This window comes from Streptomyces sp. NPDC001970 (assembly GCF_053594115.1).
In genome coordinates this window covers 389,041-444,648 of record NZ_JBSFDW010000001.1, presented here as the reverse complement: position 1 = coordinate 444,648, position 55,608 = coordinate 389,041, and the positions used below count along the sequence as shown (strand labels likewise).

Sequence of the window (55,608 nt, the reverse complement as noted above, 5' to 3'; positions counted from 1 at the left end):
CGCTGCTCGGCGGACTGCGCTCCTGCGCGCAGATGATCTCGTACGAGATCGCCATGGGCGCCGCCTTCGCCTCGGTCTTCCTCTACTCGGGATCGATGTCGACCTCGGCGATCGTGGAGGCGCAGGCGGACCGCTGGTACATCCTGCTGCTGCCGGTGTCGTTCCTGATCTACATCGTGACGATGGTCGGCGAGACGAACCGGGCCCCGTTCGACATGCCGGAGTCCGAGGGCGACCTGGTCGGCGGCTTCAACACCGAGTACTCGTCCATCAAGTTCGCGCTGTTCATGCTCGCCGAGTACGTCAACATGGTCACCGTCTCGGCGGTCTCGGTCACGCTCTTCCTCGGCGGCTGGCGGGCCCCGTACCCGATCAGCACCTTCTGGGAGGGCGCGAACCACGGCTGGTGGCCGATGCTCTGGTTCGTCCTCAAGGTGCAGCTGCTGCTGTTCTTCTTCATCTGGCTGCGCGGCACGCTGCCGCGCGTCCGCTACGACCAGCTGATGAAGCTCGGCTGGAAGGTCCTCATCCCGGTCTCGGTCGTCTGGCTGATGCTCGTGGCGACCGTGCGGGCGCTGCGGAACGAGGGCCAGGACTTCTCGCAGATCGTGCTGTACGTCGGCGGGGCGGTCCTCGCCGTACTACTGCTGTCGTTCGTGGTCGACATGCTCCGCGGCAAGCAGGAGCGGGTCGAAGAGGCGGAGAAGGCGGCCGCGCCCCGGGAGTTCGACCCGATGGCGGGCGGATTCCCGGTGCCGCCGCTGCCGGGGCAGGATCTGCCGCCGGTGCCGCGCAGGCGGCCGCGCCGCGACCGCGAGTTGATTGTCAGTGGTGGCACGAATACTGACAGTGACGGACCTCGTGACGGAAAGGAGGCTGACGGTGTCTGAGCGATCCGAGGAATCCGAGAGCACGTTCCAGAACCCGGTTGCCGGCTTCGGCGTGACCTTCAAGGCCATGTTCAAGAAGCGGCTGACCGAGCAGTACCCGGAGCAGCAGAAGACGACGGCGCCGCGCTTCCACGGCCGGCACCAGCTCAACCGGCACCCGGACGGGCTGGAGAAGTGCGTCGGCTGCGAGCTGTGCGCCTGGGCCTGTCCCGCGGACGCCATCTATGTGGAGGGCGCGGACAACACGGACGAGGAGCGCTACTCGCCGGGCGAGCGGTACGGGCGGGTGTACCAGATCAACTACGCCCGCTGCATCCTGTGCGGGCTGTGCATCGAGGCGTGCCCGACCCGTGCGCTCACGATGACCAACGAGTTCGAGCTCGCCGACAGCTCCCGAGAGAACCTGATCTACACCAAGGAGCAGCTGCTCGCGGGGCTCGAGCAGGGCATGGTCGACTCACCGCACGCGATCTACCCCGGCATGGACGAGCAGGACTACTACCGGGGCCTGGTCACCGAGGCGGCGCCCGGTACGGAGCCCCAGGTCGCCGCCTCCAAGGGCGAGCTGCATCCCTCGGCAAGCCCTTCGGGCGCGGCCCGGGACGAGGAGGCCGACGCATGAGCGCCACGCTCGCCGCGGCCACCTCGACCGGAGAGGCCGTTCAGTTCTGGATCCTGGGCAGCGTCGCCGTCATCGGTGCGCTGTGCACCGTCCTGATGAAGAAGGCCGTGCACAGCGCGCTGTGCCTCGCGGGGACCATGATCATCCTCGCGGTCTTCTACCTCGCCAACGGGGCGTACTTCCTGGGCGTCGTCCAGATCGTCGTCTACACCGGCGCGATCATGATGCTGTTCCTCTTCGTCGTCATGCTCGTCGGCGTCACGGCCGCGGACTCCCTCAAGGAGACGATCAAGGGCCAGCGCTGGTGGGCCGCGCTGTGCGGACTCGGCTTCGGCGTCCTGCTGATCGCCGGCATCGGCAACGCCGCGCTGACCCCGAGCTCGTTCGTCGGCCTCGGCCAGGCGAATGCGGGCGGCAATGTCGAGGGCATCGCCGCCCTGCTGTTCACCAAGTACGTCTTCGCCTTCGAAATCACCGGCGCCCTGCTGATCTCGGCGGCCGTCGGTGCCATGGTGCTCACCCACCGCGAGCGCACCGAGCGCGCCAGGACCCAGCGGGAGCTGGCCGAGCAGCGCGTGCGCGAGGGCAAGCACCTGCCGCCGCTGCCCGCGCCCGGTGTCTACGCCCGGCACAACGCGGTGGACATCGCGGGTCTGCTCCCGGACGGCACCCCGTCCGAGCTCACCGTCAACAAGACGCTGCGCGCCCGCGGTCAGATCCGCGATGTGTCGAGCGAGGCGCTGAACGACCTCAAGGCGCTGGAGCAGCGCTCGGAGGAGCGTCTCGGCCGGGACCGCGACGAGCCCGGCCGGAACGGACACGACCGGACCGAGCACGACCGGACCGAGCGCGACCGGGACGCGGAGCGCGACGGACAGGAGGCCAAGCGGTGAATCCCGTCAACTACCTCTACCTCGCCGCCCTGTTGTTCACCATCGGCGCCGTCGGCGTGCTGATCAGGCGGAACGCGATCGTGGTCTTCATGTGCGTCGAGCTCATGCTCAACGCCTGCAACCTCGCGTTCGTCGCCTTCTCCCGGATGCACGGCAACCTCGACGGCCAGATCATCGCGTTCTTCACGATGGTCGTCGCCGCCGCGGAGGTCGTGGTCGGGCTCGCGATCATCGTGTCGCTGTTCCGTTCCCGCCACTCGGCCTCGGTCGACGACGCCAGCCTGATGAAGCTGTGAGGGGCTGAAACGTGGAGAACCTGATTGCGCTGCTGGTCGCGGCGCCCCTGCTCGGAGCGGCGCTGCTGCTGTGCGGAGGGCGCCGGCTCGACCGTACGGGCCACTGGATCGGCACACTGCTCGCCGCCGTCTCCTTCGTCATCGGCGTCGTGCTCTTCGCCGACATGCTGGGCAGGCCCGGCGACGACCGGACCCTGTACCAGCATCTGTTCAGCTGGATCCCGGTCGAGGGCTTCCAGGCGGACGTGGCCTTCCAGCTCGACCAGCTGTCGATGACCTTCGTCCTGCTCATCACCGGCGTCGGCTCGCTCATCCACCTGTACTCGGTCGGGTACATGGAGCACGACGAGCGCCGCCGCCGCTTCTTCGGCTACCTCAACCTGTTCCTCGCGGCGATGCTCCTGCTGGTCCTCGCCGACAACTACCTGCTGCTGTACGTCGGGTGGGAGGGCGTCGGCCTCGCCTCGTACCTGCTCATCGGCTTCTGGCAGCACAAGCCCAGCGCCGCGACGGCGGCGAAGAAGGCCTTCCTGGTCAACAGGGTCGGCGACATGGGCCTCTCGATCGCCGTCATGGTGATGTTCACGACCTTCGGGACCTTCACCTTCGGCCCGGTGCTCGGGGCCACCGGTCAGGTGTCGGAGGGCACGCTGACGGTCATCGGGCTGCTGCTCCTGCTCGCCGCGTGCGGCAAGTCCGCGCAGGTGCCGCTGCAGTCCTGGCTCGGGGACGCGATGGAGGGCCCGACCCCGGTCTCGGCCCTGATCCACGCGGCCACGATGGTGACCGCCGGTGTCTATCTGATCGTCCGCTCCGGAGCGATCTTCAACGGGGCGCCGGACGCACAGCTCGTCGTCACCGTCGTCGGTGCGGTCACGCTCCTCTTCGGTGCGATCGTCGGTTGCGCGAAGGACGACATCAAGAAGGCGCTGGCCGGTTCGACGATGTCGCAGATCGGTTACATGATCCTGGCCGCGGGCCTCGGCCCCATCGGCTACGTCTTCGCGATCATGCACCTGGTGACGCACGGCTTCTTCAAGGCCGGGCTCTTCCTCGGCGCCGGTTCGGTCATGCACGGCATGAACGACGAGGTGGACATGAGGAGGTACGGCGGCCTTCGGACGTACATGCCGATCACCTTCGTCACCTTCGGCCTCGGCTATCTCGCGATCATCGGTTTCCCGGGCCTGTCCGGCTTCTTCTCCAAGGACAAGATCATCGAGGCGGCCTTCGCCAAGGGCGGCACGGAGGGCTGGATCCTCGGCGGAGTCGCCCTGCTGGGCGCCGCGATCACCGCGTTCTACATGACGCGCGTGATGCTGATGACCTTCTTCGGCGAGAAGCGCTGGCAGCCCGACGAGAAGGGTGATCTGCCGCATCCGCACGAGTCCCCGAGGACGATGACCCTGCCGATGATCGTGCTCGCCTTCGGGTCGGTCTTCGCGGGCGGGCTGTTCTCCTTCCACGAGTCGTTCGTGAACTGGCTGAAGCCGGTGACCGAGTTCGAGCACGGGCACCCGCCGATCAGCGCGGTCGCCGTGACCACGTCCACGGTCGTGGTGATGGTGATCGGCGTCGCGCTCGCCTACGTCCAGTACGGACGCCGTCCTGTCCCGGTGGTCGCCCCGCGCGGCTCGCTCCTCACCCGGGCCGCACGCCGCGATCTCCTCCAGGACGACTTCAACCACATCGTCCTGGTCCGCGGCGGCGAGCACCTCACCCGGTCGCTCGTGTACGTGGACCACACCCTGGTCGACGGTGTCGTCAACGGCACAGCGGCGTCGTTCGGCGGTCTCTCCGGCCGGCTCCGCAAGCTGCAGAACGGCTACGCCCGCACCTATGCGGTCTCGATGTTCGGAGGTACGGCGGTGCTGATTGCCGCGACCCTGCTGATGAGGGCGGTGTGACCACGATGTCGCAAGTGGCAAACGCTGGTTTTCCCCTCCTGACAGCGACGGCGGCACTCCCGGCGATCGGCGCGATCGCCACGGCCGCCGTCCCGGCCGGCCGCCGCGCCGCCGCCAAGTGGCTGGCGCTGCTCGTCTCGCTCGGCACGCTCGTACTGGCGGCGGTCGTGGCCGTAAGGTTCGACCCCGCAGGCGACCGCTATCAGCTCACCGAATCCCACGCCTGGATCGCGGACTTCGGCGTGCGGTACGAGCTGGGCGTGGACGGTATCGCGGTGGCGCTGATCGCGCTGACCGCGGTGCTGATCCCGTTCGTGATCCTGGCCGGCTGGCACGACGCCGACCCTTCCCCTGCCTCCGGCGGGGAGACCCCTACGGAGACGAAGAACTATCGGTGGCGGCCGACACAGGGCTTCTTCGCCCTGATCCTGTCGGTCGAGGCGATGGTGATCCTCTCCTTCGAGGCCACCGACGTCTTCCTCTTCTACATCCTCTTCGAAGCCATGCTCATCCCGATGTACTTCCTCATCGGCGGCTTCGGGGACCGTGCCCACGCGGGCAGCGACGAGAACGCGGCGGCCCAGCGCTCGTACGCCGCGGTGAAGTTCCTGCTCTACAACCTGGCCGGCGGACTGATCATGCTGGCTGCGGTCATCGGGCTCTACGTCGTCGCCGGGAACTTCTCGCTGACGGAGATCGCCGAGGCCCGCGCCAACGGGCAGCTCGACATGGCGACGAACACCGAGCGGCTGCTGTTCCTCGGCTTCTTCTTCGCCTTCGCCGTCAAGGCGCCGCTGTGGCCGCTGCACACCTGGCTGCCCAACGCCATGGGTGAGGCGACCGCCCCGGTCGCCGTACTGATCACGGCGGTGGTCGACAAGGTCGGCACCTTCGCGATGCTCCGCTTCTGCCTCGGGCTGTTCCCGGAGGCGTCGGAGTGGGCGACACCGGCGATCATGGTGCTGGCGCTGATCAGCATCGTGTACGGGGCGCTGCTCGCGGTGGGTCAGCGGGACATCAAGCGCCTGATCGCGTACGCGTCGATCTCGCACTTCGGCTTCATCATCATGGGCATCTTCGCGATGACCAGCCAGGGCCAGGTCGGCGCGACGCTGTACATGGTCAACCACGGGATCTCGACGGCCGCGCTGATGCTGGTGGCCGGCTTCCTGATCTCGCGGCGCGGCTCGCGGCTCATCGCCGACTACGGCGGTGTGCAGAAGGTCGCCCCGGTCCTCGCCGGCACCTTCCTCATCGGCGGTCTGGCGACCCTGTCGCTGCCGGGGCTCGCGCCCTTCGTCAGTGAGTTCCTGGTCCTGGTGGGCACGTTCGCCCGCTATCCCGTGGTCGGCATCATCGCCACCTTCGGCATCGTGCTCGCCGCGCTCTACACCCTGGTGCTCTACCAGCGGACGATGACGGGCCCGGTGAAGGAGGAGGTGCGGACCCTGCCGGATCTGCGCCTGCGTGAGCTGCTGGTGGTCACCCCGCTGATCGCGTTGCTGATCTTCCTCGGCGTCTACCCGAAGCCGCTGACGGAGATCGTCAACCCGGCCGTGGAGCACACCATGTCGGACGTACAGAAGAAGGACCCCCAGCCCGAGGTGGAGGCGGCCAAGTGAGCACGACAGCTGTCCACAGCCTGTGGACAACGGCAGCCGAGCCGCTGGACAAGATCCCGGCCCCGCACATCGAGTACGCACAGCTCGCCCCCACGCTCATCGTGGTCGGCGCGGCGGTCATCGGTGTGCTGGTCGAGGCGCTCGTCCCGCGCAAGGGCCGTTACTACGCGCAGGTGTTCCTCACCGTCGTCGCGCTGGCCGCCGCGTTCGCCGCGGTGGTCGGGCTCGCCGCCGGCGGGTACGGCACCACCAAGGCGCATATCGCGGCGATGGGCGCCATCGCGGTCGACGGTCCCGCGCTGTTCCTGCAGGGCACCATCCTGCTGGCCTCGCTGGTCGCGATCTTCACCTTCGCCGAGCGACGGCTCGACCCGGAGGCGCACGGCAAGCGCGTCGACTCGTTCGCCGCGCAGGCCGCGTCCGTACCGGGCAGCGACAGCGAAAAGGCCGCGGTCAAGGCCGGGTTCACCACCACCGAGGTGTTCCCGCTGGCGCTCTTCGCCATCTCGGGGATGCTCGTCTTCCCCGCGGCGAACGACCTGCTGACGCTCTTCATCGCCCTCGAGGTGTTCTCGCTGCCGCTCTACCTCCTCTGCGCCCTGGCCCGCCGCAAGCGGCTCATGTCGCAGGAGGCCGCGGTGAAGTACTTCCTGCTCGGGGCGTTCTCGTCGGCGTTCCTGCTTTTCGGGATCGCGCTGCTGTACGGGTACGCCGGCTCCGTCTCGTACGCGAGGATCGCCGACGTCGTCGACGGCAGCATCCAGACCATCGACCCCGCGCTCGCCTCCACGATGGGCAACGACGCACTGCTGCTCATCGGCGGCGCGCTGATCCTGATGGGGCTGCTCTTCAAGGTCGGCGCGGTCCCGTTCCACATGTGGACGCCCGACGTCTACCAGGGCGCGCCGACCCCGGTCACCGGCTTCATGGCGGCGGCCACGAAGGTCGCGGCGTTCGGCGCGCTCCTGCGGCTGCTGTACGTGGTGCTGCCGGGGCTGCGCTGGGACTGGCAGCCGGTCATGTGGGCGGTCGCGATCGTCACCATGCTGGGCGGCGCGATCGTCGCGATCACCCAGACCGACATCAAGCGGCTGCTGGCGTACTCGTCGATCGCGCACGCCGGGTTCATCCTCGCCGGCGTCATTGCGGTCACGCCCGACGGCGTCTCCTCCGTGCTCTTCTACCTGGGCGCGTACTCGTTCGTGACGATCGGCGCGTTCGCGGTCGTCACGCTGGTACGGGACGCGGGCGGCGAGGCCACGCACCTGTCCAAGTGGGCGGGGCTCGGGCGGCGTTCGCCGCTGGTGGCGGCGGTCTTCGCGGTGTTCCTGCTCGCCTTCGCCGGCATTCCGCTGACGTCGGGCTTCTCCGGGAAGTTCGCCGTCTTCAAGGCGGCGGCGGAGAGCGGCGCGGGCGCGCTGGTCGTGGTCGGTGTGATCTCGTCCGCGATCGCCGCGTTCTTCTACATCCGGGTCATCGTGCTGATGTTCTTCAGCGAGCCGAAGCCCGAGGGCCCGACGGTCGCCGTGCCGTCGCTGCTCACGTCGACGACGATCGCGGTGGGTGTCGCGGTCACGCTGGTGCTCGGTGTGGCGCCGCAGTACTTCCTGGATCTGGCGGGGCAGGCGAGCGTGTTCGTCCGGTAGCCGGCGGACGCGATCATGCCGAAGGCCCGGTGTCTCCTCGGGGGAGACACCGGGCCTTCGGCATGTCCGAGCGCGCGGGCCGGGCCGCAGTAAAAGGACTACGCTCGACCAAGGGGAGGGCTGGAGGGTCAAGGGAGAACCATCATGATCGACCAGTACCAGTACCCCGAGTACACCACCCCCTCGCAGGCCGAGGGCGAGGACCCCGAATCGACCGAGGAACAGCACCCCGACGTCTCCAGGACGACCCCGTCCCAGGCAGAGGGCGAGCGGACGGCGGACGACGAGGACTGACCGACGACAGGCCCCTGGCGCCCGGGCGACCGCACGGTGCGCATCCCGGCGTGTGCCGTGCGGTGACCTCTCGGTCCGTGACCTGCGGCCCGGCCCCGGCTCAGGAACCGCCGGCGCGGACCGAGCCGGTGCTCGAGCCGCTGGTGTCGCCCAGGAAGCAGGTGACCTCGCGGTCGCCGAGGGTCCAGCCGGCGGACTGCGGGTGGTAGTAGTACACCTCCAGCGTCTCCGGGAGCTTCGCGGCCTCGCCCACGTAATCGGTGAGCGGCGTGCCGGCGCACTTCTCCTCGGCGATCGAGATGACCTTCTCCGTACCCGGGTACGGCCCGTCCTCCAGCTGGAAGACGGCGTACGCCTCGCCCTCGTGAGGCTGGTCGCAGGGCACGATGCGCACCGAGAAGGCGGCCTGGCCGCCGTCCGCGTCGCCGTACTCCGCCAGATCGTCCTCCGTGGTGAAGCAGTCTCCCTCGCGGATGTCCTGCACGTCGCTGGAGCCCGGGCTGGTGACCTGGCCACTGGTGTCGCGCCGCGGCTCGGGACCGTCGTCGAACGCTCCGGAGACTCCGAGGATCACCACGAGTGCGTAGAACGCGATGGTCGCGGCGTGGATGGCGACAGCGGCGACGGCGAAGCCCTTGCCCTTCTCGCCGCGCTTGCGGATCTGGGAGAGGGCGATGATGCCGAGGATCAGCGGGACCAGCGGCAGCGCGCAGACGATCGACATGACGAACGCCACGACGGCCAGCGTGTTGGTCTTCTGCGGCGGCGCGGGGTACCAGCCCTGCGGGCCGCCGTACGGACCGGGTTGCCCAGGTTGCCCGGGCTGCCCGTACGGTCCAGGTTGCCCCGGCTGTCCGTACGGTCCCGGCTGCCCCGGCTGTCCGTACGGCCCCGGCTGTGGGTACGGCTCTGGGGACGATGGTGGTTGCGGCGGTATGGACATGCGCGTGGTGCTCCTTGCACAGACGGTGATATCGCAACCTATAGCCAGGCTCTGACACCACGGACGCGGGGTGGGAGTGGGGACAGTCGCCGAACTCCCCGCCGGCCGCTGTCACGACGGCTCCGCCGGTGAGGCGCATCCCGGCCCCGGCCCCGGCGGCGCGCGGCGGGACAACCCGCGATCAAGGTCCGGCGTCCTTCAGAACGCCAGACCTTGATCGCGTCAACGGGGGACACATGAACACGCCGGCAGTGCAGGACACACAGCGCAGGCCTTCGGGCGCCGACACCTGGCCGGCAGTGCTCCTGCTCCCGGCCGTCCTGCTGCTGAGGTTCCTCGGCGAGCACCCCTGGGCCTACTGGACTGCGGCGGTCATCGGCGTACCGGGGCTGATCGGGGCCGGTGTCGGGATCACCGGCGCGGTCCGGCATCTGCTGGGCGGACGCCGGCCGTGGGTGGCGGCCTGGGTCCTGCTCACGCTGGTGTCAGCGGTCCTGGTCCTGGTGCTCAGGCTGGCCGAGCACGGGTGACGCGCCGGGCGGCGCAGGCCCGTATGCCGGCGTCGGGGCGCTCGTGGCGCCGACGGAGCGGCCCCCGCGCCCTCGCGGTCGTGGCGGGCGTGTCCTCCCGTGCGGGGCGGCGCCGCCGCCCCGCATGCCGGAGGCCGCTAGTCGGCCGCGGGCACGATCCGGCCCGTGACCTCGCCCAGACCGACCCGCACGCCGTCGGGACCGGGCGCCCACGCGGTCATGGTGACCTCGTCGCCGTCCTCCAGGAACGTCCGCTTCCCGTACGGCAGGTCCAGCGGGTCCCGCCCGTTCCACGTGAGCTCCAGGAGGGAGCCGCGCTGGTGGACGTCCGGGCCGCTGACCGTGCCCGAGCCGTACAGGTCGCCGGTGCGGAGCGAGGCGCCGTTGACGGTCATGTGCGTGAGCTGCTGGGCGGCCGTCCAGTACATCGTGGCGAACGGCGGCTCGCTGACGACCTGTCCGTTGACGGCGACGGAGATGCGGAGGTCGAAACCGCCCGGCTCCTCCTCGGCGGAGTCGTTCAGATAGGGAAGTACGGGAACGTCACGCGCGGGCGGGGCGACACGGGCGGCGTCGAGAGCCTCCAGCGGGGTGACCCAGGCGGAGACGGAGGTGGCGAAGGACTTGCCGAGGAACGGGCCGAGGGGGACGTACTCCCAGGCCTGGATGTCCCGCGCGGACCAGTCGTTGAGCAGCTGCAGCCCGAACACGTGCTCGCGGAAGGCGGACAGCGGGACCGGACGGCCCAGCTCGGAGGGGGTGCCGACGACGAAGCCGACCTCCGCCTCGATGTCCAGCTTGACGGACGGGCCGAAGACGGGCGCCGGGTCTGCGGGGGCCTTGCGCTGGCCGGCGGGCCGGATCACGTCGGTGCCGGAGACGACGACCGTGCCGGAGCGGCCGTGGTACCCGATCGGAATGTGCTTCCAGTTGGGCGTGAGCGGCTCGCCGTCGGGGCGGAAGATGTGTCCGACGTTCGTGGCGTGGTGCTCGCTGGAGTAGAAGTCGACGTAGTCGGCGACCTCGTACGGCAGGTGCAGCGTCACCCGGGACAGGTGGTGCAGCAAGGGCTCGATGTCCTGCCGGTGCGCGGGCACGGCGACCCACGCGGTGAGCGCGCGCCGTACGTCACGCCAGGCCGTCCGGCCCGCCGCGAGCAGCGGGTTCAGGCTGGGTTGCGCGAGCAGCGCGGCATAGGGGGAGCCGAGGGTGTGCGCCGCCGCCCCCGCGTCGAGCACATGGTCACCGATCCTGACCCCGAGCCGCCGCCGGTCGGGTTCGTCCGCGGTGGTGAAGACGCCGTAGGGGAGGTTGTGCGGGCCGAAGGGGTCGCCCTCGGCCAGATCGAGCGGACTCTGCTCGGGCATCGGTGCTTGCCTCGCTTTCCACGTGTGTGGGGGACACGTTACGTGGGTGGCGCGCGTGGCGTCAGTGACCGGGGTTCCGCCCAGGACCGCGCCGCAGGCGACGCCGCGGGACGCGGGGCTATCCCGCCGTACGCGCAATCCGCTTCTCCCAGGTGCGGTGGAAGACGACCTCGTCGCCGTGCCGGCACACCACTTCGTTCGAGGTCAGGAAGTGCGCCGCGTCGCAGGTGACTTCGGAGCGGGTCTCGATGCGGACGTCCCAGGTGAGTTCGGGCCGGTGCAGCCGGATCCTCCAGTCGGAGCGGGTGCGGGCGGACAGCGGGTCCCGTTCCCTGATCGTGTACGTCTCCAGTCCGTCCTCGGTGAACTCGAGGCCGTCGGGGTGAACACGGGTGCCGCCGAAGCCGGCCGTGGTCTCGAGGCGCCATTCGCCCTTGGCCACGTCACGGACGATCAGCCGCGGGGGGCGGGGCTCGTCCAGGGTCACGGGGGTGACGACGCCGAGGGGTTCGGACTGCTCGGGGTCCTCGAAGGCGATCGCGTCGGTCGTGGGGGCGCGGACGGGGAGTTCCAGGGAGCTGCCCGCGGGGTCGAGCGTGAAGCCTGCACTGCCGGCCCGGGGCCAGATCCACGGCCAGTACGCGGAGGAGACCGACAGCCGGATGCGGTGACCGGGCGCGAACGTGTGGCCGATGCTGCTCAGTTCGAACGTGACGTTCTCGGTGGCACCGGGCGGCCGGGCCCCGGCCGTCTCGCGGGCGTCCGCCGGCTCTCGGGCGCCGACCGTCCCACGGCCGTGCCGGGCCGAGAGGTTGAGCGCGCCTCGGGTGACGAGGGTGGAGGAGCCGTCGGGCGCCACGTCGCAGAGGCGCGCGACGGCCTGGCCGTGGGGCACGTCCATCCGGAGCCGCAACGTCACCCGGGGGCGTCCGAGGATCTCCACCCGGTCGGGGACCGCGAACTCGAAGCTCGCCGACCCGGCGTCCTCGTCACGCTGGTCCGGCGGCAGGTCCGCGTCGCCGCCGGAGGGCAGGTGGCGGCCCGCGTCGAGCCCTGTGTGCTGGGGGGAGTCGACGAGGAGCGGCGCACCCTGGAAGGCGTGCGCCACGGGGGTGATCCGCGGCGACGGCCAGGCGTCGTCGCCGACCCAGCGGCCCGGCAGTTCGCCGTACGTGGTCGCGGGCGGGTGCGACTCGCTGATCCAGGAGCGGAGCAGCGGCTCGGACATCACACCTGTGTCCGTGTCGCGGAGCCAGTGGTCCCACCAGCGCAGTGTCTCCTGGAGGAAGCCGATCGCCGGGCCCGGCGGGAGGCCTCGGTCCGGGTACTGGTGCGACCACGGCCCGATCAGCCCTCGCACCCGGTCCTGGTCGAGGTACTCGACCAGCCGCAGCACGGTGTCGCGGTACGGGTCGTGCCAGCCGCCCACCGCCAGCACCGCCGCCCGGATCGCCCCGTGGTCCTCGCGCACGCTGCCGTCCCGCCAGTACGCGTCGCGCGTCTGGTGTTCCAGCCAGGTGTGGATGAAGGGCTCCACCGCATCGAGCCGGTCCAGCCACCGCTCGCGCCACTCGTGGCCCGCGAACAGCGGGTCCGGCGGCCGGGCGGCGAAGGCCAGCATGGCCGCCGACCGGGCGTGCATGCCCTCGGCGAGGACGGAACCGCCGAGGTAGTGCCCCTCGTTGTCGTAGCGGTCGTCGGTCGAGCAGACCGTGACGACCGCTTTCAGCGGCTCGGGAGCGAGCGCCGCGATCCGGAGCGCGCCCGTACCACCCCAGGAGATCCCGAACATCCCGATGCGCCCGCTGCACCAGGGCTGCCCGGCGAGCCACTCCACGACGTCCACCCCGTCGGCGAGCTCCGTGGGGGAGTACGCGTCGCCCGGGACGCCCTCGCTGTTGCCGTGGCCGCGGACGTCCACCCGCACGGAGGCGTAGCCGTGGCCCGCGTACCAGGGGTGGCGCTGCCAGTCGCGCGGCGCGGTCCAGTCGGTCAGCGGTGCGGGACGTATTCGAGGAGCGCCGGCACGGGCTCGTCGGTCAGCGGCCGCCAGACCCGCGCGTACAGCCGTGTGCGTCCCCCGGAGCCTGCGGACTGGGTGGGGGTCCCCCCGGCGGAGCCAGGGGGAGTGCCCCCGGCCACCGGGATGCGGATGTCCTCGTGGCGGGTCTCGTACGGGAAGGACGTGCGGATGCGCATGGGAACCTCAGGGGAGGACGGGGCGGCGGGCCTGCGTCCGAGCAGGTGACCCGTGGCCGCGGAAGGCGGGGCCGTCTTCGGGCGGAGGCCGTTCGCCGTTCTCGTCGAGTTCGGTCGCGGTTCCGGACAACAGTGATGCTTCCGGTCGTATGAGTTGATCACGAACATACCGGGGGCGGCGGGAAGGCGCCGCCGGTGATCGAAAGGGGACCCGATACGCTGACTTGAGTGATGACAGCGACACATCGACAATCCGCGTGATCGTCAGCAGACAGGAGTACCTCTCGTGACCGTCGTCGGGCCTTTCGGGCTGAGCGTGCGGGACCAGGCACTTGAGGCCGATGTCCAGAACGGATTGGCGGCTGTCGAGGCGGGCCTGCTCGATGCCACCAAGAGCGAGGTCCCCTTCATCACGGAGGCCGCACAGCACCTCGTCCGCGCGGGCGGGAAGCGCTTCCGGCCGCTGCTGGTGATGCTGGCGGCCCAGTTCGGCGATCCGTACGCGCCGGGTGTCGTGCCCTCGGCCGTGGTCGTCGAGCTGACGCACCTGGCGACGCTGTACCACGACGACGTGATGGACGAGGCCGACGTGCGCCGCGGTGTGGCGAGCGCCAACGCCCGCTGGGGCAACTCGCTTGCGGTCCTGACCGGCGACTTCCTCTTCGCCCGCGCCTCGCACATCCTGGCCGACCTCGGTCCCGAGGCCGTACGGATCCAGGCCGAGGCGTTCGAGCGGCTGGTCACGGGCCAGATCCTGGAGACCGCGGGCCCGCGTGACGGCCGCGATCCGGTCGAGCACTACCTCGACGTCATCGGCGGCAAGACCGGTTCGCTGATCGCCGTCTCCGGGCGCTTCGGCGCGATGATGTCCGGCGCGGACGAGGGCATCACCGACATCCTCACCCAGTACGGGGAGCGGCTCGGCGTCGCCTTCCAGCTCGCCGACGACGTACTCGACATCGCCTCCGACTCGCACGAGTCCGGCAAGACCCCGGGCACCGATCTGCGCGAGGGCATCCCCACGCTGCCGGTGCTCCGGCTGCGGGAGCAGGCCGCCGCGCACGGCCGGGCCGAGGATGTCGAGCTGGTCGAGCTGCTGGAGGGCGACCTCACGGACGACGCGCGGCACGCGGAGGCGCTGGCCAGGCTGCGGGTGCACCCCGCGCTGGAGCAGGCGCGGCGCGACACCGTGCGGTACGCGGAGGAGGCGCGGGCGTTGCTGGCGCCGCTGCCGAAGTGCTACGCCAGGGCCGCGCTGGAGGAGCTGTGCGACGCGGTGGTGCACCGCGCCGGCTGAGCCTCTCGGGCTTGGGTCGCATCCTTGGATTGAGTCCGGATCAGGACTCGCTCGTACTCATGCGCAGAAGCTGACGCAGGGGGCGTCGACGCCAGTACGGGGGGAATCCACCGTGAACCGACCAGGGGCATCGTGATCGGCGCGACCGCGACCGCGATCGCGGCGTCCGCCGGCGTCACGTTCGCCGTGGGTCGCCAAGGACCGCAGCGCCGTGACCGGCAAGCTCATCGCCAGGACCCCGAGCGGCGCGGGGAACATCCCCGAGCCGGATCTGAAGGCCACCCGGTCCGGCAAGAACCGGGGGCTGTTCGCGGACACCGTCGAGACCCTCCGGCTGAACTCGGTCGGCGCCGCCGCCCCGGCCGGCAGCTGTCACCAGGGCTCGATCGTCGAGGTCCCGTACGGGGCCGACTACGTCTTCGTCCAGCGCCGACCACCGCCCACCCCCTACGGGTCGGGTGAGACGGGACGCCCCCGGGTCATACCGCAGCAGTACGCGGAGTTGATTCCGGGGGCTGACGTTTTCGGCAGGGCGATTTGGTCAGATGGTGTGGACGGACGACGCCGCTATCACGGAGGTAGGGCACACCATGGCACCGAACGAGAACGCACCGATCACCGAAGAGCCGGGGGAGGACGTCCCGGCACGCCGGAGGGCGGCGCGCTATGTTGTCCCGGCCGCGGTGGCCGGCGTTGCCGCGGCGACCATCGGGCTTGTCCCGGCGCTCGCCGCGTCAGGAGACCCCGATCTGCCGAAGATCACGGCACAGGAGCTCATCGAGAAGATCGCCGCTTCGGACGCGCAGCAGCTCTCCGGCACGGTGAAGATCAGCACGGACCTGGGCCTGCCGGACCTGGGCGGTCTGGCGAACGGCCTCGTGCCGGGGGCCGGCAAGGGCGCGTCCGGCGCCTCCGCGTCGCCCGACGCCAAGCTGATGGAGCTGGCCTCCGGCACGCACCAGGTGGACGTCGCGGCCGACGGCGAGGACAAGCAGCGGGTGTCGTTCCGGTCGGGCGACGAGGAGTACAGCGTCGTCCACAACGGGGATGACGTCTGGACGTACGACAGCGCCTCGAACGAGGTCGTCCACGGCAAGGACGGCGGCGCGGGCGAGGGCAAGCACGACGGCACGGGCGAGGAGGCCACGAAGGAGCTCCCGACCACGCCCAAGGAGCTCGCCGAGGAGGCGCTGAAGGCCGCGGACGAGACGTCGACCTCCGTGACGGTCGACGGCACGGCCCGCATTGCCGGCCGGGACGCGTACCAGCTGGTCATCAAGCCGAAGCAGAGCGGCTCGACGATCGCCTCGATCAAGGTCGCGGTGGATGCCGAGAACGGCGTGCCGCTGAAGTTCACGCTGCTGCCGAGCGACGGGGGCAAGGCGGCGGTCGACGCGGGCTTCACCAGGGTCGACTTCTCGAAGCCCGCCGCCTCCACCTTCGACTTCACGCCGCCGAAGGGCGCGAAGGTCACCGAGGCGGACGAGCTGAACGCCCTCGAGAAGGACGCCCCCAAGTCCAAGGAGGGACTGGAGGAGTTCGAGGGGCTGGAGGGCTTCAACGGCCTGAACGTCATCGGCGAGGGCTGGACCTCCGTCGCCGAGCTCTCCGCCCCCGGCGGCGAGGGCTTCAAGGCGCCGAAGGCCGGCGAGGGCGATGTCCCGCCGGAGGCCGGGAAGTTCCTGGACGCCCTCGGCGACCAGGTGAAGGGCGACTTCGGCACGGGCACGGTATTCAAGACCCGCCTGGTCAACGCCCTGATGACGGACGACGGCAAGGTCTACGTCGGCGCGGTCACGCAGGACGCGCTGGTGAAGGCGGCGAACGAGGCGAAGTAACCGGCCCGCTGCGGGCTTGCGGGCTTGCGGGCCTGTGGCCTGCGGCTCGGCGGACGGTGCGGGGCGCCCCTCACAGGGGGCGCCCCGCACTGCGGTTGCCGTGAGATGCCCGGAAGTACGGCGCGATGCCTGGAGGTGATGCTCAGAAGGTGAGCTTCCAGCTGTCGATGTAGCCGGTGTCCTGGGCCGCCACGTCCTGGACCCTGAGCTGCCAGGTGCCGTTCGCGGCCTCGCTCGACGCGTTCACGGTGTACGTCGTGATGACGTTGTCCGCCGAGTCGCTGCCGCTGGAGTTCTTCAGACGGTACGCCGTGCCGTCCGGCGCCACCAGGTCGATGACCAGGTCGCCCCGCCAGGTGTGCTTGATGTCCACGCCGACCTGGAGCGCGGAGGGTGCGTTGCCGGTTCGGCCCGAGACGGTCACCGAGGACGTGACGGCGGCCCCGTTGTCCGGAACGGAGACGTCGGCCGCGTTCTCGTAGACGTCACCGCCCGGCGGGACGGTCGTACCGGCCGACAGGGCCCAGACCGCGTGGGCGATCGCGTCGCTGTTCCGGTCGAGGGCGGTGTCGCTGATGTTGGACGTGGTGTCGCAGGAGGAGTGGTAGCAGCGGTCGAAGGCCTGGCCTGCCGTGCCGCCCCACTTCTGGGCCTGCGCCGTGGACTTCGTACGGCTGGCGCCGGTGAAGAGGCCGCCGACCGGTATCCCGACGTTCTTGAACGAGGCGTGGTCGGAGCGGCCGTCGCCCTCCGTCTCGATCTCGGTCGGGACGCCGAGGCCCGCGAAGTAGTCCTTGAAGGTCTTCTCGATGGCCGGGTCGTCGTCGTAGACGAAGTATCCGGGGTTGGGCGAGCCGATCATGTCGAAGTTGAGATAGCCGGTGATCTTCGAACGGTCGCTGGCCGCAAGGTTGTTGACGTAGTACCGGGACCCGACCAGGCCCAGCTCCTCCGCGCCCCACCAGGCGAAGCGCAGATGCTTGTCCGGTTTGAGCTGGGCTCGGGAGACGGCGAGCGCGGTCTCCAGGACGCCTGCCGAGCCGGAACCGTTGTCGTTGATGCCGGGGCCGGAGCTGACCGAGTCGAGATGGGCGCCGGCCATCAGTATCCGGTTGGCGTCACCGCCGGGCCAGTCGGCTATCAGGTTGTAGCCGGTGGCGCCGGAGGACGTGAACTGCTGGACCGTGGTGGTGAATCCGGCCGCGTCCAGCTTGGCCTTCACATGGTCGACCGAGGCCTTGTACCCCGCGCGGCCGTGCGCGCGGTTTCCGCCGTTGGCGGTGGCGATCGACTGGAGGTCGGCGAGATGGGCCCGGACGTTCGCGAGAGGGATGTCGGGCGCGGCGAGCACCGCCGGGGAAGGGGTGGCGCCCGGCGCGGCGGTGTCGGTTGCGGCTGCGGTCGGGACGGCTGCGGCGAGCAGGCCGGCGAGGGCAAGTGCCGTGACTGCGACGGCGCGTCTGTGCACGGAGTGGGTCATGTGGGGGGCTCCAAGATTCCGTACGGGGATTGGACGGAACGTGCGAGACACCCTGCGGCGGCGGTGCCGCAGGGTGCTGGAGCTGTACTCGGTGCGGCGTGTGGGTGAATGTTCAGCGAGAAGGTGACCGACCGTCAAGGGCGCAAACCGGTCAGTCAGGTTCGGTAAGCGGACGCTACTGCACGCAGAACTCGTTGCCCTCCGGGTCCTGCATGACGACCCACTCGCCGCCCGGCTCCTTCACCCGTCGCAGCACCGTCGCGCCCAGCCCCTCCAGCCGGGCGACCTCCGTGTCCCGCCGCTCCGGTCCGGGGTGCAGGTCGAGATGGAGCCGGTTCTTGACCGTCTTGACCTCCGGGACCCGCTGGAACAGCAGCCGCCTGCCGAGACCGGTGCCGGTCTCCTCCTCGTACGGGTCGTCCGGATGCCGGACCGCGGCCAGATCACGCCAGAAGCGACGGCCGTGCCGTTCCACCGTCAGCTCGGGCGGTACGGCCCCCACGCCGAGCAGCCGCTCGATGAGTGCGCTGTTGTCCTCGGTCACGTATCCGAGGGCCTCCGCCCAGAAGTCGGCCTGGGCGAGCGGGTCGGTCGCGTCGATCACTAGCTTCCAGTGCAGCGTCATGAAACCAGTCGTATTGGTTACATGAGGGAGGTGGCAATGGACTCGCCGACAGCACCCGGACCGACGCTGCGCACACCGGAGGGCGGGGCGTTCCGCTTCCACCCGGGCGCGCTCTGTCCGGAGCTGCTCCCCACCGGCGGCCCGGGCGGCCTCGCGCGCTACGAAGTGCCGGGCGAGCCGGACGGGTTGGTGCGCTGGGCGGCTGAGAGCCGGCTCGCCCGCGGGACGCGGCTCACGTGGACGAGGCGGAGGCCGCCGCAGCCCGCACGCTGCGGGACGCGCTGTGGCGACTGACCGGCGCCTGCGCCCACGGCCGCCTCGCCGCCCCGGACGATCTGGCCGTGCTGAACGAGGCCGCAGCCGCCCGCCCCTCGTCGCCCGCCTCGCGTCGGACGGAAGCCACGACTGGGCTCCGGGTGCGACCGGCACCCACCTCCTGTGGACCGTCGTCCGCGATGCCCCTCGTCGCCCGCCTCGCGTCGGACGGAGGCCACGACTGGGCTCCGGGTGCGACCGGCACCCACCTCCTGTGGACCGTCGTCCGCGATGCCCCTCGTCGCCCGCCTCGCGTCGGACGGAGGCCGCGACTGGGCTCCGGGTGCGACCGGCACCCACCTCCTGTGGACCGTCGTCCGCGATGCCGTCGACCTCTTCACCGGCCCGTACGCGGACCTCGTCCGCGAATGCGCCGCACACGACTGCCCCTGCTCTTCGTCGACACCTCCCGTCCCGGGCGCCGCCGCTGGTCCGCGATGGAGCGCTGCGGCAACCGGCACAAGGTCAGGGCCCACCGCGCCCGTCAGTACCCTGACGGGCGCTGACGCCCCCGGACGTGGGCCCGGTGCCGCGGGGTGGGTACAGATGCCGGCTCGGGACCCGGTGTGTCCGTCCTCGATCGCCGAACGGGCTGGGTGGTCGGGGGTGCCTCGTACCGTGGCGTTGCGGTTTGCTCCTCCGCCGGGCCGCAGTCGGCGGACTACCGGGGCGGGGCCGTGCAGGGTCGCCCCCGCAGGAAATCGGGCGGTCGTTCGGGATGACGCCGTACCCGCCGATTACCGAGGAGGTGAGCCCGGAGGGGCCCCGCACCGCCCCCACCGGCAGCAGCCGCACCAAGTCCGTTGGGGGAACCTCCCAGGCAAAGCTCTGCGGGAGTTTGAGCACGGACACACCGGCCGCCGCCGCGGCACCGCCCACACCGGTGCCGACGCAAACCCCGCACCTGGTGGTGGCCGGGCGGGGGTGGCCGGGGAGGCGCGCACGCTCAGCCCGCTGCTGCCTCCCGTGGGGCCGGGCTCACGGCCCGGTCCACCTCCGCGGCCTGGCCCACCTCCACACACGCCGCCGCCGCCGCGGCCAGCCGTGCCGCCTTCGCCCGCGTGCGCCGAGCCGTCCGCAGCGCATCCCAGGTCAGAATCGTCAGCGCCAGCCAGACCAGCGAGAACCCGGCCCACCGCTCGGCGGGCATCGCCTCATGGAAGTACACGATGCCCAGCAGGAACTGGAACACCGGTGCCAGATACTGCAGCAGCCCCAGCGTGGACAGCGGTACCCGTATCGCCGCCGCACCGAAGCACACCAGCGGCGCCGCGGTGACCACGCCTGTGGCCGCCAGCAGGGCCGCGTGCCCCGCCCCCGCCGTGCCGAACGTGGCCGACCCCTGGGATCCCAGCCACACCAGATAGCCGAGTGCCGGCAGGAACTGCACCGCGGTCTCCGCCGCCAGCGACTCCAGACCCCCGATGTTGATCTTCTTCTTGATCAGTCCGTACACCGCGAAGGAGAACGCCAGGATCAGCGAGATCCACGGCGGACGCCCGTAGCCCATGGTCAGCACCAGCACCGCCGCGAAGCCGATGCCGACCGCCGCCCACTGCGCGGTCCGCAGCCGCTCCTTCAGCAGCAGCACGCCCATCGCGATGGTGACCAGCGGGTTGATGAAGTAGCCGAGCGACGCCTCGACCACCTGACCGGCGTTGACGGACCAGATGTAGACGCCCCAGTTCACCGTGATCACCGCCGCGGCGACGGTGATCAGGCCGAGCTTGCGCGGCTGGCGCAGCAGCCCGCGTATCCAGGCCCAGCGGCGCAGCGCCAGCAGCGCGACGGCCACCACGGCCAGGGACCAGACCATGCGGTGGGCGAGGATCTCGACGGCGCCGGCCGGCTTCAGCAGGGGCCAGAAGAGCGGGACCAGACCCCACATGCCGTAGGCCCCGATCCCGTACAGCAGTCCTGCCCGCTGCTCGCTGTCCTTCACTGACCCTCCTGCCGCCCTGCGCCGCGCTGTCCTTGTCGAAGGTAGCGCCGGGCAGGGCCGACTGTCATGTCCGTATCCGTAATACGGTCATTACCGCTTCGCGAGAGCCTCGGCGACCGTGTCCGCGAGCGGCGTCGTCGGCCGGCCGATGAGCCGGGCGAGGTCGCCGTTCCTGTGGGCGAGCAGTCCGCGCTCGATCGCCTTGTCCACGTCGACGAGGATCGCCGCGAAGCCCTCCGGCAATCCGGCGGCGGTCAGGATCTGCTGGTTCGCCTCGGCGGACACGGCGTTGTACGTGATGGCCTTGCCGGTCTGCTTCGCGATCTCGGCCGCGTATTCGGCGAAGGACCAGGCCGTGTCCCCGCTGAGTTCGTACGCCCGGCCGAGGTGGCCATCGGCGGTCAGCACGGCCGCGGCGGCCGCGGCGTAGTCGGCGCGCGTGGCGGACGCGACCCGGCCGTCACCGGCGTTGCCGACGACCGCGCCGTGCTCCAGCACCGGGGCGAGGTTGTCGGTGTAGTTCTCGGTGTACCAGCCGTTGCGCAGGAAGGTGTACGGCAGGCCGGAGGCGAGGATCGCCTGCTCGGTGGCCTTGTGCTCGGCCGCGAGCTGGAAGTCGGCCCCGGGCCCGCCGAGGACTCCGGTGTACGCGAGCTGGGCGGCCCCTGCCGCCTTCGCCGCGTCGATCACGGCCTGGTGCTGCGGCGCGCGTCGGCCGACCTCGTTCCCCGAGATCAGCAGCACCCGGTCGCCCTCCGTGAAGGCGTCGGCGAGGGTCTCGGGCGCGTCGTAGTCGGCGATGCGGAGCTCGACGCCCTGCTCGGCGAGGCCGGCGGCCTTCTCCTTGGTGCGTACGACGGCGGCAATCTCGCCGGCGGGGGTACCGGCGGCGAGGAGCTGCTCGACGACGAGGCGGCCGAGGTGTCCGGTGGCTCCGGTGACGACGATGCTCATGGGTGATTTCTCCGTTTCATTCGGACTCGGCACTCACCCTACGGCTGGTGCTAACTATCGGAAAGTACCCACTTTGAAGTAAGGTACTGGCATGAGCGTAAGGATGAAGCCTGACGTCAACGAGGCGATGTGCCCCTCGCGGATCGTTCTGGAGCACGTCACCAGCCGGTGGGGCGTCCTCGTCCTCGCGGCGCTGCTGGACGGCTCGCACCGCTTCAGCGAGCTGCGCCGCGCGATCGGCGGGGTCAGCGAGAAGATGCTGGCGCAGACGCTCCAGACCCTGGAGCGGGACGGCTTCGTGCACCGCGACGCCAAGCCCGTCATCCCGCCGCGTGTGGACTACTCCCTGACCCCGCTCGGCAGGGAGGCCGCCGAGCAGGTGGGGGCGCTGGCCCGCTGGAGCGAGCGGCACGTGGCGGACGTGGAGCGGGCGCGGACGGCGTACGACGAAGCCCGGGCCTCCTAGAAAGGAGCCCGGGCTTCGGGAGGAAGACCTCGGCGGACCGTACGGGTCAGCCGACGACGGTCCACGTGTCGCCGCCGGACAGCAGTGCGGCCAGGTCGCCCTTGCCGTTCTGCTCGATCGCGGCGTCCAGCTGGTCGGCCATCTGGGTGTCGTAGACCGGCCGCTCGACGCTGCGGAACACCCCGATGGGGGTGTTGTGCAGCGTGTCGGGGTCGGCCAGGCGCGACAGCGAGAAGGCGGTGGTCGGGCTGGAGCTGTGCGCGTCGTGGACGAGGATCCGCGACTCGTTCTCCGGAGTGACCGCGACGACCTTCAGATCCCCGGTCGCCTCGTCCCGGACGACGCCCTTGCCGGCGTCCTTGCCGAAGAGGATCGGCCGGCCGTGCTCCAGCCGGATGACGGCCTCCTCGGCCTGCTCCTTGTCCTTGAGGGCGTCGAAGGCGCCGTCGTTGAAGATGTTGCAGTTCTGGTAGATCTCCACCAGCGCCGTGCCCGGGTGGTCCGCGGCGGCGCGCAGCACCTCGGTCAGGTGCTTGCGGTCGGAGTCGACGGTACGGGCGACGAAGGACGCCTCGGCGCCGATCGCCAGCGACACCGGGTTGAAGGGCGCGTCGAGCGAGCCCATCGGCGTCGACTTGGTGATCTTGCCGACCTCGGAGGTCGGGCTGTACTGGCCCTTGGTGAGGCCGTAGATCCTGTTGTTGAAGAGCAGGATCTTGAGGTTGACGTTGCGGCGCAGGGCGTGGATCAGGTGGTTGCCGCCGATGGAGAGGGCGTCGCCGTCGCCGGTGACGACCCAGACGCTCAGATCGCGGCGCGAGGAGGCGAGTCCGGTCGCGATGGCGGGCGCGCGGCCGTGGATGGAGTGCATCCCGTAGGTGTTCATGTAGTACGGGAAGCGCGAGGAGCAGCCGATGCCGGAGACGAAGACGATGTTCTCCTTCGCCAGGCCGAGCTCGGGCATGAACCCCTGCACGGCGGCGAGGACCGCGTAGTCGCCGCAGCCGGGGCACCACCGGACCTCCTGGTCCGACTTGAAGTCCTTCATGGACTGCTTGGCCTCGGCCTTCGGAACCAGGGACAGCAGCGAGGACGCTGTCTCAGTCATTGATGGCCTCCTTGAGAGCCGTGGCGAGCTGCTCGGCCTTGAACGGCATACCGTTGACCTGGTTGTACGACTGCGCGTCGACCAGGAATCTCGCCCGGATCAGTCCGGCGAGCTGGCCGAGGTTCATCTCCGGCACCACTACCTTCTCGTAACGCTTCAGGGTCTCGCCCAGATTCCTCGGGAACGGGTTGAGGTGGCGCAGATGGGCCTGCGCGATGGGGAGTCCGGCGATCCGCAGCCGGCGCACCGCGGCCGTGATCGGGCCGTACGTCGAGCCCCAGCCCAGCACGAGCGTGCGGGCGCCGTCCGGGTCGTCGACCTCGATGTCGGGCACTTCGACGCCGTCGACCTTGGCCTGGCGCACGCGGACCATGAAGTCGTGGTTGGCCGGGTCGTAGGAGATGTTGCCCGTGCCGTCCTGCTTCTCGATGCCGCCGATCCGGTGCTCCAGACCGGGGGTGCCGGGCAGTGCCCAGGGGCGGGCCAGCGTCTGCGGGTCCCGCTTGTACGGCCAGAAGACCTCGGTGCCGTCCTCGGTGGTGTGGTTGGGGCCGGTGGCGAACTGCACGCGCAGGTCGGGCAGTTCGTCCACGTCCGGGATCCGCCACGGCTCGCTGCCGTTGGCCAGGTAGCCGTCGGAGAGCAGGAACACCGGGGTGCGGTACGTCAGCGCGATCCGGGCCGCCTCCAGCGCCGCGTCGAAGCAGTCCGCGGGCGTCTTCGGAGCCACGATCGGGACCGGGGCCTCGCCATTGCGCCCGTACATCGCCTGCAGCAGGTCCGCCTGCTCGGTCTTGGTGGGCAGGCCGGTCGAAGGGCCGCCGCGCTGGATGTCCACGATCAGCAGCGGAAGCTCCAGCGACACCGCGAGGCCGATCGTCTCGGACTTCAGCGCCACACCCGGGCCGGAGGTCGTCGTCACCGCCAGGGAGCCGCCGAAGGCCGCTCCGAGCGCCGCGCCGATACCCGCGATCTCGTCCTCGGCCTGGAAGGTCCGCACGCCGAAGTTCTTGTGCTTGGACAGCTCGTGCAGGATGTCCGAGGCCGGGGTGATGGGGTAGGAGCCCAGGTAGAGCGGCAGATCCGCCTGCTGGGACGCGGCGATCAGGCCGTACGCCAGCGCCAGGTTCCCGGAGATGTTGCGGTACGTGCCCGCCGGGAAGGCCTTGACGGCTGGGGCGACCTCGTAGGAGACGGCGAAGTCCTCGGTGGTCTCCCCGAAATTCCAGCCGGCCCGGAAGGCCGCCACGTTCGCCTCGGCGATCTCCGGCTTCTTCGCGAACTTGGCACGCAGGAACTTCTCGGTGCCCTCGGTCGGCCGGTGGTACATCCAGCTCAGCAGGCCCAGCGCAAACATGTTCTTCGAGCGCTCGGCCTCCTTGCGGGAGAGCCCGAACTCCTTCAGCGCCTCGATGGTCAGCGTCGTCAGCGGGATCGGGTGGACGTTGTAGCCGTCCAGCGAGCCGTCCTCGAGCGGGGAGGCGTCGTAGCCGACCTTGGCCATGGCGCGTTTGGCGAACTCATCCGTGTTGACGATGATTTCGCCACCGCGCGGCACATCGCCGATGTTCGCCTTCAGCGCGGCAGGGTTCATCGCCACCAGGACGTTCGGCGCGTCACCAGGGGTGAGGATGTCGTGGTCGGCGAAGTGGAGCTGGAACGACGAGACACCCGGCAGCGTGCCTGCGGGCGCGCGGATCTCGGCCGGAAAGTTCGGGAGCGTGGACAGGTCGTTGCCGAACGACGCCGTCTCCGACGTGAAACGGTCACCTGTCAGCTGCATACCGTCACCGGAGTCACCCGCGAACCGGATGATCACCCGGTCCAGATGACGGACCTCCTTCTCGGCGGTGGGCCTGCGCTGTCCCCCGACGACGGTCTCACCGGTCTCGTCTGCCTCGTCTGCGTGCTCGGCTGGGCTACTGACCTGGCTGGTCACTGAACTGGACCTCCTTCGAGGCGGCTGGGCTGCGGCCGGCTCACCGGTCGCTCCAAGGCCAACCCTACGTCGGTAAGGGTCGCCTTCCCTGGATCGCTCACATGCTGGACGTCAATCCGAGACGTATCGATGCCCTGGTTTGCCATGTTCTGTTCGCCCCCCGGGTCCTTTCTGTAAGACGCTCCCGACTGGTCCTTTGGTTCTAGGTCTCGGCCTTCTCATCTGACAGAGTGTCAGGCCATCAGGAGTTGAGATAGGTCAGTACGGCCAGAACACGCCGGTGATCCCCGTCGCTGGGGGACAGCCCGAGCTTCAGGAAGATGTTGCTCACGTGCTTCTCCACCGCTCCGTCGCTCACGACCAGCTGCTTCGCGATCGCCGAGTTCGTCCGGCCTTCCGCCATCAGACCGAGGACCTCCCGCTCGCGCGGCGTCAGCCCGGCGAGGACGTCCTGCTTACGGCTGCGGCCCAGCAGCTGCGCCACCACCTCCGGGTCCAGGGCGGTGCCGCCCCGGGCCACCCTGACGACGGCGTCCACGAACTCGCGGACCTCGGCGACCCGGTCCTTCAGCAGATAGCCCACGCCCCGGCTGTTCCCGGCGAGGAGCTCCGTGGCGTACTGCTCCTCGACGTACTGCGACAGGACCAGCACCCCTGTACCGGGGTGATCGCGGCGCAGCCTGACGGCCGCGCGCACCCCCTCGTCGGTGTGTGTCGGCGGCATCCTCACATCGGCGACCACGACATCCGGCGGTGTGTCCTGCGCCGCCAGATCCTCGACCGTCCTGATCAGCGCGTCGGCATCCCCCACGCCCGCGACCACATCGTGCCCGCGGTCGGTCAGCAGCCGGGTCAGGCCCTCCCGAAGCAGAACGGAATCCTCGGCGATGACCACCCGCACCCTGTCCTCCACGACCAGCAGCCCCCATATGTCGCTCTGTCTCCCGCCCCTGCACCTCCAGCATCCCAGCATCGGCACCCGGACGCGCTCACCCACGCGTAATCCACGCCTGGCGCGGCGTGCCACGGTCTGCTCGGCGGCGTCACGGTGCGTGTCGGGTGACCGCAATCGCCGGCTCGCCCGGCCGTACGCCGGCGGGGCGCGGGAGCGGCCCTCCCGCGCCGCACGCGCGAACCTGTGTCTGCCGGTCAGGCGGTCAGGCGGCCCGCCAGGGCAGCTCCGCCGTGACGACCGTCGGCCCGCCGGGCGCCGAGTCGACGAGGAGGATCCCGTCGACCGCGTCGAGTCGCTCGGCCAGCCCCGCCAGGCCGCTGCCGGCCGATATCTCCGCGCCGCCCCGTCCGTCGTCCCTGACCTGCAGCATCAGCCGGTCCTGCGCCTGCCACACATCGACGGACGCGTGTCGTGCCTGCGCGTGCTTGCTGATGTTCTGCAGCAGCTCGGAGACCGTGAAGTAGGCGATGCCCTCGATCGCCGGGACCGGGCGGGCCGACAGGTCCACCTCCACCCGGACCGGAACCGTGCATCGGGAGGCCACGGCGGACAGCGCGGCGTCGAGTCCTCGGTCGGTGAGGACCGCGGGATGGATGCCCCGCGCCAGGTCGCGCAGCTCCTGCAGCGCCGTCTTCACCTCTCCGTGTGCCTCCTCCACCATCCGGGCGGCAGCCTCGGGGTCCTCCTGCAGCTTCTCCCTGGCCAGGCCCAGATCCATGGCGAGGGCGACCAGCCGGGCCTGCGCCCCGTCGTGCAGGTCGCGCTCGATGCGCCGCAGGTCGGCCGCCGCGGTGTCGACGACCACGCCCCGGTCCGACTCCAGCTCCACGACGCGGCCCTCCAGGCGGGACGGACCCAGCAGCCCCGTGACCAGCAGCCGGTCCACCGTGGCGAGCCCTCGCACGATCCACGGGGTCACCAGCACCAGCAGCAGCCCGATCGCGCTGGTCAGGGCCAGTTCGAAGGGCGAGTCGAGGGAGAAGTTGTGCGTTCCGTCGCCGTACATCTGGAGCCCGTCCGTCCCTGCGTACACGGGGAACACCCAGTACCAGAGCGGATACGTGGCGAAACCCCAGCCGTACACGCAGAAGGTCAGCGCGACGGAGAACGCGAACACCGCCCAGGGCATGTGCAGCAGTGCATAGAGCAGATGCCGCCAGGACACCCCGCTCTTCAGCATCGCCCCCATCCACGCCATCGCCCCGCCCCTCCGGGGCCGGACCGGCGCCGGGTCGGCGACGTCGAGACGGAGCAGGGCGCGCGCCCGGGAACGCTCCAGCGCACCGAAGCCGCGGCACATGGCCAGCGTGGCCGCCAGGATCGGAATGCCGAGGAAGGTGACCACCAGGCCGCTGCCGGCCGCCGTCAGCGAGACGGCGAGACAGAAGAACACGATGCTCAGCGGCAGGCTCAGCATGAGATACCCGAACTCGCGCCAGGCCCGGGCCTCGAACGGCGCGCGCAGCGCTTGGGGAAGCCGGTGGCGCCGGGTCGTCGCCGGTTCCGTTCCGAATGCCGTGGCCATCGTCGTCGTCCGTTCTGCTCGTCGTCGCCTCGTCGGTGCCGCCGCTGCGGTGCAGCGAGTGACTCTCTGGCTCCATGCTGCTGAGCGCGGAAGCGTCGCACCATGTGGCCGGTATCCCTCTTGGCCGGGGGTTTTCCCTACCTACGCCGGGGTGCAGGTCCCCACCTACGTCGGGGGTGCAGGTTCCCACCTACGTCGGGGGCGCGGGTCGACACCTACGTCGGGGGTGCAGGTCCCCACCTACGTCGGGGGCGCAGGTCCACCCGACACTCACTGCCGCGAGGTGAGCCCTATCGGCTGCGTGGGTGGGCATCCCCGCGTGCCGTGGTGGACCGCTGCGCGGGCACCCGGTCGCGCCAGGGCAGCTCTGCCGTGACGACCGTCGGGCCGCCCGGCGGGGAGTCCACGACGAACAGCCCGTCCACCGCTCCGAGCCGTTCCGCCAGGCCGGCCATGCCCGTACCGCCCTCGGTCGATGCCCCGCCGCGCCCGTCGTCCTGCACCTGGATCAGCAGCCGGTCGTCCCTGCGCCACACATCGACGGTCGCCTGACGTGCCTGCGCATGCTTGCTCACGTTCTGCAGCAGCTCGGAGACCGTGAAGTACGCGATGCCCTCCATGGCCTCGGCCGGGCGGGCCTTCAGATCGACGGTGACCTGCACCGGCACCGTGCAGCGCGAGGCAACGGCGGAGAGGGCGGCGTCGAGTCCTCGGTCGGTGAGGACGGCCGGATGGATACCGCGCGCCAGGTCCCGCAGCTCCTGCAGCGCCAGCTTCACCTCGCCGTGTGCCTCGTCGACCATCGCCGCGACGGTTTCGTCGGCCCGGCCCTCCTGCAGCTTCTCCTTGGCCAGACCGAGCCCCATGGCGAGGGCGACCAGCCGGGCCTGCGCCCCGTCGTGCAGGTCGCGCTCGATGCGCCGCAGGTCGGCGGCCGCCGTGTCCACGACCACGCCCCGGTCCGACTCGAGCTCGGCTATCCGGCGCTCCAGCTCGTCGGACGGTGACAGCAGCCCGCGCACCAGGGCCCGGTCGACGTTCGTCAGGCCCCGTACCACGTACGGCAGCACGGGCCAGAGCACGAACAGCCCGGTCAGGGTGACGGCGAAGCCGAGCACGCCCCACGGCAGGCGTATGAACGCGTACAGCACGGACCGCCAGGCCACCGGGTCCTTCAGCCCGGACCACACACGGCCGAGGACGCCGTCGCCGGGGCGGTGCGGGAGCGGGCTCGGCTCGTCCACCCGCACGCCGAGCAGCCCCCGCGCCCGCGCCCGCTCCCACCTGCCCAGCAGCCGCGATCCGGCCAGACCGCCGGCGAGAACGGGCAGCCCGATGACCGTGACCGAAAGCGCCGCACCGGTCGCCACCATGAAAACCGTGTAAACAAAACCGAGAAGCGCGCATGGCAGACCGGACAGGAGATACGCGATCTCCTTCCAGGTGTGCCGGTCGTACGCGAAACGGGCGGGCGGCGGCCCTTCGTTCTCGATGGCGCTTGCTTCGCTGGTCACGGTCATGCGCTCCAGCCTGCCGGGTCGCATCCGCGCACGCCATGGGGTGGGTGGGTGGGGCGAAGTAGGGATATCCCCACCCCTGAACCGCCCGATCCGGACCAAGGCGGGACACGGCTGCTTACCGTGCCCTTAGCAGGGCCTAGACTCCCGTGCGAAAGGATCGTCAAATCAGATTCGTCGAACGAATCGTCGAAACCGGGGCAGGGAGCGAGGGAAGGACGTGCCGGAACCCACCGAACCGACCGTACTCGCGGCCGACTACTTCCAGAGCTACTCGGTCGTCGGGCTGCTCGCCGTGATCGGAGTCCTCTTCGTCGCGGTGGCCTTCGGCGCGGGCCGCCTGCTGCGGCCGGTCGTACCGACCCCCGAGAAGCTGCTCACGTACGAATGCGGAGTCGACCCCGTGGGCGAGGGCTGGGCCCACACCCAGGTCCGCTACTACGTCTACGCATTCCTCTACGTGATCTTCGCCGTCGACTCGATCTTCCTGTTCCCGTGGGCGACGGTCTTCGCCGCGGCCGGATACGGGGCGACGACGCTCGTGGAGATGTTCATCTTCCTCGGCTTCCTGGCCGTGGGACTGCTCTATGCATGGAAGAAGGGCGTCCTGGCATGGACGTGACCCCGCAGACCCCTGAGCCCGTGCTGCTTCCGGAGCCGAAGCGGCTGGGCGCCCTCGCCCGGCTCGCTCCCGAGCCGATGAAGGTGGTCCTGAACTGGGGCCGCCGCTACAGCCTCTGGGTCTTCAACTTCGGGCTCGCCTGCTGCGCGATCGAGTTCATCGCCGCGTCGATGTCCCGGCACGACTTCATCCGGCTCGGTGTGATCCCCTTCGCGCCGGGTCCGCGCCAGGCCGATCTGATGGTCGTCTCGGGCACCGTGACCGACAAGATGGCACCGGCGGTGAAGAGGCTGTACGAACAGATGCCCGAGCCGAAGTACGTCATCTCCTTCGGCGCCTGCTCGAACTGCGGCGGGCCCTACTGGGACTCGTACTCCGTGACCAAGGGCGTCGACCAGATCATCCCCGTCGACGTGTACGTCCCGGGCTGCCCGCCGCGGCCCGAGGCGCTGCTCCAGGGCATTCTCAAGCTCCAGGAGAAGATCGCGCGCGAGTCGCTGGGCGAGCGCTACGGCTACGCCCCGGGCCGTGCCTCCGTGAGCGAACTCCGCAGCGGCCTGGTCACCCCGCCTCCCTCCCCGGGAGCCGCCTCGTGAGCGCCTTCGACACCGACGTCGCCGAGCGCTTCGGACCGGACGCCACCGCCGAGGCGGCGTACGACGTGCTGACCGTGGACGTGCCCGCGGCCGACTGGCTCGACGCGCTGCGCACGGCCCGCGACGAGCTCGGCTGCACCTACTTCGACTGGCTGAGCGCCGTCGACGAGCCCGGCACGGGTTTCCGTGTCTGCGCGCACGTCGTCGCGCTCGGGTCGGGCGAGTCCGGCTCGGAGGGGCGCACGGTTCGCCGTCTTCTGCTCCGCACGACCGTCCCGCACGACGCCCCGGCCCTCCCGACGGCCATCGGCGTCTACGCGGGCGCGGCCTGGCACGAGCGGGAGACGTACGAGATGTTCGGCGTCTCCTTCACCGACCACCCGCACCTTGTGCCGCTGCTCCTCCCGGAGGGCTTCGAAGGCCACCCGCTGCGCAAGGACTTCGTCCTGGCGGCCCGCGTCGCCAAGGCCTGGCCCGGCGCGAAGGAGCCGGGGGAGTCCGAGCACGGCGGCCCGAAGCGCCGCCAGATGCTCCCGCCCGGCGTCCCCGACCCGAACGAGTGGGGTCCGCTCAAGGGACAGCTCCCCCCTGCCCCGGCCCGTCCGGCCCGTACCCCCCGCGCCGCAGGCGAACGGCCCCCGCGGCGCACCCGTAGTGTGACGGAGGGCTCCGCGAGCCAGGCCCCGGAGACGCCGGAGGCCCCTGCGGCCCCGGCCCGCCGCGCCCGCAGCGTGACGGAGGGCTCCACGAGCCAGCGCCCTGCGGCCACCGAGCCGGCGGCGCCGGGGGAGCCGGGGGAGGGGACGCCGCCCACGCCGCGCCCGGCCCGGCGCGCACGCAGCGCGAGCGAAGGCTCGGCGACGCAGCGCGAGGCCGGGAGCGACGCCGCATCGCCGGCCGCGGCTCCGGCCGCACGCCCTCGCAGTGCCGACGCCCCCTGGCATCACGCCCGCCCTGCGTTCGAGGACGCCGAGGCAAAACCTGTGCCCGAGCCCGAGCCCGAGGCGCAGGCTCAGCCGAAACCCGAGCCAGGGACTCGGGCCGAGCCCGTGCCCCAGGCGCCGCAAGCGCAGCCCGCGCCCAAGGCCCTGCCCGAGCCGGAAGCGAAGCCGGAGCCGACGCCCGCGCCCAAGGCCCTGCCCGAGCCGGAAGCGAAGCCGGAGCCGACGCCCGCGCCCAAGGCCCTGCCCGAGCCGGAAGCGGAGCCGGCGCCCGCGCCCAAGGCCCTGCCCGAGCTGGAAACGAAGCCGGAGCCGGCGCCCGCGCCCAAGGCCCTGCCCGAGCCGGAAGCGAAGCCGGAGCCCGCGCCCGAGCCTGAAGCGCAGCCCGACCCGACGCCCGCGGCTGAAGCGCAGCCCGAGTCCGGCACCACGCCGACCGCACGCCCGGCGACCGGGTCCGACGAAGGACCCGGCAACGAGCCGGCCGACTCCGAAGGAGGCGACTCCGCGTGAACGAAGCTCTCGACGTCGCCCTGCGGCTGGTCGTCATCTTCGCGGTGTTCCTCGTTCTGCCCCTCGTCATCGGGCAGACCGAGCACAAGGTGATGGCCCATATGCAGGGCCGCCTCGGCCCGATGTACGCCGGCGGCTTCCACGGCTGGGCCCAGCTCGTCGCCGACGGCGTGAAGTTCGCGCAGAAGGAGGACGTGGTCCCGGCCAACGCCGACCGCCGCATCTTCCAGCTCGCGCCCGCCGTCGCGCTTCTCCCCTATCTTCTCGTCCTCGTCGCGATCCCGATCGGCCCGAGCGAGGGCGCGGTCGGGATGATCGTCGACGCGGGCATCTTCTTCGTGCTCGCCGTCATGGGCGTCGGCGTGCTCGGCTCGCTCATGGCGGGCTGGGCGTCTGCCAACAAGTTCTCCCTCCTCGGCGGCCTTCGCACCGCCGCTCAGCTCCTCGCGTACGAACTACCGATGCTGCTCGCCGCCGCGTCCGTCGCGATGGCAGCCGGCACCGTCTCGCTCCCGGGCATCCTGAACGCCTTCGAGTGGTGGTGGCTGCCCTGGCAGATCGTCGGCGCCGTCGTCTTCTTCGTCGCCGGCCTCGCCGAGCTTCAGCGTCCGCCCTTCGACATGCCGGTCGCCGACTCCGAGATCATCTTCGGCGCGTACACCGAGTACACCGGCCTCCGTTTCGCGCTCTTCATGCTTGCCGAATACGCGGGCATCGTCGTGCTCTGCGGTCTCACCACCGTCCTTTTCCTCGGGGGCTGGCACGGCCCGTTCGGGGCCGAGGGCCTCGGCTGGGTCTGGACCCTGCTCAAGACGGCGGTGCTCGCCTTCATCGTGATCTGGCTGCGCGTGACCTATCCGCGGCTGCGCGAGGACCAGCTGCAGAAGCTCGCCTGGACGACGCTCGTCCCGCTCGCCCTTGCCCAGATCGCCCTCACCGGCGTCGTGAAGGTGGTGATCCAGTAATGCCGATCCCCGGATCCGGCCTGGCCAAGGGCCTTGCCGTCACGCTCCGCACGATGACGCGGAAGTCCCACACCGCGCAGTACCCGGACGTCCAGCCCGAGCTCCCGCCGCGCACGCGCGGTGTGATCGGCCTGTTCGAGGAGAACTGCACGGTCTGCATGCTCTGCGCCCGTGAGTGCCCGGACTGGTGCATCTACATCGACTCCCACAAGGAGACGGTCCCCGCGGCCGCTCCCGGTGGCCGTGAGCGCAGCCGCAATGTCCTCGACCGCTTCGCGATCGACTTCTCGCTCTGCATGTACTGCGGTATCTGCATCGAGGTGTGTCCTTTCGACGCGCTGTTCTGGTCGCCGGAGTTCGAGTACGCGGAGACGGACATCCGCGAACTGACCCATGAGCGGGACAAGCTCCGCGAGTGGATGTGGACGGTCCCGGAGCCGCCCGCGCTCGACCCGGCCGCGGAGGACCCCAAGGAGCTCGCCGCCGCCCGCAAGGCCGCCGAGAAGCTGGCCGCCGAGAAGCTCGCTGCCGAAGAGCAGACCGCCGACGAGCCGACCGCCGCTGCCGAGGAGACCCGGGAGGGAACGTCGTGAGCCTCGCAGCCGCAGCGAGCGGCTTCCTCTCCCCGACCGGTGTCGAGATCGCCTTCGTCCTCGTCGGCATCGCCACCCTGGCCGCCGCCGTCGTCACGGTCACGACCAGGCAGCTGGTGCACGCCGCACTCTGGCTGGTGGTGGCGCTGGGCGGCCTCGCCGTCGAGTACCTGCTCCTGACCGCCGAGTTCATCGCCTGGGTCCAGGTGCTGATCTATGTCGGCTCCGTCGTCGTCCTCCTTCTCTTCGGGCTGATGCTGACCAAGGCCCCCATCGGCCGCTCCCCGGACGCCGACTCGGGCAACCGCCCCGCGGCCCTGGCCGTGGCCGTGGCCGCCGCGGCCGCCCTGGTGTGGGTGGTCGTCGACGCCTTCCGCGCGACGTGGATCGACCTCGACGGCCCCGTACAGGGCTCCACCCGGGTGTCCGGCGAGATGCTGTTCCGGCACTGGGTGCTGCCGTTCGAGGCGCTCTCCGTCCTCCTCCTGGCCGCTCTCGTCGGCGCGATCGTCCTGTCCCGCAAGAGCGGTAAGGAAGAGCACTGATGCACCTCGCCTATCCCGCCGTGCTCTCCGTCCTGCTCTTCTGCACCGGGTTGTACGGAGTGCTCGCCCGCCGCAACGCGATCCTGGTCCTCATGTCCGTCGAGCTGATGCTCAACGCGGTCAACCTCAACCTGGTCGCCTTCGACGTCTGGCTCCGCGACACCCTGCACACCGGCCAGGCCCTGACTCTTTTCACCATCGCCATCGCCGCCGCGGAGATCGGCATCGGCCTGGCGATCGTCCTGATGGTCTACCGCAACCGCGGCACCTCGGACATCGACAAGCTCCGTGACACCGCCGAGGGCGCCAGGGGCGCCGAGGAGGCGGACGAGCCCGCCCCGGCAGAGAAGGCTGAGGCCACCGCGTGACCACGACGACCCTCGCCGTACTCGTCCCCCTCCTTCCGTTCCTCGGCGCCGCTGCCGGCCTGCTCACCGGCCGTGCCGCGCCCGGTTTCGTACGCCCCCTGGCCGTCCTGCCCACGCTGGCCGCCGCGGTGCTCGCGGCCGTCGTCGCCGTGCGCCAGGGCGGCGGGAAGCCGATCGTCGCCTCCACACAGCTCACCCCCACCGGCTCGGTCCCCATCGACCTCGCCCTGTACCTGGACGGCTTCGCGGTGCTGGTCGCCGTCCTCGTCGGGGTCGTCGCGTCCTGCGTGCAGATCTACTCCACGGCGTATCTGCGCGACGACCCGCGCTACCCCTCGTACGCGGCTCTCGTCTCCCTCTTCACCTCCGCGATGCTGCTCGTCGTCTACTCCGGCGACCTGATGGTGCTGCTGGTCGGCTGGGAGATCATGGGCATCTGCTCGTACTTCCTGGTCGGCCACTACTGGGAGACGCCCGAGGCGCGCGCGGCCTCCCTGAAGGCCTTCCTGGTCACCAAGCTCGGCGACGTCCCCTTCCTCTTCGGTCTCTTCGCGCTCGCCGTGGACGCAGGTACGTTCCGCATCACCGGAATCCTCGGCGCCGTCGCCGCGGGCGCCGTCGACCACCCCACGCTCATCGCGCTGCTGCTGCTCGCGGGCGTCGCGGGCAAGTCCGCGCAGTTCCCGCTGCACACCTGGCTCCCCGACGCCATGGCGGGCCCCACTCCGGTCTCCGCGCTGATCCACGCCGCGACGATGGTCGCCGCCGGTGTGTACTTCGTGGCCCGGCTCCTCCCCGTCTTCGCCGCGTCCGCGGCCGCTCTGGTCGTGCTCGCCGTGATGGCCGCCGTCACCATGGTCGGCTCGGCGCTCGCCGCCCTCGCCCAGGACGACATCAAGCGCGTCCTCGCCTACTCGACCATCGGCCAGCTCGGCTACATGTCAGGGGCCCTGGCCGTCGGCGACCGTGGCGCCGCCGTCTTCCACCTCCTCGCGCACGGCGCGTTCAAGGCGCTGCTCTTCCTCGCCGCCGGCGTGATCATCCACGCCGCGGGCACCAACTCGCTGTCCGCCATGTCCCGCATGAGCGGACTGGCCAGGCGGATCCCCGACGCTTACTGGACGATGACCATCGCCCTGCTCGCGCTCGCCGCCATCCCTCCCTTCGCCGGCTTCTTCTCCAAGGAGGCCGTGCTCGTGGCCGCCGAGCACACCGCGCTCGGCGAGTCCGCCTTCGCCCCGGCGAGTGCGGGCTGGACCGTTCTGGTCGCAGGACTGCTGACCGCCCTCCTCACCGCTGCCTATGCGACCCGCCTGTGGCTGCTTGCGTTCCGTGGCCACGGCGCAGAGGCCCCCGACCACGGCAGGCAGCCCCTCGCCATGACCGCGGTGCTCTGGGTGCTCGCCGTCCCGTCGCTCGGCTTCGGCCTCACCGCGGCCTACCTCGACGACTGGTTCGACGGTCGCGCCCTCAGCCCGACGCTCACCACCGCCGTCCTCGGCACGGGCGTCGCCCTCGTCGGCGGACTGATCACGTACGGCACCTGGCGGCACACCACGGCCCTTGCCGTCCGTGCCCGGGCCGGCGCGTCCGCCGTGGAACAGCCCCAGCTCGTCGCCCACCCCGAGGCCGAGCCCGGCCTGGTCGAGGCGGAGGCCCTGCACATGCCGCACCCCCTGGCCGATCCCGCCGACCCGGGCCGGCTGCTGCTCGGTCCGCTGCACCGCCCCGCGGCGGCCGGCTTCCACCTCGACGCCGTCTACCGCACCCTCTTCGTCCGCCCCGTCCAGGCCGCCGCCGAGCTGGTCCGTTTCCTGGACCGCGAGGTCGTCGACACGTACGTACGCGGCGCGGGGACCGGCACCAACTGGCTGGGATGGCTCGTACGCCGAGCCCAGACCGGCAATGTGCAGACCTACCTCAGCGCCCTGCTCGCCGGCTCCGTCGTCCTGGCGATCGCCGCCGTACTCGTTGCCGCCGGAGTGTGAGCCGTGATCGATATCAGCGAATCCGTGATGCAGTTCCTTCTCGCGTTCATCGTCGTCGGCCCGCTCATCGGCGCCGCCGCAGCTCTCCTGCCCGCCCCGCCCGGGCTGAAGGGGAAGTCCCCGGACCAGGCCGTGCTCCGCCACGGAGTGACCGTCACCGGCGTGGTCCTCGCCGCCGCGATCGTCCTCACGCTCGGCTTCGACCACGACCAGCCCTCGAAGATGCAGGCCACGACGGACATCAGCTGGATTCCGGCCCTGGACGTGCGGATCCACCTCGGCACCGACGGCATTTCCCTCCCCCTCCTGGTCCTGACCGCGCTGCTGACCTTCCTCTGCGCGCTGTACAGCTACTACAAGATGCCCGCGGGCCCGTCCCCGAAGGCCTTCGTCGCCCTGCTGCTCGTCCTCGAGTCCGGCACCCTCGCCACCTTCGCCGTCCTCGACCTGCTGCTCTTCTTCCTGGCCTTCGAGACGGTCCTCATCCCGATGTACTTCCTCATCGCCCGTTGGGGCGGCGAGGACCGCCGCCCCGCGGCCTGGAAGTTCATCCTCTACACACTGCTCGGCTCGGTCGTCATGCTGCTCGGCCTGCTCCTCGTCGGAGTCAAGGCCGGCACCTTCGACATGGTGGCACTCGCCACTGACAACGGCCGGGGTCTGAGCCTGTCCGTGCAGGTCATCGCCGTTCTCGCGATCGGGATCGGCCTCGCCGTCAAGACCCCGATGTGGCCCCTGCACAGCTGGCTCCCGGACGCCCACACCGCCGCCCCGACGGTCGGCTCGGTGCTCCTCGCCGGCGTCCTGCTGAAGATGGGTACGTACGGCTTCGTCCGGATCGTCCTGCCGATCGCGCCCGACGGCATGCAGGTCTTCGCCCCGTATCTCGCGGCCTTCGCCGTCGCCGGGATCATCTACGGATCGCTGGCCTGCCTCGCCCTCGCCAGGCCGGGCTCGAAGGGCGACCTCAAGCGCCTGATCGCGTACTCCTCCGTCGGCCACATGGGCTTCGTTCTCCTCGGCATCGCGACCATGACCCCCACCGGCGTCAACGGCGCGCTGTTCGCCAACATCGGGCACGGCCTCATCACCGGCCTCCTCTTCTTCCTGGTCGGAGCACTCAAGGACCGCACCGGGACCACGGACCTCGACGCCCTCGCCCAGCAGACCGGCGCCGCGCTGTACGGCCGCGCCCCGCGCTTCGGCGGACTGCTCGCATTCGCCGCGGTCGCCTCGCTCGGCCTGCCCGGTCTCGCCGGGTTCTGGGGGGAGATGCTCGCCCTGTTCGGTGCCTTCGACCCCGCCGACGGCCTCAACCGCCCCGCCTTCCTCACCTTCATGGCGATCGGCGGCCTCGGCACCCTGCTGACGGCCGCGTACCTCCTCGTTGTCGTCCGCCGTGTCTGCATGGGCGGTGAGAGGCCGGCCGGCGAGGTGAAGATCGCCGATGTCAAGGGGTACGAGTTCGCCGCCTGGACGCCGCTCGTCGCCCTCACCGTCCTCGCCGGCCTGTGGCCCGCGGTCCTCCTCGGCCTCACCGACCCGGCCGTGCAGAAGCTCCTCGCAGGAGGAAAGGCATGACCCCGCTGGCCACCGCCGCCACCCAGAGCCTGTCCGCGCCCGTCGTCCAGTCCGTCGACTGGCTGGCGATCGCCCCGCCCACCATCACCGCGGTGGTCGGCATGCTCATCCTGGTCGCCGACCTCTTCGTGCCGGAGCGGAGCAAGCCGCTTCTCGGCTGTACGGCCATCGCCGGTCTCGCCGTAGCGGTGCTCTCCCTCGCCCCCCTGCGCAAGGGGGACCGTTCCACCTTCTGTCTCACCACGGCCCCGGACGTCTGCAGCTACACGGCGGACCACTTCGCGCTGGTGATCCAGTTCCTGGTGCTCGGCGGCGCGCTGCTCACGGCGCTGCTCTCGGTCACGGAGACCAAGGACCGGCTGCCGGCGGGCGAGTACTGGTTCCTGCTGCTGTCCTCGGCCGCCGGGGCCGCGCTGCTGCCCGCCTCGCGAGACCTGGCCACCCTCGTCGTCGCCCTCGAAGTGGCGTCGCTGCCCGCGTTCGCCCTGGTGGGCCTGCGGCGGGGCGACCGCATGTCCAGCGAGTCCGCGCTCAAGTTCTTCCTCTCGTCGGTGACTGCCACCGCCGTGATGCTGCTGGGCGTCAGCTTCGTCTACGCGTCGACCGGCACCCTGCATCTCACCCAGATCGCGACGCGCCTGGACGACGTCCCGGGTCAGCTGGAGACCCTCGCCCAGGCGGGCGTCGCGCTCACTCTCGTCGGCTTCGCCTTCAAGACGGCCGCCGTTCCGTTCCACTTCTGGGTGCCCGACACGTATGTGGGCGCGCCGCTGCCCGTGGCCGCGTACCTCTCCGTCGTCGGCAAGGCGGTCGGATTCTCCGGGCTCATCCTGGTGACCGTCATCGCCTTCCCCGCGTACGCGGATGTGTGGGGCCCGGCCATGGCCGTACTCGCAGCTCTCACGATGACCGCGGGCAATGTGGCGGCTGTACGCCAGTCGGCCACGCGCGCACACAGCGCGGTCAGGCTGCTCGCCTGGTCGTCGGTCGCGCAGGCGGGCTACATCCTGGTGCCGATCGCGGCCGCCGCGTACTCCAGCGACGACCAGATCGGCTCCACGGTCGCGTACGCGCTGATGTACGCCATCGTCAACCTCGGTGCCTTCGCCGTCGTCGCCCTCGTCGCCCGTACGAAGCCGCTGAACCGGATCGCCGACTACCGCGGCCTCTATGCCACGCGTCCGGTGACCGCCCTGGCGATGGGCTTCTTCCTGCTCTGCCTGGCCGGCCTGCCGCCCGGCATCATCGGGCTCTTCGCGAAGGTCACCGTCTTCTCCGCAGCCGTCGACGCGGGCCTGGGATGGCTCGCGGTCGTCATGAGCGCCAACGTCGTGATCGCGCTCTACTACTACCTGCAGTGGACGGCCGTCCTCTTCCGGGCGCCCGAGGGCGTGTCCGAGACGGCAGCGGAAGGCGCGCCGGAGCGGCACAGGGCGCCCGTCCTGGTCACCGCGACGATCGCGATCACCGCCGCGGCGGGCATCGTGCTGTCCGGATGGCCCCAGCCGGTGCTGCGCTTCGCGGCGGTCAGCCTCTTCTGATCCGGTACAAGCGCTTGCTGACCTGGCGGTTCGACAAAGGGCGGCCGTGCCGGGCACGGTGTTCAGCGCATCTGGACACCAGCAGAACAACACAGGGAGAGCCGGCCGTGCTCAGCGGGTTCAAGGACTTCATTCTCCGCGGAAACGTGATCTCGATGGCGATCGGTCTCGCCATCGGGGCCGCCTTCACCGCGGTCGTCACCGGGTTCAGCAACGCCTTCATCACCCCGCTGATCGGCCTCGCCACCCGCGGTACCGGCGACTTCAGCGAGGCCGTGTTCACGGTCCAGGGCGTGGAGTTCCCCTACGGGCTGTTCGTCAGCGCCCTGCTCGCCTTCCTGATCACCGCCGCGGTCCTCTACTTCTGCGTCGTCGTCCCGATGATGAAGGTGCAGAACCGCTTCACCAAGGAGGAGCCGGTCAGCGTCAAGGCGGCCGTCCGTGACTGCCCCCGCTGCTACACCGAGATCCCCGCGATCGCCAGCCGCTGCGCCCACTGCACCAGTGAGGTCGAGCCGGTCGCCGAAGCCCTGGAGAAGGCCGGGCTGCTGCCCGCCCAGCGCTGACGGCCCGCATCACCCGAACGGCCCAGCCCTCCACCTGGAGGGGCAGGGGAACCCGCGGCTCTCGCCTGGCGTTGACCAAGACGGGAGGGTCCACTGGAGAGCGGACCACGACCAGCAGAGGGTTCCCCTGCCGCACCACTTGGAGGGCGTACCGTGCACCGCCGGCACAACGGGCTGAGGACCGCCGTTCTCCTCGGCGGACTGTCCGCCCTCATCATCGTCATCGGCAGTCTCTTCGGCCGTATGGGCCTGATCGTTGCCGTCGTCGTGGCTCTCGGGACGAATGCCTACGCGTACTGGAACAGCGACAAGCTGGCCCTGCGCGCCATGCGCGCCCGACCCGTCAGTGAGTTCGAGGCGCCGGCCCTCTACCGGATGGTCAGGGAGCTCTCCACCCAGGCCCGCCAACCGATGCCCCGGCTGTACATCTCGCCGACCCAGGCGCCCAACGCCTTCGCCACGGGCCGCAATCCGCGCAACGCGGCGGTCTGCTGCACCGAAGGCATCCTCCGGATACTCGACGAGCGGGAGCTGCGCGGCGTCATCGGCCATGAGCTGAGCCATGTCTACAACCGGGACATCCTCATCTCGTCGGTTGCCGGAGCCCTCGCCTCCGTGATCATGTTCCTGGTCAACTTCGCCTGGCTGATCCCGATCGGCCGCTCCAACGACGATGACGGCCCCGGCCTGCTGGGCATGCTCCTGATCATGATCCTCGGCCCGCTCGCGGCCTCCGTGATCCAGCTCGCCATCAGCCGCTCCCGCGAGTACGAGGCGGACGCGGCCGGCGCCCAGCTCACCGGCGACCCGCTCGCCCTCGCCAGTGCCCTGCGCAAGCTCGAGGCGGGCACGAAGCAACTGCCCCTGCCGCCCGAGCCGCGGATCGAGACCGCGAGTCATATGATGATCGCCAATCCGTTCCGCCCGGGCCAGGGCGTCTCCAAGTTGTTCTCCACGCACCCGCCGATGGCGGAGCGCATCGCCCGACTCGAGCAGATGGCAGGTCGCCGATCATGAGAACCATCCTGAACGTCATATGGCTCATCCTGTGCGGCTTCTGGATGTTCCTCGGCTACCTGCTGGCCGGTGTGCTGCTGTGCATCACGATCATCGGGATCCCCTTCGGCCTGGCCGCGTTTCGCATCGGCGTCTACGCGCTCTGGCCCTTCGGCTACACGGTGGTCGACCGGAGGGACGCGGGCGCGCCGTCCTGCGTCGGCAATGTGCTGTGGCTGATCCTCGCGGGCTGGTGGCTGGCGCTCGGTCACATCTTCACGGGCATCGCGCTGTGCATCACGATCATCGGCATTCCGCTGGGGATCGCGAACTTCAAGCTGATCCCGGTGTCGCTGCTGCCACTGGGCAAGGAGATCGTCCCGACGGACGAGCCGTTCGCTACGCGGTGATGCAGGGCCCGGATTCGCCCCGGCATGCGGTCGACGACGAGGGCGAGTCGGTGATCGCCGAGGGTGGCGGTCGAGGGTGTGCTCGCCGACGGGCCTGTTCCGACGGGGATGGTGACCGGACGACGGGCGGCCTCCGGTTTCGGCCTGCCGGGGACGGACCGGGTACGCACCTCGGCCGGGCCTCGACGCGCTCGACGACTGTCTGCGCGGCGCTGCTCAGCGGCCCCTGCCTTCGAGGGCCGTGTGCGATGACGCCCCAGGTCGGATTGTCAGTGCCGTGGTCCACCATGAACGCATGACCGGCATCGAGCAGTTGCTGGACCGCGTTGTGGCCGAGGCGCCCATGGCCCTGCCCTGGGGCCGGACTTCCCTCTCGGCACCGGCGAGCGCGGACGCCGTCGCCCGCGCCGAGTCCGCGCTCGGGTTCGCGCCGGCGCCGCTGCTCACCGCGCTCTGCACGCGGATCGCCGACGGTGGATTCGGCCCGGAATACGGACTCCTGACCCTCGATGCCGCCGTCGCGAAGTACCGCGCCGGCCGTGACGCGGGCCGCAAGGATCCCGACCGGCCCTGGCCCGAAGGCGTGCTGCCCATATCCGACTGGGGTTGCGCGATGCTCGCCTGCGTCGACTGCCACGGGGAGGACGCCCCGGTGCTGCTGTACGAGCCGAACGCGGACGAGGCGGACGACGCCTGGTACGTGGACGCGCCGAGTCTCGAGAATGTGGGTCCGGACATGGCTCGACGGCACCGGCTGGTACGTGGACGAGGTCGGGATCGGCGACGACGACATGCCTCCCTGGCCGGACTTCGCGGCCCACGCCCGAATATGAGCCGCAGCCGCAGCCGCAGCCGCAGCCGCAGCCGCAGCTAGCGGCCGGCGCGTGCCCGCGCCCGTACCGCGTACGTCGCCGCGCCCACCGCCAGCACCGCCGCGCCCGACAGCACGGAGGACAGCGGCAGGGCGAACGCCAGCGCCAGGCATCCCGCGAGCCCGCATCCGGCGAGAACTCGCCACCTGGAACTGAGCGTCCAGGCCGAGGCGTTGGCAATGGCGTAGTACACGAGCACGCCGAACGACGAGAAGCCGATCGCGCCCCGCACATCGGCCGTTGCCGCGACCAAGGCCACCACCGCGCCCACCGCCAACTCCGCGTGGTGCGGCACCTGGAAGCGGGGGTGGACCGCCGCGAGCGTGCGCGGGAGGTGGCCGTCGCGGGCCATCGCCAGCGTCGTGCGTGAGACACCGAGGATCAGCGCCAGCAGTGAACCGAGCGCGGCCACCGCCGCGCCGGCCCGCACCACCGGGGTCAGCCACTCCGCCCCGGCCGCCCGCACGGCATCTACCAGGGGAGCCGTCGCCCGACCCAGCTCGTCCGCCCCCAGCACCGAAAGGACCGCCACCGCGATACCTACGTAGACGACCAGCGCGATCCCGAGTGCCAGCGGAATCGCCCGCGGGATCGTCCGGGCAGGATCCCGGACCTCCTCGCCGAGCGTGGCGATCCGCGCGTACCCGGCGAACGCGAAGAACAGCAGTCCGGCCGCCTGCAGCACGCCACCCGCCCCGCTGCCGGAGCCGCCCGCTTCCAGCAGCGTCAGATCCGCCGAAGACGACACGAGAGAGGAGACGACCACCGCAGCCAGGACCGCGAGCACGACCGCCACGATCGCGCGGGTCAGCCACGCCGACTTCTGAACGCCCGCATAGTTCACGGCAGTCACCGCCACCACCGCGGCGACCGCGATCGCATGCGCCTGTCCCGGCCAGACATATGCGCCGACGGTCAGCGCCATCGCCGCGCACGATGCGGTCTTGCCGACGACAAAGCCCCAGCCCGCCAGATACCCCCAGAACGGGCCGAGCCTCTCCCGCCCGTACACATAGGTCCCGCCCGACGCGGGGTATTGGGCCGCGAGCCGTGCCGACGCCATCGCGTTGCAGTACGCCACCACCGCGGCCAGCCCCAGACCCGCAAGCAGCAGCGGCCCGGAGCCGGCCGCTCCGGCCGCGGGCGCCAGCGCCACGAAAACGCCCGCTCCGACCATCGAGCCCAGCCCGATGATGACGGCGTCGAACACGCCGAGCGACCGCCGCAGTTCCTGTGTCACAAGCCGCACCCTACTGACGAGCGCAACCGCGCCCCGCACGCCGGTCGTCTGTGACAGCGACGTCGAACGAAGAATGCGTACGAAGAAAGGCAGGTCACGGCCATGGGCATCATCAGCTGGATCATCCTCGGGCTGCTCGCCGGGGCGATAGCCAAGATCCTTCTTCCCGGCCGCGACCCGGGCGGTCTGATCGGCACGACGCTGATCGGTGTCGCCGGTGCCTTCATCGGCGGCTGGATATCCTCCCGCTGGCTGGACCGGCCGATCACCAAGGAGTTCTACGACGGTGCCACGTGGGTGTCGGCCATCGGCGGCGCGCTCGTCCTCCTGATCGCGTACCGGATCCTGTTCGGCCACTCGCGCTCGCGTTAGGCCGCCGTGCGGGCTCCCATCAGCCCCGGAGCCCGGTCTCGCGCAGGGTGATGTTCAGCCGGCCGGCCAGGCCCAGCGCAGGGTCGGCCGTGCCCGGGTACACCTTCGGCACGCCGTGGTACGCGAAGCGGGACGCCCCGCCGAAGACGAAGAGGTCCCCGGAGACCAGCTCGACATCCGTGGAGGGCCGCCCCCGGTTCTCCGTGTTCCCGAAGCGGAAGACGCATGTGTCACCGATGCTCAGTGACACCACCGGGGCACTCGACCGCTCGTCCTTGTCCTGGTGCATGCCCATCTTCGCGTCGCCGTCGTAGAAATTGATCAGCGCGGTGTCCGGTGTGTACGGCTCGCCCGCCGCGTCGCCCGCCGTGCCCTCGGCCCCGCCGGTCACCACGTCGTCCCCGTACGCCGCGACGAGCGCCTCACGCCCCAGCCGGATCAGCCAGTCCGGGAACTCGGCGACGCGCGCGCCGTTCACGTCATCGGCGGTGCGCGTGTAGCGGTAGGGCTGCCAGTGCCAGCCCACGCACACCGTCTGCACCGACATCACCCCGCCACGCGGCAGCCTGGTGTGCCGGATGGGCACCGGCCCGCGGGCCCACGCCCGGCAGGCGTCGACGAGTTCGCGCTGGCGCGCGATCGTCAGCCACCCGGGGACATGCACCGCCCCGGGCGCCACCTTCGCCCGCTCCTTCGGGAAGAGTCCGGCAGTCACGACACCAGCGCGCCTTCCAGACCGAGCAGCCGCTCCTTGCGCTCCAGTCCGCCGGCGTAACCGCGCAGTGCGCCGTCGGCGCCGATCACCCGATGGCACGGCCGTACGACCAGCAGCGGGTTCCGTCCGATCGCGGTCCCGACCGCCCGTACACCGGCGCCCGAGGAACCGATCCGCCCGGCGATCTGTCCGTACGTCACCGTCTCCCCGTACGGGATCTCCTCCAGCGCCCGCCAGACGCGCCGCTGGAACTCGGTGCTCCTGCCGCCCCGCTCGGCGTACTCGATCGAGAAGCGCGTCAGCTCCCTGGCGAAGTACGCCCGCAACTGCCCCGTGATCTCCTCGAACGCCCCCGCGTCCTGCCGCCAGCCCGCCTGGACGACCGCCGCGCCCTTCTGCCCCGGCACGGAGAGCGACGCCAGCGCCGTACCGCCCGGGGCGGTGGCGGACTCCTCGCCGACCAGCAGCAGCTCACCCAGCGGACTGTCGACCGTCGCGTACACCGTCATGGCCCTGCCCTCTTCCTCACCTCGTACTGTGCAACGCCTCACGTGACGAGTCTGGTCCCGCGACCCGACCCGGACTGGCGGTATTCGGACTTCGCATGCGGCGGGGGCGGCGCGGCCCTGGCCACGTCCGCCCCCGAGTGCCGGGAACCGCCCGCCGATCGATTCAGCGGTAGTTCACGAACTGCAGCGCGAAGTCGAAGTCCCTGCCCTTCAGCAGCGCGATCACGGCCTGCAGGTCGTCACGGCTCTTCGAGCTGACCCGCAGCTCGTCACCCTGCACCTGCGCCTTGACGCCCTTGGGGCCCTCATCGCGGATGATCTTCGCGACCTTCTTGGCGTTGTCCTGAGAGATGCCCTCCTCGATCGAGGCGAAGATCTTGTACTCCTTGCCGGAGAGCTGCGGCTCGCCCGCGTCCAGCGCCTTCAGCGAGATGCCACGCTTGATCAGCTTGGACTGGAAGACGTCGAGGATGGCGTTGACGCGCTCCTCGGAGTTCGCCTGCATCAGGATTTTCTCGCCGGACCACGAGATCGAGGCGCCGACGTTCTTGAAGTCGTAGCGCTGCGAGATCTCCTTGGCGGCCTGGTTGAGGGCGTTGTCGACCTCCTGCCGCTCGACCTTCGAGACGATGTCGAAACTGGAGTCGGCCATGTGCTGTGGCTCCTTGAAGTCGGGGGCGAATCGGGTGCATGGACGGGCGGCCGCACTCCCGGGCCGCTGTGGCAAGCCTAGCCATCCGCACCCCGCCGAGGCGCTGATCAATCGGGTGGCGAAGCACCCCTGGGCATCAGGTATCGTTTACGTCGTTGCCAGGGAGCACCGCCGAAAAGCGGACGCTTTGGCATCGATCCCATGGCGGTGTGCCCGAGTGGCCAATGGGAGCGGACTGTAAATCCGTCGGCTTAGCCTACCCAGGTTCGAATCCTGGCGCCGCCACGCGATGAAACGGCCCCTGATCTGCGGAAACGCCGAACAGGGGCCGTTTCGTCTTTCCCGGATGCGCGAGAGTCCGAAATACTCGCTATATCCCACTCTGTCCACCCGGTTCGCACGCTGACCAGCGCGCGCGGGGCATCTGTGGGGCACGCGGTCCGCTCATCCCCGGTTCTTCATGGCCTCCTCGATCCTTGCGTTCGCCATGGCCGTAGCGCCGTCCGGACACTTGGCGTAGACCTTCAGCACGACTGCGACGGTGTGGCCGGCACGCCGGGCCGCTTCCATCGGGTCGACTCCGGAGTTCAGCCACAGGGAGACGCATGCGTGTCGTAGGTCATAGGGGCGAGCGCCGAGCGGGGATTCCTGTTGCTCGCTGGTGAGCGCGTGGCGGCGCGCTCGGGCCCGGGCCTCTCCGTAGCCGCTCTCCTGCACGATGCCACCGCGGGCAGTCCGGAACAGGGGACCATCCGGGGCCGTGCCGTACGTGACGAGATGCCGGCGCAGCATGGCCACGAGCTGCGGCGGGATCGGTACGTTGCGCCCGTCCTTACGCGGCCTCCACTTCGATCCGCGCCGCACGTCATGGGCGTCACCTGAATCGGACCAGGAGCTACCGACGAGGGTGCGGGACCCGTCGAGATGCAGCGCTCTCCCAGCCGTCATCGGAAGCTCGCAATTCGTCTGCCGCAGCCGCACGGCTTCACCAGGGCGCAGACCAGCGTGGTACAGGCAGCCGAAGATGGCCTGGAGGTGCTTGCCGCGGTCGCCTTGTGCGGCCACGGCATCGAGCAGGAAGCGCGCCTACCGGGGGTTGACCGCACCACCGGGGTCGATCTGTTTCAACGGGGGCCGGTTCGAGCTGGACATGGCCTCCCACCTCGATATCTCGCTGCCCGTCGTGCCCGGCGCCTCGCCGCGGCGGACGCCGGGCTGAGACAGCCCCGGGGCGAAGAGCGCCTGTTCAGTCGATGACGGCGGTGGCTTCGACCTCGACCAGATGGTCGGGTACGTCCAGTGCCGCGACGCCCAGCAGCGTCGCCGGAGGGACTGGGGTGACCCCCAGCTTCGCGGCCGCCCGGGTGACCCCCTCCAGGAGCAGGGGCATCTTGTCGGGGGTCCAGTCGACGACGTGGACGGTCAGTTTCGCCACGTCGTCGAAGGAACCGCCGACCGCGGCCAGGGCGGTGCCGATGTTGAGGTAGCACTGCTCGACCTGAGCGGCGAGGTCACCTTCGCCGACCGTGACCCCATCGGCATCCCAGGCGACCTGCCCGGCGATGAAGACCAGCTTCGACCCGGTCGCGATCGACACCTGCCGGTAGGCGTCGATCTCCGGCAATCCATTGGGGTTCACCAGGGTGATGGCCATGCCGCCTGCCTCCATTGCGTGAGAGTCGCTCTCTTGTGGTTACTCGGAAACCGTAGGAGAGTGTGCGCTGACATGGAAGAACGCACTTTTCGGTGACTGGGGAACCTGATGGTGACCAAGCAGTTCAGCGGCTCGCCCGAGGATGCGGACCTGACGCGTGCGGATTCTTTGGCGCGGGAGATCTTCTCGGACGTCGCCAACAAGTGGGCGCTCCTGATCATCGAGTCCCTCGGTGAACGCACCCTGCGCTTCAGCGAGTTGCGGAACGAGATCGAGGGCGTCAGCCACAAGATGCTCACCCAGAACCTGCGCATGCTGGAGCGCAACGGTCTGATCGAGCGGACGGTGCACCCCGTCGTGCCGCCGCGGGTCGAGTACACCCTCACCGAGCCGGGCCAGGCCCTGCGGGTGACGATCGACGGACTGTGCGACTGGACCCACCGCTACCTCGGTCACATCGAGGCCTCCCGCCACCGCTTCGACGCCTGACGGTTGAGGACTCGCTTGCCGTGCGGCCGCGCAGGAATGCACTGGCAGCCCTCCAACGCGGGGGCCGGGGCGGAGTCCGCCACTGATGGAGGGGGTGTTCTGCGAGTGCGCTCCGTCGGTGGCCGACTGCCGGCGCGGATGCCTGTGCGGGCTCGCCCTGAAGGCTCACGGTGCTGCCCGAAGTCCGTCCGGCGGGCGCTTGCGGCTGGTGGGACGTGTCGTATGGATCATCGCGAGGCCGTTTACGGCTGCGTCACCTCGCCGCATGGTCGGAAGAAGCAACCCTTCCGGGTGTGCGGCGGTCCTACCGGTCGTCGTGCTCAGAGGGCAACCTCTGTCGATTCGTACGGGTGAACCGACCGGAAAGGGCGCACCCCATGGAGCTCGATCCCAACTTCTGCCTGGACGTTCCGGAGGGTTTCGACGACTCGGACGCTGAGACGGGGGTGCATCCCGTGGCCAGGAAGCTGTTCCTCGCCACAACTCCCGCGGAAGCCTTCAAGAAAGCCCATGAGTGGGTGCGGGAACAAAGAATCCGCCTGTCAGACGTGTCGTGGGATTTCTTCCACGACGAGGACGAGCCCTACTGCCTGAGCATCTATTTCATCTTCGAGTTGGATCCCGAAGAAACCTGACCACGACTGTGCAGTTTCGGCGCTGAGACCGCCGCCCAGCTCCTGATCACGGCGGGCGACAACCCTGTCCGGCTCAGATCGGAGGCATCCTTCGCGCACCTGTGCGCGGCGGCCCCGGTCGCGGCCGGCTCGGGCCGTACCCACCGGCACTGCCTCAACCGGGGCGGCGGCGTCCACGCGAAGAACGCTCTCCACACCGTTGCGCTCGGCGGCATGCGTGACGACTCCCGCACCCAGCACCACGTGGCCCGACGAACGGCCGAAGGCATGTCCAAGAGGGACGTCCTGCGCTGCGCTCCCGGACCGGACGCCGAAGAGGGCCGGCCGATGGCGAGCCCAACGTGAGGTGATCGGTGGGATTGCCTGGCAGTTCCGGACCGGATCGCAGACGACTCTGAAGTCGCCGCTCATTTCTGGGGCACCGTAACCGCAAAGGTCGGCACGTGGGGGCAGGAGTGGGGTGGAAGCGCGCCGTACGCGCATCTTTCGAGGTCAGGCGAAGGTGGCCGCGCGGTCGGTAAATCCGTCACGCTCAACTGCAGCCGGGGCTACGGCTTTCAACCGATCAATGAGCCGCCGGCCCCGCTCACTGGCTGTGGTTGGGCCTTTCAGCGGCGATCCCGTTCACCTCTCTGCGCTCCACCGCGGATGGGGAGCCGCGCCGGACGTTCAGGGTCATGGGTCGGAGTCGGCGCTCGGTGAAGCGGGATGCGTACAAGGCCCGTTGGCCGTTCCGCATCACCCCGACTTTGTACAGGTCGACGGGCTCGCCCGCACAGGTTGCAGACTCCACTTCCTGATGATCGGTGCTGAAGACCACCGTCCGGCCGCGGTCAGGGCTGTGGTCCAGGCTCTGACGGCCGGGCCCTTACCGAGCGGGGCGGGGTACGTCGCGCAGGCCACCAGCGCCATGCCGCCGACGTCCGCGCTGCAGAACCGCTCGTCACGCGGCTGCCAATCGAAGGTGGCTCAGTGCGCACCTCCATGAGTCCCTGCGCGTCGGGGGCGTTCTTGCCCTGCGCCATCGACTGGGACAGCACCCACGCCGCGGCGGCCTCCCGCGTGGCGGCGTCGTGCGTGTGCCCTGCAACGACACGCGTGAGCCTTCTGCGCATGATCCCCTCCCCTGATCCCCTCCCCGTGTCATGTCGCAGCGGAAGACGCCTCCGACGCCTTCGGGTTTGCCCGGAAAGCTTCGTAGGCCGTCGTCCGGACTGCCGCGCGGTCGGCTCCCCGGACGAGATCGTCCCCGTACGTCCCCGTACCGTCGTCGACGCGATGAGCCGAGACCGGACGGAGCACAGCCTTGTTCATGGAGATCGTCCTCAAAGAGCTGTCCCTCGACCGCGACGAGGTCGAAGATGCCCTGACGGAGGCGTTCGCTGGCGACGGCGAGATCACGGGCGCAGGTTCGGGCATGGGGCGGTCCCACCTGGATCTGGAGGTCGCAGCGGGCGTGGACCGCGGCGAGGCCGTGGAACGGGTGCGGGCGGCCCTCGCCGCACTGGGGATCGAGGGATCTGCCGAGATCATCGTCCGCGACTGATCACCGGAGTTCGCTGGTTCCGGCAACTTTCCCGGTCAGCCCGGAATCCCTCAGCCATGCCTTGTCCGCAACACCTGGCAGAGCGCGCGGGAGAACGAAGCCCAACGAGCCGGCAGATCCTTGGAACGGCCCGGACGACCAACGGCCCCTGCGAGGACTTGGCGGCTGGGCTCTTCCCTGACGGGAGCGTCAGGTGTCCGGCGCTCGTGCAGGCCGGCCGAGGCGCCGACCTGCCCGCGGCCGTCAACTGGCGAGGGATGGCTGATCACATGGGCGCCCGGGACTTGTCGGCAGCGCCGGCTCGTGGGAGGACCGGTTCGGCGTCCCCGTGGAGGGTTTGGGGCACGGGGAGCACGGGACCTCTACCTGTCGGTTGCCGCTCCACCGGCGTCGATCGAGCAGGCCGACGTCCTCACGGCGGAGCGCCGTCTCCTGTGTCCGGACATCGTCTACGCGTACCCGGAGCTGAACGGGGACACGTACCCCGAGAAACTCCCCGAGCGCCGCGACCGGTGCTTCTGATGGGGCTGATCCTGCTGGGCACCGGAGCTCAGTTGCCCGCGATGGCCTTCACCGCGACCGCCACCGGCACCGAGCCGCTGATCAGCTCCAGTGTCAGCCCGGCCGTCGCCGGGGTCTCGAGGAGCTCCGCGAGGACCGCCGCGACGTCGTCGCGCGGCACGGGACCGCGGCCGGTCCTGGCCTCCAGGCGGACCAGGCCCGTTCCGGCGTCGTTCGTCAGCATCCCCGGACGCAGGATCGTCCAGTCCAGCCCGCTCTTGGTCCGTACGTACGCGTCGGCCGCGCCCTTCGCCCGCAGGTACACGTCGAAGACGTCGTCGCCCTTGTGGTCCGGGTCCCCGCCCATCGACGAGACGACGATGTACCGGCGTGCGCCCGCGTGTTCGGCCGCGTCCGCGAAGAGCACCGCAGCCGCGCGGTCCACCGTGTCCTTGCGGGCGGCGCCGCTTCCGGGGCCCGCGCCCGCCGCGAAGACCGCGGCGTCCGCGTCCTGCAGGTGGGCGGCTACCTGGTCGACCGATGCGGACTCGAGGTCCAGCAGAACCGGCTCCGCACCGGCCTCCCGGAGGTCGTCGGCCTGTTCCGGCTTGCGGATGATGCCCGCGACCTCGTGTCCGGACGCGGAGAGCAGCCGCTCCAGGCGCAGTGCGATCTGACCGTGTCCTCCAGCGATGACAATGCGCATGCTCACGACCGTACGCCGGTCCCGTGCGCCTCGCTCGCGGCGCCCGTGCCGAGGCCACAGATCCGGTCATGGTCACGTTCGCCCTGGGGTCCCGCCCGGGGCCCCGTCACGCTCATGGACCCGTATCCGGCCGCCCCTGGCGTGGCAGTTCGAGCGCGAAGGCCGCCGCCGAATCGCAGTACTCCCGTACCGCGCTCGTCCGTGCCACCACCCGCCCGCGGTGCACGACGATCCTGCTGTACGCGAGCGACAGCACGCCCGCCAGCTCCTCGCCGCGCACGGCGAGCAGTTCGGCCGGGAATCCCGCCTCCACCCGTACGTCGGGCAGACCCATCGCCTGCCGCGCCGCCGCGCTGACGGCCTCGTACGCGTCGGGGACGCGCAGCCCGCCCTGCGAGGCCAGCAGATAGGCCGCCTCCAGCGGGTCCCCGCGGCCCACCGGGTTCGCCACGTCGCGCATCGCCCCGCTGCCCGCGGCGACCCGTACCCCGGCCGCCCGCAGCAGCCGCACCGGTGCGCTTCCGCGCAGTTCCGCGCCGGCGCAGCCGCCCTGGGGCAGGCAGACCACCGTCACGCCCGCCGCGGCCAGCTGGTCGGCCGTGCGGGACGCGATCTCGGAGGGCAGCCGGGCCAGGCCTGCGCACGGGCCGATCGACACGCCGGGCCGCAGCCCGCCCGCCATGGAGGCGAGCCGGGCGAGGCGCGCCGGATCCTCGCCGTCGGTGTGCAGATCGACGGGACAGCCATGCTCGGCGGCCACTTGGAGGACCGCCTCCGTGTACCCCGTCGGATCGGGGTCCAGGTCCGGGCAGCCGCCCACCACGGACGCGCCCATCTTCACCGCGTCGTGCAGCATCGCGAGCCCGTCGGCCCCGGCCACGCCCGTGAGCAGCCGCGGCACGGCGACCGCGGTCAACTCGGCCAGCCCGCGCAGCGAGCGGCGGGCCTGCAGCACCCCCTCCAGCGGGCCGAGACCGTGCACGTCCCCGATCCGCACGTGCGAGCGCAGCGCCGTCGCGCCGTGCCCGAGCTGCAGCAACGCGGCCTCGGTGGCGCGCCGCTGGACGTCCTCGACGGCGTACGACACCGGCCCCTCGGCCGCCGGCGCCGTAAGGGCCGTGTCGCTGTGGGCGTGCGGCTCGGCGGGTGCGGCCAGCAGCAGGAAACCGCTCAGGTCCACGCGGGCGGAGTGCGCGGTCAGGCTCCCGGCGGTGCCGACGGCCTCGATACGGCCGCCGCTGAGCCGTACGTCGACCGTGCGGCCGTCGGTGAGGCGGGCGCCGCACAGGAGCAGTGCGGTGGTGTCGGCGGTGGCGCCGTCGGGCGGCTGCGCCTGGCTGTCGGGCATCGCGCTCCTGAAGGGGCGGGGGACGGGCGGCCTGGACCTCGACCGGCCCCGGCCTGCGGACGATCAAGATCACCCGGCGTGGTCGAGCCTAGGGGCGTGTGGACTGCGCTTCGAGGAGGAGCGCAATAGTCGTACCGGTGTGACCACGAGTGGCGTACGGGACGGACGTGGCGGTGCACCGGCGCAGCGCCGAAACCCGTGCCGTACCCCCGCCGCGCCTGCGCCCCCGAAGACGGCGAACGTGCCCCGTAAACGGATTTGGGCGATCGGCGGGCGACCGTGTAATGTCTTCATCGCTCGCCCCAATAGCTCAGTCGGCAGAGCGTCTCCATGGTAAGGAGAAGGTCTACGGTTCGATTCCGTATTGGGGCTCTGGTGCTGGAAGATCCTCGCCTTCGGGCGAGGTGATCCGACACCGAAGCGGTGTAGCTCAGTCGGTAGAGCAAGCGGCTCATAATCGCTGTGTCACCGGTTCAAGTCCGGTCACCGCTACACACAGTAGCCGATTGTGGGGTCGGTCCTCCGATCGGCTACTCTTTCTTGCGTTCATCCGTCCATCCGTCCGTCATAGGAGCACTCACGTGGCTGCCACCGACGTCCGCCCGAAGATCACGCTGGCCTGCGTGGAGTGCAAGGAGCGGAACTACATCACCAAGAAGAACCGGCGTAACAACCCGGACCGTCTTGAGATGAAGAAGCACTGCCCTCGTTGCAACGCGCACACCGCGCATCGCGAGACGCGCTGAATCAGGCTCGAATGCGAGGCCGCCCCCATCACGGGGGCGGCCTCGTGTCGTTTGTTCCGGCAGGGGTCCGGGGGCATCCACCCGGAAAGCACAGCACCGGCAAGGCGAGAAATCCAGGAGGTAGCGAGTCCATGGCGCTCGACCAGTCCTTCGTCGGGCGGACCTATCCGCCCACCGCGCCGTACGAGGTCGGCCGGGAGAAGATCAGGGAGTTCGCGGAGGCGGTGGGCGACGCGAATCCCGCGTACACCGATCCCGATGCCGCCGAACAGCTCGGCCACTCCGATGTGATCGCCCCGCCGACTTTTGTGTTCGCGATCACTTTCAAGGCGGCGGGAGAGGTGGTCGCCGACCCGCAACTGGGCCTGGACTACAGCCGTGTGGTGCACGGCGACCAGAAGTTCGCGTACACGCGTCCGGTGCGGGCCGGGGACCGGCTCACGGTCACCTCGACGATCGAGGCGATCAAGTCCCTCGCGGGCAACGACATCCTGGACATCCGCGGCGAGGTGCACGACGAGGCGGGCGAACACGTCGTGACCGCGTGGACCAAGCTCGTGGCGCGCGGCGCCGAGGAGGCCTGACCGAGATGGCGACGAAGATCGCATACGCGGACGTCGAGGTCGGCACCGAGCTGCCGGCGCAGAGCTTTCCGGTGACCCGGGCGACGCTGGTGCAGTACGCGGGCGCCTCCGGGGACTTCAATCCGATCCACTGGAACGAGAAGTTCGCCAAGGAGGTCGGGCTGCCGGACGTGATCGCGCACGGCATGTTCACGATGGCCGAGGCGGCGCGGGTGGTGACGGACTGGGTGGGCGACCCGGGCGCGATCGTCGAGTACGGCGTCCGGTTCACGAAGCCGGTGGTCGTGCCGAACGACGACAAGGGCGCGGTCATCGAGGTCAGCGGCAAGGTCGCGGCCAAGCTGGACGACAACCAGGTGCGGGTCGACCTCATCGCGGTGTCCGCCGGGCAGAAGGTGCTGGGGATGTCGCGCGCGGTCGTACGGCTCGCCTGACACCGGCGCTCGGCGTGAGTCCCGGCACACCTGCGGTCCGGGCCGCCCCTGCCCTCCAGGGGCGCGGCGGCCCGGACCGTACTCTTGTCCCCGTGCAGGAACTCCATGACGCCCCCCTCGCCCCGCTGACCACCTTCCGCCTGGGCGGACCGGCCACGCGCCTCGTCACCGCCACCACGGACGACGAGGTGATCGCGGTCGTCCGCGAGGCGGACGCCGCCGGCACGCCGCTGCTGCTGATCGGCGGCGGCAGCAACCTCGTCATCGGCGACAAGGGTTTCGACGGGACCGCCCTGCGCATCGCCACCACCGGATTCCGGCTGGACGGCACGAAGCTGGAGCTCGCCGCGGGCGAGGTGTGGACCGACGCCGTGGCCCGGACCGTGGAGGCGGGCCTCGCCGGCCTGGAGTGTCTGTCCGGCATCCCCGGCTCGGCCGGCGCCACCCCGATCCAGAACGTCGGGGCGTACGGCCAGGAGGTGTCCAGCACCATCACCGAGGTCGTGGCGTACGACCGCCGCAGCGGCGAGACGGTCACCATCGCCGGCGCCGACTGCGGCTTCGCCTACCGCCACAGCCGTTTCAAGGCGGACCCCGACCGCCATGTCGTGCTGCGCGTCCGGTTCGAGCTGGAGGACGCCGGGGGCCTGTCCGCCCCGATCAAGTACGCCGAAACGGCCCGCGCCCTCGGCGTCGAAACCGGCGACCGGGTCCCGGCAGCGACCGCGCGCGAGACGGTGCTGAAGCTGCGCGCGGGCAAGGGCATGGTGCTGGACCTCGAGGACCACGACACGTGGTCGGCCGGGTCGTTCTTCACCAACCCGATCCTGACGGCGCCCGCGTACGAGACCTTCCTCGGCCGCGTACGCGACCGGCTCGGCGACGGCGTCACGCCGCCCGCGTACCCCGCGGGCGACGGCCACACCAAGACCTCCGCCGCCTGGCTCATCGACAGGGCCGGCTTCACCAAGGGATACGGCGAGGGCCCGGCCCGCATCTCCACCAAGCACACCCTCGCGCTCACCAACCGGGGCGAGGCCACCACGGAGGACCTGCTCGCCCTCGCCCGCGAGGTCGTCGCGGGCGTCCGCGACGCCTTCGGGGTCACGCTGGTCAACGAGCCGGTGACGGTCGGCGTCAGCCTGTAGCAGCGGCTAGTACGCCACCGCGACCGGCTGCTTCACCGTCGCCGGGTCCTCCGTCATCGCGT

55 protein-coding genes, 3 tRNA genes and 5 pseudogenes (1 of these 63 only partly in view) are annotated in these 55,608 nt (G+C 70.5%); 43 read left to right on the top strand and 20 right to left on the bottom strand.

The features are described 5' to 3' along the window. The 8 genes from nuoH to ACWCP0_RS02140 form a co-directional block, all read left to right on the top strand. Positions 1-890 carry the 3' portion of an NADH-quinone oxidoreductase subunit NuoH gene (gene nuoH, locus ACWCP0_RS02175; protein WP_451076932.1) on the top strand. 499 nt of this gene lie to the left of the window's left edge, so only the last 890 of its 1,389 coding nucleotides appear in the window; the start codon falls outside the window, past its left edge; it ends in the stop codon at positions 888-890. Beyond that, complete coding sequence (nuoI, locus tag ACWCP0_RS02170) at positions 883-1,512, top strand: NADH-quinone oxidoreductase subunit NuoI (protein ID WP_451076931.1); 630 nt, start codon at positions 883-885, stop codon at positions 1,510-1,512. Before nuoH ends, nuoI begins: the two co-directional genes overlap by 8 nt. Beyond that, complete coding sequence (locus ACWCP0_RS02165; protein WP_451076930.1) at positions 1,509-2,405, top strand: NADH-quinone oxidoreductase subunit J; 897 nt, start codon at positions 1,509-1,511, stop codon at positions 2,403-2,405. The genes nuoI and ACWCP0_RS02165 overlap by 4 nt, the downstream gene beginning before the upstream one ends. Then, positions 2,402-2,701, top strand: a complete 300-nt coding sequence (gene nuoK / locus ACWCP0_RS02160; RefSeq protein WP_376433518.1) for an NADH-quinone oxidoreductase subunit NuoK — start codon at positions 2,402-2,404, stop codon at positions 2,699-2,701. Before ACWCP0_RS02165 ends, nuoK (ACWCP0_RS02160) begins: the two co-directional genes overlap by 4 nt. Before the next feature lie 11 nt (positions 2,702-2,712). Then, positions 2,713-4,608, top strand: coding sequence for an NADH-quinone oxidoreductase subunit L (nuoL, locus tag ACWCP0_RS02155; protein ID WP_451076929.1), 1,896 nt, complete (start codon positions 2,713-2,715; stop codon positions 4,606-4,608). A gap of 14 nt (positions 4,609-4,622) precedes the next feature. Then, positions 4,623-6,230: an NADH-quinone oxidoreductase subunit M gene (locus ACWCP0_RS02150; protein WP_451076928.1), complete on the top strand. Its 1,608-nt coding sequence runs from the start codon at positions 4,623-4,625 to the stop codon at positions 6,228-6,230. Then, the gene (gene nuoN, locus ACWCP0_RS02145; RefSeq protein ID WP_451076927.1) at positions 6,227-7,876 is read left to right on the top strand and encodes an NADH-quinone oxidoreductase subunit NuoN; all 1,650 of its coding nucleotides are present in this window, start codon (positions 6,227-6,229) and stop codon (positions 7,874-7,876) included. Before ACWCP0_RS02150 ends, nuoN begins: the two co-directional genes overlap by 4 nt. Positions 7,877-8,020: 144 nt before the next feature. Next, on the top strand, positions 8,021-8,170 hold the full coding sequence (locus ACWCP0_RS02140) for a hypothetical protein (protein WP_451076926.1): 150 nt from the start codon (positions 8,021-8,023) through the stop codon (positions 8,168-8,170). 100 nt (positions 8,171-8,270) lie between these two features. On the opposite strand, the gene ACWCP0_RS02135 is transcribed toward ACWCP0_RS02140, so the two are convergent. Further along, positions 8,271-8,906 (bottom strand): DUF4190 domain-containing protein, encoded by a 636-nt coding sequence (locus ACWCP0_RS02135; RefSeq protein WP_451076925.1) that lies wholly within the window; start codon positions 8,904-8,906, stop codon positions 8,271-8,273. Between the two features lie 443 nt (positions 8,907-9,349). Between ACWCP0_RS02135 and ACWCP0_RS02130 the strand changes: the two genes are divergently transcribed. Then, complete coding sequence (locus tag ACWCP0_RS02130; protein ID WP_451076924.1) at positions 9,350-9,643, top strand: hypothetical protein; 294 nt, start codon at positions 9,350-9,352, stop codon at positions 9,641-9,643. A 137-nt stretch (positions 9,644-9,780) separates the two neighbouring features. Here ACWCP0_RS02130 and fahA read toward each other — a convergent pair whose 3' ends face one another. Then, positions 9,781-11,010, bottom strand: coding sequence for a fumarylacetoacetase (gene fahA, locus ACWCP0_RS02125; protein WP_451076923.1), 1,230 nt, complete (start codon positions 11,008-11,010; stop codon positions 9,781-9,783). Between the two features lie 118 nt (positions 11,011-11,128). Beyond that, positions 11,129-13,209 (bottom strand): annotated as a pseudogene (locus ACWCP0_RS02120) (CocE/NonD family hydrolase). Positions 13,210-13,495: 286 nt separating this feature from the next. Here ACWCP0_RS02120 and ACWCP0_RS02115 point away from each other — a divergent pair. The 3 genes and pseudogenes from ACWCP0_RS02115 to ACWCP0_RS02105 all read left to right on the top strand — a co-directional run bounded on the left by ACWCP0_RS02115 (position 13,496) and on the right by ACWCP0_RS02105 (position 16,344). Beyond that, entirely contained in the window at positions 13,496-14,506 is a 1,011-nt protein-coding gene (locus tag ACWCP0_RS02115) for a polyprenyl synthetase family protein (protein ID WP_451076922.1), read from the top strand. Positions 14,507-14,705: 199 nt separating this feature from the next. After that, a pseudogene (locus tag ACWCP0_RS02110) lies at positions 14,706-14,915 on the top strand (CHRD domain-containing protein); the annotation flags it as partial. A 181-nt stretch (positions 14,916-15,096) separates the two neighbouring features. Continuing rightward, entirely contained in the window at positions 15,097-16,344 is a 1,248-nt protein-coding gene (locus ACWCP0_RS02105; RefSeq protein ID WP_451076921.1) for a LolA family protein, read from the top strand. 142 nt (positions 16,345-16,486) lie between these two features. On the opposite strand, the gene ACWCP0_RS02100 is transcribed toward ACWCP0_RS02105, so the two are convergent. Both ACWCP0_RS02100 and ACWCP0_RS02095 read right to left on the bottom strand, forming a co-directional pair. Then, positions 16,487-17,824: a M28 family metallopeptidase gene (locus tag ACWCP0_RS02100; RefSeq protein ID WP_451076920.1), complete on the bottom strand. Its 1,338-nt coding sequence runs from the start codon at positions 17,822-17,824 to the stop codon at positions 16,487-16,489. Positions 17,825-17,999: 175 nt separating this feature from the next. Continuing rightward, entirely contained in the window at positions 18,000-18,449 is a 450-nt protein-coding gene (locus ACWCP0_RS02095) for a VOC family protein (RefSeq protein WP_451076919.1), read from the bottom strand. A 36-nt stretch (positions 18,450-18,485) separates the two neighbouring features. Here ACWCP0_RS02095 and ACWCP0_RS02090 point away from each other — a divergent pair, with 36 nt between their 5' ends. The 3 genes and pseudogenes from ACWCP0_RS02090 to ACWCP0_RS02080 all read left to right on the top strand — a co-directional run. Further along, a complete protein-coding gene (locus tag ACWCP0_RS02090) occupies positions 18,486-18,743 on the top strand; it encodes a hypothetical protein (protein WP_451076918.1) in 258 nt (85 codons plus the stop codon). After that, positions 18,686-18,868, top strand: a pseudogene (locus ACWCP0_RS02085) (ABATE domain-containing protein); the annotation flags it as partial. The gene ACWCP0_RS02090 and the pseudogene ACWCP0_RS02085, both read left to right, overlap by 58 nt. A gap of 130 nt (positions 18,869-18,998) precedes the next feature. After that, positions 18,999-19,270: pseudogene (locus ACWCP0_RS02080) on the top strand (CGNR zinc finger domain-containing protein); the annotation flags it as partial. A gap of 440 nt (positions 19,271-19,710) precedes the next feature. Here ACWCP0_RS02080 and rarD read toward each other — a convergent pair. Continuing rightward, a complete protein-coding gene (gene rarD / locus ACWCP0_RS02075; protein ID WP_451077014.1) occupies positions 19,711-20,652 on the bottom strand; it encodes an EamA family transporter RarD in 942 nt (313 codons plus the stop codon). A gap of 144 nt (positions 20,653-20,796) precedes the next feature. Next, positions 20,797-21,660, bottom strand: a complete 864-nt coding sequence (locus ACWCP0_RS02070) for an NAD(P)H-binding protein (RefSeq protein WP_451076917.1) — start codon at positions 21,658-21,660, stop codon at positions 20,797-20,799. A gap of 91 nt (positions 21,661-21,751) precedes the next feature. On the opposite strand from ACWCP0_RS02070, the gene ACWCP0_RS02065 reads away from it, so the two are divergent. Next, the gene (locus tag ACWCP0_RS02065; protein WP_451076916.1) at positions 21,752-22,126 is read left to right on the top strand and encodes a winged helix-turn-helix transcriptional regulator; all 375 of its coding nucleotides are present in this window, start codon (positions 21,752-21,754) and stop codon (positions 22,124-22,126) included. 46 nt (positions 22,127-22,172) lie between these two features. Here the strand turns inward: ACWCP0_RS02065 and ACWCP0_RS02060 are convergent, their stop codons facing one another. From ACWCP0_RS02060 to ACWCP0_RS02040, 5 genes are all read right to left on the bottom strand, one after another. Then, positions 22,173-23,234, bottom strand: coding sequence for a 2-oxoacid:ferredoxin oxidoreductase subunit beta (locus ACWCP0_RS02060; protein WP_451076915.1), 1,062 nt, complete (start codon positions 23,232-23,234; stop codon positions 22,173-22,175). After that, entirely contained in the window at positions 23,227-25,173 is a 1,947-nt protein-coding gene (locus ACWCP0_RS02055; protein ID WP_451076914.1) for a 2-oxoacid:acceptor oxidoreductase subunit alpha, read from the bottom strand. Before ACWCP0_RS02055 ends, ACWCP0_RS02060 begins: the two co-directional genes overlap by 8 nt. 241 nt (positions 25,174-25,414) lie before the next feature. Then, the gene (locus tag ACWCP0_RS02050; protein WP_451077013.1) at positions 25,415-26,074 is read right to left on the bottom strand and encodes a LuxR C-terminal-related transcriptional regulator; all 660 of its coding nucleotides are present in this window, start codon (positions 26,072-26,074) and stop codon (positions 25,415-25,417) included. Between the two features lie 256 nt (positions 26,075-26,330). After that, positions 26,331-27,653: a sensor histidine kinase gene (locus ACWCP0_RS02045; protein WP_451076913.1), complete on the bottom strand. Its 1,323-nt coding sequence runs from the start codon at positions 27,651-27,653 to the stop codon at positions 26,331-26,333. Positions 27,654-27,943: 290 nt separating this feature from the next. Continuing rightward, the gene (locus tag ACWCP0_RS02040) at positions 27,944-29,173 is read right to left on the bottom strand and encodes a sensor histidine kinase (protein ID WP_451076912.1); all 1,230 of its coding nucleotides are present in this window, start codon (positions 29,171-29,173) and stop codon (positions 27,944-27,946) included. A 217-nt stretch (positions 29,174-29,390) separates the two neighbouring features. Here ACWCP0_RS02040 and ACWCP0_RS02035 point away from each other — a divergent pair, with 217 nt between their 5' ends. From ACWCP0_RS02035 to ACWCP0_RS01970, 14 genes and pseudogenes are all read left to right on the top strand, one after another. Then, a complete protein-coding gene (locus ACWCP0_RS02035; protein WP_450723998.1) occupies positions 29,391-29,792 on the top strand; it encodes an NADH-quinone oxidoreductase subunit A in 402 nt (133 codons plus the stop codon). Further along, positions 29,783-30,388 carry an NADH-quinone oxidoreductase subunit B gene (locus ACWCP0_RS02030; RefSeq protein ID WP_451076911.1) on the top strand — a complete coding sequence of 202 codons (606 nt, stop codon included), beginning with the start codon at positions 29,783-29,785 and terminating at the stop codon, positions 30,386-30,388. The genes ACWCP0_RS02035 and ACWCP0_RS02030 overlap by 10 nt, the downstream gene beginning before the upstream one ends. Continuing rightward, positions 30,385-31,842 (top strand): NADH-quinone oxidoreductase subunit C, encoded by a 1,458-nt coding sequence (locus tag ACWCP0_RS02025; protein WP_451076910.1) that lies wholly within the window; start codon positions 30,385-30,387, stop codon positions 31,840-31,842. Before ACWCP0_RS02030 ends, ACWCP0_RS02025 begins: the two co-directional genes overlap by 4 nt. Beyond that, the gene (locus tag ACWCP0_RS02020) at positions 31,839-32,807 is read left to right on the top strand and encodes a complex I subunit 1/NuoH family protein (RefSeq protein WP_451076909.1); all 969 of its coding nucleotides are present in this window, start codon (positions 31,839-31,841) and stop codon (positions 32,805-32,807) included. Before ACWCP0_RS02025 ends, ACWCP0_RS02020 begins: the two co-directional genes overlap by 4 nt. After that, entirely contained in the window at positions 32,807-33,400 is a 594-nt protein-coding gene (locus tag ACWCP0_RS02015) for a NuoI/complex I 23 kDa subunit family protein (RefSeq protein ID WP_451076908.1), read from the top strand. The genes ACWCP0_RS02020 and ACWCP0_RS02015 overlap by 1 nt, the downstream gene beginning before the upstream one ends. After that, positions 33,397-33,945 carry an NADH-quinone oxidoreductase subunit J family protein gene (locus ACWCP0_RS02010; RefSeq protein WP_451076907.1) on the top strand — a complete coding sequence of 183 codons (549 nt, stop codon included), beginning with the start codon at positions 33,397-33,399 and terminating at the stop codon, positions 33,943-33,945. The genes ACWCP0_RS02015 and ACWCP0_RS02010 overlap by 4 nt, the downstream gene beginning before the upstream one ends. Then, a complete protein-coding gene (nuoK, locus tag ACWCP0_RS02005; protein ID WP_451076906.1) occupies positions 33,945-34,313 on the top strand; it encodes an NADH-quinone oxidoreductase subunit NuoK in 369 nt (122 codons plus the stop codon). The genes ACWCP0_RS02010 and nuoK (ACWCP0_RS02005) overlap by 1 nt, the downstream gene beginning before the upstream one ends. Beyond that, the gene (locus ACWCP0_RS02000; RefSeq protein ID WP_451076905.1) at positions 34,310-36,301 is read left to right on the top strand and encodes an NADH-quinone oxidoreductase subunit 5 family protein; all 1,992 of its coding nucleotides are present in this window, start codon (positions 34,310-34,312) and stop codon (positions 36,299-36,301) included. Before nuoK (ACWCP0_RS02005) ends, ACWCP0_RS02000 begins: the two co-directional genes overlap by 4 nt. A gap of 3 nt (positions 36,302-36,304) precedes the next feature. Then, positions 36,305-37,882 (top strand): complex I subunit 4 family protein, encoded by a 1,578-nt coding sequence (locus tag ACWCP0_RS01995; protein ID WP_451076904.1) that lies wholly within the window; start codon positions 36,305-36,307, stop codon positions 37,880-37,882. Beyond that, positions 37,879-39,423, top strand: a complete 1,545-nt coding sequence (locus tag ACWCP0_RS01990) for an NADH-quinone oxidoreductase subunit N (protein ID WP_451076903.1) — start codon at positions 37,879-37,881, stop codon at positions 39,421-39,423. The genes ACWCP0_RS01995 and ACWCP0_RS01990 overlap by 4 nt, the downstream gene beginning before the upstream one ends. Positions 39,424-39,530: 107 nt before the next feature. Then, positions 39,531-39,989 carry a large conductance mechanosensitive channel protein MscL gene (gene mscL / locus ACWCP0_RS01985; RefSeq protein WP_451076902.1) on the top strand — a complete coding sequence of 153 codons (459 nt, stop codon included), beginning with the start codon at positions 39,531-39,533 and terminating at the stop codon, positions 39,987-39,989. A 153-nt stretch (positions 39,990-40,142) separates the two neighbouring features. Further along, positions 40,143-41,006, top strand: a complete 864-nt coding sequence (gene htpX, locus ACWCP0_RS01980; protein ID WP_451076901.1) for a zinc metalloprotease HtpX — start codon at positions 40,143-40,145, stop codon at positions 41,004-41,006. Beyond that, complete coding sequence (locus ACWCP0_RS01975) at positions 41,003-41,395, top strand: YccF domain-containing protein (RefSeq protein ID WP_451076900.1); 393 nt, start codon at positions 41,003-41,005, stop codon at positions 41,393-41,395. The genes htpX and ACWCP0_RS01975 overlap by 4 nt, the downstream gene beginning before the upstream one ends. Before the next feature lie 295 nt (positions 41,396-41,690). Continuing rightward, a pseudogene (locus tag ACWCP0_RS01970) lies at positions 41,691-42,228 on the top strand (SMI1/KNR4 family protein). 37 nt (positions 42,229-42,265) lie between these two features. Here ACWCP0_RS01970 and ACWCP0_RS01965 read toward each other — a convergent pair. Further along, positions 42,266-43,507 (bottom strand): APC family permease, encoded by a 1,242-nt coding sequence (locus ACWCP0_RS01965; protein ID WP_451076899.1) that lies wholly within the window; start codon positions 43,505-43,507, stop codon positions 42,266-42,268. A 102-nt stretch (positions 43,508-43,609) separates the two neighbouring features. Here ACWCP0_RS01965 and ACWCP0_RS01960 point away from each other — a divergent pair, with 102 nt between their 5' ends. Further along, the gene (locus ACWCP0_RS01960; RefSeq protein ID WP_351226646.1) at positions 43,610-43,879 is read left to right on the top strand and encodes a GlsB/YeaQ/YmgE family stress response membrane protein; all 270 of its coding nucleotides are present in this window, start codon (positions 43,610-43,612) and stop codon (positions 43,877-43,879) included. A 19-nt stretch (positions 43,880-43,898) separates the two neighbouring features. Here the strand turns inward: ACWCP0_RS01960 and ACWCP0_RS01955 are convergent, their stop codons facing one another. From ACWCP0_RS01955 to ACWCP0_RS01945, 3 genes are all read right to left on the bottom strand, one after another. Continuing rightward, on the bottom strand, positions 43,899-44,594 hold the full coding sequence (locus ACWCP0_RS01955) for an alpha-ketoglutarate-dependent dioxygenase AlkB family protein (RefSeq protein WP_451076898.1): 696 nt from the start codon (positions 44,592-44,594) through the stop codon (positions 43,899-43,901). After that, on the bottom strand, positions 44,591-45,103 hold the full coding sequence (locus tag ACWCP0_RS01950; protein WP_451076897.1) for a methylated-DNA--[protein]-cysteine S-methyltransferase: 513 nt from the start codon (positions 45,101-45,103) through the stop codon (positions 44,591-44,593). Before ACWCP0_RS01950 ends, ACWCP0_RS01955 begins: the two co-directional genes overlap by 4 nt. 163 nt (positions 45,104-45,266) lie before the next feature. After that, positions 45,267-45,755, bottom strand: coding sequence for a YajQ family cyclic di-GMP-binding protein (locus ACWCP0_RS01945; RefSeq protein WP_351226642.1), 489 nt, complete (start codon positions 45,753-45,755; stop codon positions 45,267-45,269). A 203-nt stretch (positions 45,756-45,958) separates the two neighbouring features. Here ACWCP0_RS01945 and ACWCP0_RS01940 point away from each other — a divergent pair. Continuing rightward, positions 45,959-46,040, top strand: a tRNA-Tyr gene (locus ACWCP0_RS01940). 159 nt (positions 46,041-46,199) lie between these two features. Here ACWCP0_RS01940 and ACWCP0_RS01935 read toward each other — a convergent pair. Both ACWCP0_RS01935 and ACWCP0_RS01930 read right to left on the bottom strand, forming a co-directional pair. Further along, positions 46,200-46,820, bottom strand: coding sequence for a hypothetical protein (locus tag ACWCP0_RS01935; protein WP_451076896.1), 621 nt, complete (start codon positions 46,818-46,820; stop codon positions 46,200-46,202). 181 nt (positions 46,821-47,001) lie between these two features. Further along, entirely contained in the window at positions 47,002-47,409 is a 408-nt protein-coding gene (locus ACWCP0_RS01930) for a RidA family protein (RefSeq protein ID WP_451076895.1), read from the bottom strand. A gap of 108 nt (positions 47,410-47,517) precedes the next feature. On the opposite strand from ACWCP0_RS01930, the gene ACWCP0_RS01925 reads away from it, so the two are divergent. The 5 genes from ACWCP0_RS01925 (at position 47,518) to ACWCP0_RS01905 (ending at position 50,601) form a co-directional block, all read left to right on the top strand. Further along, the gene (locus tag ACWCP0_RS01925) at positions 47,518-47,898 is read left to right on the top strand and encodes a winged helix-turn-helix transcriptional regulator (protein WP_451076894.1); all 381 of its coding nucleotides are present in this window, start codon (positions 47,518-47,520) and stop codon (positions 47,896-47,898) included. Positions 47,899-48,275: 377 nt separating this feature from the next. Further along, complete coding sequence (locus tag ACWCP0_RS01920) at positions 48,276-48,533, top strand: hypothetical protein (protein WP_451076893.1); 258 nt, start codon at positions 48,276-48,278, stop codon at positions 48,531-48,533. A 6-nt stretch (positions 48,534-48,539) separates the two neighbouring features. Next, entirely contained in the window at positions 48,540-48,878 is a 339-nt protein-coding gene (locus ACWCP0_RS01915; protein WP_451077012.1) for a transposase, read from the top strand. A gap of 967 nt (positions 48,879-49,845) precedes the next feature. After that, positions 49,846-50,079, top strand: coding sequence for a hypothetical protein (locus ACWCP0_RS01910; RefSeq protein ID WP_451076892.1), 234 nt, complete (start codon positions 49,846-49,848; stop codon positions 50,077-50,079). Between the two features lie 303 nt (positions 50,080-50,382). Further along, the gene (locus ACWCP0_RS01905; RefSeq protein ID WP_451076891.1) at positions 50,383-50,601 is read left to right on the top strand and encodes a hypothetical protein; all 219 of its coding nucleotides are present in this window, start codon (positions 50,383-50,385) and stop codon (positions 50,599-50,601) included. Positions 50,602-50,629: 28 nt separating this feature from the next. On the opposite strand, the gene ACWCP0_RS01900 is transcribed toward ACWCP0_RS01905, so the two are convergent. After that, positions 50,630-51,286, bottom strand: coding sequence for an SDR family oxidoreductase (locus ACWCP0_RS01900; RefSeq protein WP_451076890.1), 657 nt, complete (start codon positions 51,284-51,286; stop codon positions 50,630-50,632). Positions 51,287-51,398: 112 nt separating this feature from the next. After that, on the bottom strand, positions 51,399-52,634 hold the full coding sequence (locus ACWCP0_RS01895; protein WP_451076889.1) for an amidohydrolase family protein: 1,236 nt from the start codon (positions 52,632-52,634) through the stop codon (positions 51,399-51,401). Between the two features lie 299 nt (positions 52,635-52,933). On the opposite strand from ACWCP0_RS01895, the gene ACWCP0_RS01890 reads away from it, so the two are divergent. From ACWCP0_RS01890 to ACWCP0_RS01865, 6 genes are all read left to right on the top strand, one after another. After that, positions 52,934-53,006: transfer RNA gene (locus ACWCP0_RS01890), tRNA-Thr, on the top strand. 47 nt (positions 53,007-53,053) lie between these two features. After that, a tRNA-Met gene (locus ACWCP0_RS01885) sits at positions 53,054-53,126 on the top strand. Positions 53,127-53,215: 89 nt separating this feature from the next. After that, complete coding sequence (rpmG, locus tag ACWCP0_RS01880) at positions 53,216-53,380, top strand: 50S ribosomal protein L33 (RefSeq protein ID WP_003948671.1); 165 nt, start codon at positions 53,216-53,218, stop codon at positions 53,378-53,380. Positions 53,381-53,511: 131 nt separating this feature from the next. Further along, entirely contained in the window at positions 53,512-53,964 is a 453-nt protein-coding gene (locus ACWCP0_RS01875; protein ID WP_451076888.1) for an FAS1-like dehydratase domain-containing protein, read from the top strand. A gap of 5 nt (positions 53,965-53,969) precedes the next feature. Next, positions 53,970-54,398, top strand: a complete 429-nt coding sequence (locus ACWCP0_RS01870) for a MaoC family dehydratase (RefSeq protein WP_451076887.1) — start codon at positions 53,970-53,972, stop codon at positions 54,396-54,398. 92 nt (positions 54,399-54,490) lie between these two features. After that, on the top strand, positions 54,491-55,546 hold the full coding sequence (locus tag ACWCP0_RS01865) for a UDP-N-acetylmuramate dehydrogenase (RefSeq protein WP_451076886.1): 1,056 nt from the start codon (positions 54,491-54,493) through the stop codon (positions 55,544-55,546). Positions 55,547-55,608 lie beyond the last annotated feature (62 nt).

Coding starts and splice junctions, on each gene's coding strand:
- rarD (WP_451077014.1), bottom strand. CDS start 20,652: ATGTGGGGTCTGGTCCCGCTCTTCTGGCCCCTGCTGAAGCCGGCCGGC.
- ACWCP0_RS01910 (WP_451076892.1), top strand. CDS start 49,846: ATGGAGATCGTCCTCAAAGAGCTGTCCCTCGACCGCGACGAGGTCGAA.
- ACWCP0_RS01975 (WP_451076900.1), top strand. CDS start 41,003: ATGAGAACCATCCTGAACGTCATATGGCTCATCCTGTGCGGCTTCTGG.
- ACWCP0_RS01960 (WP_351226646.1), top strand. CDS start 43,610: ATGGGCATCATCAGCTGGATCATCCTCGGGCTGCTCGCCGGGGCGATA.
- ACWCP0_RS02100 (WP_451076920.1), bottom strand. CDS start 17,824: ATGACCCACTCCGTGCACAGACGCGCCGTCGCAGTCACGGCACTTGCC.
- ACWCP0_RS01930 (WP_451076895.1), bottom strand. CDS start 47,409: ATGGCCATCACCCTGGTGAACCCCAATGGATTGCCGGAGATCGACGCC.
- ACWCP0_RS02165 (WP_451076930.1), top strand. CDS start 1,509: ATGAGCGCCACGCTCGCCGCGGCCACCTCGACCGGAGAGGCCGTTCAG.
- ACWCP0_RS01945 (WP_351226642.1), bottom strand. CDS start 45,755: ATGGCCGACTCCAGTTTCGACATCGTCTCGAAGGTCGAGCGGCAGGAG.
- ACWCP0_RS02140 (WP_451076926.1), top strand. CDS start 8,021: ATGATCGACCAGTACCAGTACCCCGAGTACACCACCCCCTCGCAGGCC.
- ACWCP0_RS02015 (WP_451076908.1), top strand. CDS start 32,807: ATGCCGATCCCCGGATCCGGCCTGGCCAAGGGCCTTGCCGTCACGCTC.
- ACWCP0_RS02130 (WP_451076924.1), top strand. CDS start 9,350: ATGAACACGCCGGCAGTGCAGGACACACAGCGCAGGCCTTCGGGCGCC.
- ACWCP0_RS01875 (WP_451076888.1), top strand. CDS start 53,512: ATGGCGCTCGACCAGTCCTTCGTCGGGCGGACCTATCCGCCCACCGCG.
- ACWCP0_RS02040 (WP_451076912.1), bottom strand. CDS start 29,173: ATGACCGTGACCAGCGAAGCAAGCGCCATCGAGAACGAAGGGCCGCCG.
- ACWCP0_RS01895 (WP_451076889.1), bottom strand. CDS start 52,634: ATGCCCGACAGCCAGGCGCAGCCGCCCGACGGCGCCACCGCCGACACC.
- ACWCP0_RS02065 (WP_451076916.1), top strand. CDS start 21,752: ATGAGCGTAAGGATGAAGCCTGACGTCAACGAGGCGATGTGCCCCTCG.
- ACWCP0_RS01990 (WP_451076903.1), top strand. CDS start 37,879: ATGACCCCGCTGGCCACCGCCGCCACCCAGAGCCTGTCCGCGCCCGTC.
- ACWCP0_RS02105 (WP_451076921.1), top strand. CDS start 15,097: ATGGCACCGAACGAGAACGCACCGATCACCGAAGAGCCGGGGGAGGAC.
- nuoK (WP_451076906.1), top strand. CDS start 33,945: ATGCACCTCGCCTATCCCGCCGTGCTCTCCGTCCTGCTCTTCTGCACC.
- fahA (WP_451076923.1), bottom strand. CDS start 11,010: ATGCCCGAGCAGAGTCCGCTCGATCTGGCCGAGGGCGACCCCTTCGGC.
- ACWCP0_RS01950 (WP_451076897.1), bottom strand. CDS start 45,103: ATGACGGTGTACGCGACGGTCGACAGTCCGCTGGGTGAGCTGCTGCTG.
- ACWCP0_RS01900 (WP_451076890.1), bottom strand. CDS start 51,286: ATGCGCATTGTCATCGCTGGAGGACACGGTCAGATCGCACTGCGCCTG.
- ACWCP0_RS02070 (WP_451076917.1), bottom strand. CDS start 21,660: ATGAGCATCGTCGTCACCGGAGCCACCGGACACCTCGGCCGCCTCGTC.
- ACWCP0_RS02030 (WP_451076911.1), top strand. CDS start 29,783: ATGGACGTGACCCCGCAGACCCCTGAGCCCGTGCTGCTTCCGGAGCCG.
- ACWCP0_RS01870 (WP_451076887.1), top strand. CDS start 53,970: ATGGCGACGAAGATCGCATACGCGGACGTCGAGGTCGGCACCGAGCTG.
- ACWCP0_RS02060 (WP_451076915.1), bottom strand. CDS start 23,234: ATGACTGAGACAGCGTCCTCGCTGCTGTCCCTGGTTCCGAAGGCCGAG.
- ACWCP0_RS02090 (WP_451076918.1), top strand. CDS start 18,486: ATGGACTCGCCGACAGCACCCGGACCGACGCTGCGCACACCGGAGGGC.
- ACWCP0_RS02045 (WP_451076913.1), bottom strand. CDS start 27,653: ATGGCCACGGCATTCGGAACGGAACCGGCGACGACCCGGCGCCACCGG.
- ACWCP0_RS01925 (WP_451076894.1), top strand. CDS start 47,518: ATGGTGACCAAGCAGTTCAGCGGCTCGCCCGAGGATGCGGACCTGACG.
- ACWCP0_RS01920 (WP_451076893.1), top strand. CDS start 48,276: ATGGAGCTCGATCCCAACTTCTGCCTGGACGTTCCGGAGGGTTTCGAC.
- ACWCP0_RS02095 (WP_451076919.1), bottom strand. CDS start 18,449: ATGACGCTGCACTGGAAGCTAGTGATCGACGCGACCGACCCGCTCGCC.